The organism is Vibrio sp. T11.5 (assembly GCF_027587155.1).
Taxonomy (GTDB): domain Bacteria; phylum Pseudomonadota; class Gammaproteobacteria; order Enterobacterales; family Vibrionaceae; genus Vibrio; species Vibrio neptunius.
This window is the reverse complement of the sequence record NZ_JAPPTP010000021.1, coordinates 1-57671: the sequence shown is the minus strand read 5'-3', so window position 1 is coordinate 57671 and position 57671 is coordinate 1. Positions and strand designations below refer to the sequence as shown.

Sequence of the window (57671 nt, the reverse complement as noted above, 5' to 3'; positions counted from 1 at the left end):
TTCAGGCACAAAGTATCAAAACCATTGACGAATATTTCGATCTGGTTAACTTCCTACTGACTAAAAAGTAATGAAGTTGATTACGTAAAAAAGGGAGCCTTGGCTCCCTTTTTGTTGTTTGATGGGTTTACTTGTTGTCTTGATGAATCTCTTTTAGCAGTTCATCTTTGTCCTTCCATACGCCGCCCAACCATTGCTGAAACTGGCGTTTAAACGGCTTGTCATTGAAGTAATCTCCACGTACGCTTTCGTCCACAGGCATCACCTTGGTGCGCACAACAATCTTAGTCATGCGCCCCATCAAAATATCGCGAAACGGCTTATCGGTGTTTTCCGGGTAGGCTAAAGTGACATCAATGATGTTTTCGAACTGATCGCCCATTGCCGCCAAAGTATAAGCCATCCCCCCTGTTTTAGGCTGTAACAAATGCTGATAGCCCGCTTTGCTCTTTTTCTGCTTCTGCTGGGTAAAACGTGTGCCTTCCACATAATTCACCACAGTCGTCGGTGTGTGCCTGAACTTAGCGCAAGATCGACGGGTCGTTTCCAAGTCTTGACCACGCTTTTCTGGGTGGCGAAGCAAATACTCTCGCGAATAACGGCGCATAAACGGCATATCGAGCGCCCAACAAGCCATACCTATAAATGGAACGTAGAATAGTTGTTGCTTTAGAAAGAACTTTGGCATTGGAATGCGGTCTTTGAATACACAGCATAACACCACGATGTCCGTCCAACTGAGGTGATTGCTGATCAGCAGATACCAACCATCCTTTGTCAGACTTTCACCACCTTCGATGTCCCACTCGACACGATTAAACAAAGAAAGAATAGCTGAATTAATGGTTGCCCACAGCCACATCATCCAGTTGGCCATTGCTGTACATTTTGCCTGCAATTTACTTGTTGGTAACACGACTTTAATCAAAGCAATGATACAAATGGCGACCGAGCAAAAAGCTGAGTTAAGGATGACTAGAGTCACATTCAGTACAAGGAGTAGGTATGCAAACATAACGCTTATTAATGAGATCCAAGATAGAATTTACAACGTTTCATTTATGAATAATAAAACAGCGTGTAATTATACAATTCCTTAACCACATTGGAATCACTCTGACGATGGTCAGATTAGTTCGATGACCACTGCCACTTACAAAGTGCAACGGTTCATAACAAGGAGAACCCTCAATGAAAGCCAAATTCTCTCTAGCTGTCCTGTCGCTGGTTGCCCTTCCAACCATGGCTCAGCTATCAGAACAAGCAGGATTTAGTGGTGAAGTGTCACTCAGTGCTGGATTTGCCTCTAGTACTTCAAACTTTAATACCGATGGCGATAAAACCATTAATAATGTCAATCAAACCGCGTCTTCAGATAGTGGTTCTCTAGTTCTGCCCCTTGGCAGCCTAGCCTATACCTTTGGTGCAAATCTAGACAAACAGTTTTACGTAGGTATGGCTCGTGAAGATATTGCTGTCGGTACTCTAGCTTTAGAGCTGGGCTACAAACAGCAGCTTTCATCGGGCATGGTGATTGATGCCTCATTCCTTCCAACCATTATGTCAGGCGAAACGTGGTCTGACCCATTTTTGACGGGTCAAGAACGCCAAACCACAGACGAAACAGGCAACGCATTCCGTCTTAAGTTCAGCAATATTATGGGGTCCAACTTCAGCTTGGATACTGCGTACGCTACCAGTGACATAGACAATGAGAAGTCTGGAGCCAGTGACAGCTCTCTAACAACCGCAGAGAGGAGGGCCTTACAACGTGACGCTTCATCGATCTACTTAAAAGGGGATTATCGCCTGCCGCTGACTCGCACGTCGTTCCTACAACCCTCACTAACCTACATCAAAACCGATGCCGATGGTGATGCCAACTCACTCGATTCAGTTGGTGGTGAGCTAAGTTACTTTAAGATCGTGAACCGTCACCAGTTCGCACTGACTGCTGGGTACACCAACCGCTCTTACGATGCGTCTAACCCGATTTACGGCAAAACACGTGACGAAGATGAACTGAGCTTGTTCGCTGCATACGAATACCAAGAGTTCATGGGCTGGCAAGACTGGTCATTGGTTTCGTTTGCTGGTTACTCAAAAACAGATGCCAACATCGACTTCTACGATGAAGACCAATACTTGTTCTCTGTTGGTATGAACTACCAATTCTAGGTAAAGACTGAGCCCGCCTCATTACGCGGGCTTTCTTTACACTGACTGAGCCGTCAATTGCTTGAGTAAACGATCCATTGCTCGATACCCCAAAGCTTCAGCAAGATGATGACGATCTATTTGTGGCTTACCGTCTAAATCCGCAATGGTGCGCGCAACCTTAATAATTCGGTGGTAAGCTCGAATGGATAACCCGAGCTGGTGCAAAACACTTTCCAAAAACTGCGCATCTTCTTTTTTCAGTGGGCAGTACTCCTCGATTTCTCGACTACCCAACAGCGCATTGACCTTATTGGAACGCTCCAACATACACACTCTAGCACTAACAACCCTTTGCTTAACGACCTCTGTGGGCTCACCACGATCACCACCTTCCGCTAGGGTACCTTTGGGCAATGCTGGGATCTCTAGCGACATATCAAAACGATCGAGCAAAGGGCCAGATAATCGACCCAAATAACGTAAAATCGTTTGCGGATTTACTCTCGATTGATTGCCTTCGTAGTAACCCGTAGGACTAGGGTTAAGAGCGCCCACCAGTTGAAAACGTGCAGGAAAACGAGTTTTACCCTGAGCCCTAGAGATAATGATTTCGCCAGACTCCAATGGTTCGCGCAGCGAGTCAAGCACCTTACGTTCAAACTCTGGCATTTCATCAAGAAACAACAATCCATTGTGCGCCAAAGAAATTTCTCCTGGCCTTGGAATCGTACCGCCACCCACTAAAGCGGCCATCGAGCTCGAATGGTGTGGTGCACGAAAAGGGCGTTGTTTCCAATTCAGAGCATTGATTTCCTGCTGAGTCAGTGACGCAACAGACGCGGTTTCCATAGCTTCCTCGTCACTCATTTCCGGCAACAAATCGCACAAGCGCGAGGCAAGCATAGTTTTCCCTGTCCCTGGTGGACCTAAAAATAGCAAATTGTGGTTTCCTGCTGCGGCAATCTCCAAAGCCCGCTTGCCTTGCTGCTGGCCAATGATATCTTGTAAATCACGCCCATTATTCATCGTTAGATTTACCATTGGCGTTTGATGTAGGCTCAGTTTTTTTTGACCGTAAAGATCGGCACACACTTCCAGTAAGCTTTGAGCAGATTTATGCTGTTCTTCACCCACTAAGGCGGCTTGATCCCCGTTGCTATTCGGCACGACCAAGCTTCGCTGTGCTTTATTGGCTGCAAGCGCTGCAGGCAATACCCCTTTCACTCCTCGCAGCTCACCCGACAAAGCCAGTTCACCAACAAATTCTTTTTCCGCCAAGCCGTTGACTGGAATTTGCTCTGAAGCGGCGAGAATACCAAGAGCAATGGGTAGGTCAAAACGTCCTCCTTCCTTGGGCAAGTCTGCAGGCGCAAGATTGACCGTGATTCGCTTAGCTGGAAACTCAAAGCGAGAATTGATAATTGCACTGCGTACTCTATCGCGTGATTCTTTGACAGTAGTTTCTGGTAACCCCACCAGAGTAAACCCCGGCATTCCATTGCTGATATGCACTTCTACCGTCACAGGTGGTGCTTCGACCCCCACAGATGCGCGACTGTAAATAATGGCTAGACCCATAACTTTCCCTACACTCTCTGCTATTCATTTATCTGTTTGATAATTTGCACACTTTTCTAACAATCTTGTTATATAGCGTGATGAGATGATGAGAGAATGTGAAAAAAGAATGACTTTTTGCTTGTCATGTAACGGAATTCTATGTTACCACTAATGACGTAGACAAATTCTTACCTTATTACGTAAGCACAACAATAGAAAAGAATATGAATTTCAACGCCCGCATTAACGCACTGATTGTCCTGATTATCGTGGTCATTATTGATTCCGCGCGGGGGCTGGTGGGCGAAAAATAAAACACCAAATTCAAAAAAACCCCCGCACTGAAAAGTCCGGGGGTTTTTTTCAACTTTAACGCTGAAAATCAGCGACAAAATAAACACTGACTCAGTCAGATAGACAGAAAAATAAAGAGCTCAGCCGCGAGCTGGCAGGAAGAATGGGAGCGCACATGACGTGCACAACAACACAACATTGCTACTTAGGTAGCCAAGGGGGCTTACGATGACAGGTGCTGAATTAGTCGTAGCCGCACTAAAACAACAGGGCATAAAAACCGTATTTGGCTACCCAGGCGGTGCTATCATGCCAATTTATGATGCACTGTATGATGGTGGCGTCGAGCACATCCTTTGCCGTCACGAACAAGGTGCAGCCATGGCCGCTATCGGTATGGCGCGTGCAACTCAGGACGTTGCAGTCTGTATGGCAACATCCGGCCCCGGCGCAACCAACCTTGTAACCGGTTTGGCCGATGCGTTTATGGACTCGATCCCAATGGTGGCGATAACAGGTCAGGTAGCCAGTTCTCACATCGGAACAGACGCTTTCCAGGAAATGGATGTGATAGGAATGTCGCTATCCTGCACCAAGCACAGCTACCTAGTGACTGAGATTGAAGATCTGGCACCCACTTTAGCCGAAGCGTTTGAAGTGGCCAAAACAGGCCGACCAGGGCCAGTGATTGTCGATATCGCTAAAGATGTTCAGTTGGCTCAAGCTCCAGTTAGTATTTTACCTCCATTCACTCCACCAACGAATCCCGTCCCTGAAGCAGCAGCCGTTTCTGCCGCTCAGGCGCTTCTTTCACAAAGTACCCGTCCTGTCTTTTATGTTGGTGGTGGTGTTCAACTGGGTAAAGCCACAGACTCCGTTCGCGAATTCTTACGTTTAAACCCAATGCCTTCGGTCAGCACCCTAAAAGGTTTAGGTACTATCGAACGTCACGATCCGCATTACCTTGGCATGCTAGGTATGCATGGTACTAAAGCCGCTAACTTAGTCGTGCAAGAATGTGATCTGCTGATTGCGGTTGGTGCGCGATTCGATGACCGAGTGACAGGTAAGCTAGAAACGTTCGCCCCTCACGCTCGCGTTATCCATATCGACATTGATGCTGCTGAGATCAACAAGCTGCGTCACGCCCATGCGCCACTGCGTGGTGATATCAATTCCCTTCTTCCTCAACTCGAACTGACTCAAGACATCACGCCATGGGTCAAGCACAGTGAAAGCCTGCGTAGTGGATTTAAGTGGCGTTACGACCACCCAGGTGATCTCATTTTTGCTCCGGGCTTGCTCAAAAAGTTGTCCGACATGATGCCTGATAGTTCGATGGTCTCAACCGATGTGGGACAGCATCAGATGTGGGCAGCGCAACATATTCAACCCCGAGACCCACAGAACTTCATCACATCTGCAGGCCTAGGCACCATGGGCTTTGGCCTTCCTGCCGCTATGGGTGCCGCGGTCGCACGTCCGGATGATCAGTCTATCCTTATTACAGGTGACGGCTCTTTCATGATGAACATTCAGGAACTGGGCACGCTAAAACGTCGCCAGATTCCGGTCAAAATCGTTCTATTGAACAACCAACGTTTAGGCATGGTACGTCAATGGCAATCGCTGTTTTTTGATGGTCGCCACAGTGAAACGATTCTGGATGACAATCCGGACTTCATCACTTTAGCAAGAGCGTTTGATATTCCTGGTAAAACGATCACAACAAAAGAAGAAGTTGAGCCAGCGATTCAGGAAATGCTGGAGAGTGAAACCTCGTACTTGCTGCACGTTTTGATCGACGAAGAAGAAAATGTGTGGCCACTGGTACCGCCAGGTGCTTCTAACAATGACATGCTGGAGAACACATAAGATGGAAAGATATCTAATCGACATAAAAGCAGACGATAAACCTGTGCTGCTGGAGCGTGTTCTTCGTGTTGTTCGCCATCGTGGTTTCATTGTTAGACAAGTTGCAGGTACACAGAATCATGAGAGCAAGATTGCCAGTGTGGAGATCATCGTCGACAGCGATCGTCCTATCTCCTTTCTGACCAATCAGATTGAAAAGCTCTGGGATGTGCGCACAGTTGAGGTAACACAAATCGCTAGTGACGAGCTACCAAATAACAACCTACAACAACAAATTTGTGCATAAAGGAAGGCAATAATGGCTACTACAACAGCGGATTACATTTGGTTTAATGGCAAGCTGGTACCGTGGAAAGAAGCAAATGTTCACGTACTGACTCATGCTATGCACTACGGCACTTCAGTATTTGAAGGTGTGCGCTGCTACAACACGCCTAAAGGGCCAATTATCTTCCGCCATCGTGAGCATGCAAAGCGACTGAAAGATTCAGCCAAAATCTACCGTTTCCCTATCCCTTACTCCGTGGATGAAATCATGGAAGCGACGCGCGAAACACTGCGCGAGAACAAACTCGATAGTGCTTATATTCGCCCACTAGGTTTTGTTGGCAATGTTGGCCTCGGGGTGTGTCCCCCGCAGGGCACCGAAATGGACCTTATCATCGCGGCTTTCCCATGGGGATCTTACCTAGGTGAAGAAGCCTTAGAAAAAGGGGTCGATGCAATGATTTCCAGCTGGAACCGCGCGGCGCCAAACACCATTCCAACCGCAGCGAAAGCTGGCGGTAACTACCTTTCTTCATTGCTGGTTGGCGGTGAAGCACGTCGTCATGGCTACGATGAGGGTATTGCATTAAGTGTTGATGGTTATTTGTCTGAAGGCGCAGGTGAAAACATCTTTGTGATTAAAGATGGATTGATCACCACGCCACCAGCAACCAGTGCCATCCTTCCGGGCATCACTCGTGATTCGATCATGACTATTGCTCGTGACAAAGGTTACGAAGTACGCGAAGCAAATATTGCTCGTGAAGCACTCTATCTCGCAGATGAAGTGTTTATGACAGGTACTGCAGCAGAGGTCGTTCCTGTTGCAACCATAGATAAAATTGACGTAGGCAGCGGTAAACGCGGCCCTATCACCAAAGAGCTGCAAGAAGCTTACTTTGGACTATTCAACGGCACCACTGAAGATAAGTGGGGCTGGTTAGATTACGTTTACCCAGCAGACGCGGCAAAATAAAGGAAGTAGTAAGATGCCTAAATACAGATCAGCAACCACCACTCACGGTCGTAACATGGCGGGTGCTCGTGCACTGTGGCGTGCAACTGGCGTAAAAGATGAAGATTTTGGTAAGCCAATTATCGCAGTTGTGAACTCATTCACTCAGTTTGTACCGGGCCACGTTCACCTCAAAGATATGGGCCAACTGGTCGCCGGTGAAATAGAAAAAGCTGGCGGTATCGCCAAAGAATTCAATACTATCGCGGTTGACGATGGTATCGCAATGGGCCACGGCGGCATGCTTTACTCACTGCCATCACGTGAGCTTATCGCTGACTCAGTAGAGTACATGGTGAATGCTCACTGTGCCGATGCCATGGTATGTATCTCCAACTGTGACAAAATCACTCCGGGAATGCTCATGGCGTCAATGCGCCTTAACATCCCAGTAATATTTGTTTCTGGCGGTCCAATGGAAGCGGGTAAAACTAAGCTTTCTGACCAAATCATCAAGCTAGACTTGGTTGATGCGATGATCCAAGGTGCAGACCCGAAAGTTTCAGACGAGCAAAGTGAACAGATCGAACGCAGCGCGTGTCCGACATGTGGTTCATGTTCAGGTATGTTCACAGCCAACTCTATGAACTGCCTGACTGAAGCGCTTGGTCTTTCTCAGCCAGGTAACGGTTCAATGCTAGCGACACACGCAGACCGCGAAGAACTATTTATCAACGCTGGTAAACGTATCGTTGAACTGACACGTCGTTACTACGAGCAAGATGACGAATCGGCGCTGCCACGCAATATCGCTACTTTTGATGCATTCGAAAACGCAATGGCGCTGGATATCGCGATGGGCGGTTCAACCAACACCATTCTCCACCTGCTTGCGGCAGCTCAAGAAGGCGAAGTGGATTTCGATATGGAAGATATCGACCGCCTGTCTCGCCAAGTACCGCACCTATGTAAAGTGGCACCATCTACTCAGAAATACCATATGGAAGACGTACACCGCGCGGGTGGTGTTATGGCTATCCTCGGCGAGCTGGATCGCGCAGGTTTGCTGCACAATGACGCACGCACCGTACTCGGTCTTTCAATGAAAGAACAGTTAACACAATACGACATCATCCAGACCGAAGATGAAGAGGTACTCAAGTTCTTCCGCGCAGGCCCTGCAGGTATTCGTACCACCAAAGCGTTCTCGCAAGATTGCCGCTGGGATCGCCTTGATGACGACCGGGCAGAAGGTTGTATCCGCACCAAAGAAAACGCCTTCAGCCAAGAAGGCGGCCTAGCAGTTCTGTCAGGTAACATCGCCCTTGATGGTTGTATCGTGAAGACCGCTGGTGTGGATGAAAGTATCCATAAATTCACTGGCCCTGCTGTAGTGTTTGAAAGCCAGGAAGATGCCGTTGAAGGCATCTTAGGCGGCAAAGTAAAAGCAGGCGATGTGGTTGTAATCCGCTATGAAGGCCCGAAAGGGGGCCCAGGCATGCAGGAAATGCTTTACCCAACCACTTACCTGAAATCAATGGGGCTTGGTAAAGAGTGTGCACTGCTGACGGATGGTCGCTTCTCTGGCGGTACGTCTGGCCTGTCCATTGGTCACGCTTCACCTGAAGCGGCGAATGGTGGCGCGATTGGTCTGGTAAAACAGGGCGATATGATCGCGATTGATATTCCAAACCGCTCTATTTCTCTAGAAGTCTCAGAGCAGGAACTTGCTGAGCGCCGTGCAAAACAAGACGAACTGGGCTGGAAGCCAGTCGATCGTCAACGTGAAGTTTCTTTTGCACTCAAAGCGTACGCAAGTATGGCAACCAGTGCTGACAAAGGGGCGGTACGAGACAAATCTAAGCTAGAGGACTAGCTTATGTCTGATTCTCTCTTTTCAGGGAAAGCTCAACAGACTGGCGCAGACTATCTGCGCCATATCTTAAGAGCCCCGGTTTATGAAGCCGCAACGGTGACGCCTCTGCAGGAGATGCCACGCCTGAGTGAACGAATTGGCAATAAGGTGCAAATCAAGCGCGAAGACCGCCAGCCAGTTCATTCGTTCAAACTGCGCGGCGCCTACAATATGGTTGCCAGTTTGTCTGAAGCGCAGAAGGCCGCTGGCGTGATTGCCGCCTCAGCGGGTAACCATGCCCAAGGCATGGCGCTTTCCGGCACTAAGCTTGGTATAAAAACTACGATTGTGATGCCAAAAACCACACCTGACATTAAAGTCGAAGCGGTTCGTGGTTTTGGCGGTCACGTGGTACTGCACGGCAATAACTTTGATGAAGCCAAAGCAGAAGCCGAGCGTTTATCTGAACAACATGGCTATACGTTTGTGCCTCCTTTTGATCACCCATTAGTGATCGCGGGCCAAGGCACCATTGGCATGGAGATGCTGCAACAGAATGGTCACCTCGATCATATCTTCGTCCCAGTTGGTGGCGGAGGTTTAGCAGCAGGTGTGGCAGTGCTGGTCAAACAACTGATGCCAGAAATTAAAGTCATTGCAGTTGAGCCTGAAGATTCAGCGTGTCTTAAAGCCGCTTTAGATGCTGGTGAGCCCGTCGTTCTCGATCAGGTCAGCATGTTTGCTGATGGCGTCGCGGTAAAACGCATCGGTGAAGAAACCTTCCGCCTGTGTCAAAAATACCTTGATGGGCACATTACCGTTTCCAGCGATGAGATTTGCGCCGCGGTCAAAGACATCTTTGAAGATACGCGTGCTATCGCAGAGCCTTCTGGCGCGCTAGCATTAGCTGGTTTGAAGAAGTACGCTGAGCAAAACGAGCTTAAGAACAGCAACCTAGGTACTGTTCTATCGGGTGCAAACACGAACTTCCACGGTCTGCGCTACGTCTCTGAGCGTTGTGAACTGGGTGAAAAACGTGAAGGCCTGCTGGCAGTCACGATTCCAGAACGCCAAGGCGCTTTCTTTGAGTTCTGTAACCTGATTGGTGGACGAGCGGTCACTGAGTTCAACTACCGCTACAACGATGACGATTTGGCCAACATTTTTGTTGGTGTCCGTCTACAAGGTGGGCAGGAAGAGCTGGAACACATCATTCACGATCTGCGTGAAGGTGGTTACCCTGTGGTCGACTTGTCAGACGACGAAATGGCCAAACTGCACATTCGTTACATGATTGGTGGTAAACCATCGAAGCAGCTTAAAGAACGCCTATACAGCTTTGAATTTCCAGAGTACCCAGGTGCATTACTGAAATTCCTCAGCACATTAGGTACACATTGGAACATCAGTCTGTTCAACTATCGCAATCATGGTGCCGACTATGGTCGAGTATTGTGTGGTTTTGAACTGGATGAAGCCGACTTATCGCGCTTTTCCGCCCATTTGCGAGAGCTGGGCTATCAATGCAAAGACGAAACCGACAACCCGTCGTATCAGTTTTTCCTTTCTTAATCATCAAAAAGCCAGTCAGGTGACTGGCTTTTTCTTTGCGACCCAATGCGACTTTCGGCAATGCACTGTATGCATGTATATAATGCTAAAGTTTCATTTTAGTCATAGTAACTTTCAGTCTACACTCAATATCAGTTTTTAAATGTTTGCTACCGCGTAGTGGAGACCATCTATGTTTAACGCACTGATTCTAAACCAAGAAGAAAAACGCACCATCGCCTCTGTAGAACAAATCGACGAAGCACAATTGCCTCAAGGCGACGTACTGATCGATGTCGATTACTCATCACTCAACTACAAAGATGGTCTGGCGATCACAGGCAAAGGTAAGATCATCCGCAACTTCCCAATGGTACCGGGCATCGATATGGCAGGCACCGTTGCCCACTCAGATGATGATCGCTACCAAGTCGGTGATAAAGTCGTGTTAACTGGCTGGGGTGTGGGTGAGAATCACTGGGGGGGGATGGCTCAACGTGCGCGCCTAAAAGCTGACTGGTTGGTACCACTGCCAAAAGGGATCGACAGCAAAAAGGCCATGATGGTCGGCACCGCTGGCTTTACTGCCATGCTCTGTGTTCAAACGCTGATCGACGCTGGTGTCAAACCTGAGTCAGGTGAAATTCTGGTCACAGGTGCCAGTGGTGGTGTGGGTTCAGTAGCGGTAACGCTACTGGCTAAGCTCGGCTACAAAGTAGCAGCGGTGACTGGCCGCATTGAACAAAATGGTCCTCTCTTAGAAAAACTGGGCGCAAGCCGCATTATTGATCGCGTCGAGTTTGAAGAACCCGCACGTCCGCTGGAAAAACAAGTTTGGGCTGGCGCCGTTGATACCGTGGGCAACAAAGTACTGGCTAAAGTACTGGCGCAAATGGATTACAACAGCGCAGTAGCTGCTTGTGGTTTGGCTGGTGGCTTTGACCTACCAACAACCGTGATGCCTTTTATTCTGCGTAATGTTCGCCTGCAAGGCATAGACTCAGTGATGTGCCCAACAGAGAAGCGTATCGCCGCTTGGGAAAAACTGGTTGAACTACTGCCTGAAAGCTACTTTGAGCAAGCCTGTACTGAAGTAGCTCTTGCCGATGCACCAAAGTACGCAGAAGACATCACTAACGGTCAAGTAACAGGTCGCGTTGTGATTAAGCTGTAATTCTAAGATTCAAAATAAAAGAGCCAGCATTGCTGGCTCTTTTTGTATCGATAGAAATCGTGTTAATCCAATCCCATGTCTGCGATACGTTTGGCAATCAAGCGACTACACTCTTCTCTCACCACAGATCGCAGCCATTCCTGTGCCGGTGAGTGCTCGCAACGTGCATGCCAGATCATCGAATAATCAAACGGCGTGAACTGGAACGGCAAAGGTTTAACCGCCAAGTCGTAACGCTCTGCAACCAGATAAGCTAAATCCGCTGGCACCGTAATAATCAGCGGCATGGTATCCACAATGGCCAATGCCGCTTCCAGATGATAAGCCCGCAGCACCATTTTTCGTTTTGGCTGATCGACCAGAGCCTGCTCAATTAACGTTTTGACGCCATCACTGATGGCGATCATCGCATGTGGATAGGTAAGGTAATCCTTTAAACTGAGTGATATGTTGGCCAACGGGTGCTGTTTAGATAAAAGGCATAAAACCCCTACACGACCGAGAATTTCACTTTGCAATGGCTCCACTGGACCAATAGGTCGGCATATGGCTAAATCCGCTCCCTCATACGTCAACTGATCAGCTAATCGGTCATGTTGCAGAGGTAGAAAGTTAATCGACACATTGGGCGCTTCCTGATAAATACGCGGCAAAGCAAAGGGCAGAATAGTCTGCATCGCATAGTCAGTGGTGGCGATATTGAAGGTGTTCTCAAAGCTTTGCGGTTCAGTTTGAATCGGAGACAACACCTGACGCAGCGACTCCAACGGCTCTCCCAGTGCTTTGTCGACCTCGAGCGCTTTTTCGGTTGGAATCAGATGCTGCCCCTGACGTGTAAACAAGGGGTCACCCAGCATATCACGCAGCCGACCTAACACTCGGCTCATCGCAGACTGGCTAAGATTAAGCCGATGTGCTGCTTTACTCACGCTGCACTCTTCGATTAAAACCCGCAACGCCACCAGCAAATTCAGATCACGGCGATAGATGTCTTCTAATTCCACAAATAGCCACTTAAAATGAAGGGTATATTTATTGAATTGTACTCTTTAGATAAAAAAAATCCCGCCTTTCAGCGGGGAAGCCCAAGAAAAATGGGGATAGTGTCGGAATGTAATTGAGCGTAGTTACAATTGAGAATGGTTGTTGGAAGTTCAACCATCAATTTTCTTGCTCTTCAGATGCGCTCGGCCAGCGATGCATCTCGAGCCAAATACCTACAACCGTCGCAACCATGCCGAACAAAGGCATAAACGACGATTCTGCTGGTGTACGTAAAACAAGTGCGCAAAAAGAAATAAAGCACAGCACGGAATAGATGGTTAGACGATCTAAAGCTGTCAACATAAGCGCTCCTTGTTTCAAATGTTACCAACTTGTTAACTAAGTTAAAACAATTTGATCGCTTTGCCAAGGGGTTATTGAATATTTTTTCTTCACCAGTATTATCTACCTCCTATTGAGGTAATAAAGATATGACCATGACAATCAATTCAGAACAGGCGACCCAAACTTTAGAGGCAGAAGGACTGCGCTGCCCAGAGCCAGTGATGATGGTCAGGAAGACAATCCGTAACATGCAAGAGGGTGAGATTCTACTGGTAAAAGCCGATGACCCATCCACCACACGTGACATTCCGAGCTTCTGCCGCTTTATGGATCACCAGCTAATTGCGGCTCAAACCGAAGAACTGCCTTATCAGTATCTGATCAAGAAAGGAATGGATTAGCGTTAACGCTAAACTCATTGAAATGAAAAACGGCTGCCTGGAGCAGCCGTTTGTTTATTCGTCATATTCAATGGTGTGGACTTCAGATTGTAATTTTTTCAGCTGTTTTCGCATTGCCCGCATTTCTTCATGCATTGGGATAATGTGCGCGACTCGAATCCAGGCCTCAACCGTCAATGCGGTCAACACAAATGAACCTGCAACAATCGGTAGCCACATGTCGGTCAGTACCATTGCCAGTAAACACAGTACCAAGCCGAAAGTGAATAGATAACTCTGACTTTTTGGGGTCATCCCCATATAACGTGTAAGCATAATGTTGCCCTCTCGCTATACTCTAGGTGTTTGAAGAAAAAACAGAATTCTTCTGACCTTGAGTAACATCATTCACACCGTTAAGTTAGCATGACAAGTATGACACTAATATGTCAACGATCACGCCCTTACACGAATTTAGCACAGAGTTTGATCTATCGCATTTCTCCACCAGATATCCGATTTTTCCCACACTTTAGCGACATTTCTACAAGAATGCTGCACCTACCGATAGAGCGATAAATAGCAGAGCGGTCAGCTTACGAATCAGGTTGAGCGGCATTTTATCAGCCGACAATTTACCAATCAAAACCACGGGAACATTGGCTGCCAGCATACCCAACGTAGTACCTATAATCACCAACGTCAGCGCGTCGGCAAACTGAGCCCCTAAGATAGAGGTAGCAATCTGAGTTTTGTCACCAATTTCAGCGATAAAGAACGCAATGAAGCTGGCAACAAACGGTCCTCGGTTGGAAATTTCATCGTCATCATCCAACTTATCTGGGATTAGCACCCAACCCGCCATAGCGAGAAAACTTGCCACCACAACCCACTTAAGCACCTCAGGTGATAAATAGTCGGCCACAACCACGCCTAACCAAGCCGCAAGGGCGTGATTGGCAATAGTAGCGAAGAAAATTGCGGCGATAATCGGTATCGGTTTTCGATAACGACTGGCCAACAGTAAAGACAATAGCTGGGTTTTGTCACCAATTTCGGCTAAAGCGACAGTGGTAATTGAAATAGCTAAAACGCTCACGACATGCTCATTGAGGCAGGGATAATTATTTTAAACCTAAGACAAACCTCGTGCCCCACCCCGGTTCACGATGTTTATCTAAGGTCTTGCTAAACCCATCAGACGATGAGTCTCGAGCGCCATGGTGATTGTGCACCAATTATGTTGACGAACGAACCAAACAATCAGGTTGATTGTGTTAGTAAGCTACTCCCCAAAGACTCAGGCAATTCTATCCAGCTCTATGTCATTTCTCAAGTAACAAAGTGGTCAAAAACTTCCTTTTAGGAAAATTTGGACGAATAAGCCATTAAAAATCCATTAAAGGAGAATTCTGACTAGGAATTAATCAAGATTAGCCCTACTCCCCTACGCAATATCTGGGTATACTTGATTGTTATTTTCATTATATTAATGTGCTGAAAGTGATAGAAATCGCCATGACTACGGCGAACATTTGATCAATAACAGCAACAGAAGAATCGCGCGAACCTGACTTATGCAAAAATACGATATCAAAACCTTCCAGGGAATGATCCTCGCGCTGCAGGATTATTGGGCTCAAAATGGTTGTACCATTGTTCAACCGCTAGATATGGAAGTGGGTGCGGGTACCTCTCACCCAATGACTTGTCTACGAGCGCTTGGCCCAGAGCCAATGTCTACAGCTTACGTACAACCTTCACGTCGTCCGACCGATGGCCGTTACGGTGAAAACCCTAACCGTCTTCAGCACTACTACCAATTCCAAGTAGCGCTAAAACCATCGCCAGACAATATTCAGGAGCTGTACCTAGGTTCTCTAGAAGTACTTGGTGTCGATCCTCTGGTTCACGACATTCGTTTCGTCGAAGATAACTGGGAAAACCCAACATTAGGCGCATGGGGCCTAGGCTGGGAAGTGTGGCTAAACGGCATGGAAGTGACTCAGTTTACGTACTTCCAGCAGGTTGGCGGCCTTGAGTGTAAACCAGTAACTGGTGAAATCACTTACGGTATCGAACGTCTCGCCATGTACATCCAAGAAGTAGACTCAGTTTACGATCTCGTATGGAACATCGCACCAGACGGCAGCAAAGTCACTTACGGTGACATTTTCCACCAGAACGAAGTGGAACAGTCTACGTACAACTTCGAGCACGCAGACGTCGATTTCCTATTCACTTTCTTCGACCAATGTGAAAAAGAAACTAAAGAGCTACTTGAGCTTGAGAAGCCACTGCCGCTTCCAGCTTACGAGCGCATTCTTAAAGCGGGTCATGCATTCAACATTCTTGATGCACGTAAAGCTATCTCGGTAACAGAACGCCAACGTTACATCCTTCGTATCCGCAACCTGACTAAATCGGTTGCAGAAGCGTACTACGCATCACGTGAAGCTCTTGGCTTCCCAATGTGTAAGAAAGAAGGCGAGGAGAAGTAATCATGGCAAAAGAATTTCTAATTGAACTGGGTACAGAAGAGCTACCACCAACGCAACTTCGCACCCTAGCGGAAGCGTTCGCAGCAAACTTCGAAGCGGAGCTTAAAGGTGCAGACTTAGCACACGAAGGCGTGAAATGGTACGCCGCTCCTCGTCGTCTAGCACTCAAAGTTGCTGCATTGGCTGAAGGCCAAGCGGACAAAGTGGTTGAGAAACGTGGACCAGCAGTTTCTGTCGCATTCGATGCGGACGGTAACGCGACGAAAGCGGCTCAAGGTTGGGCGCGTGGTAACGGCATCACAGTAGAGCAAGCTGACCGTCTCGTCACAGACAAAGGCGAATGGCTTCTTTTCAAACAAGAAGTGAAAGGCCAAGCAACGTCTGAAATCGTTGTCGACCTAGCAGCTAAAGCACTGGGTAGCCTGCCTATCGCTAAGCCAATGCGTTGGGGTAACAAGACTACTCAGTTTATCCGCCCAGTTAAAACACTGACTATGCTGATGGGCTCTGACCTTATCGAAGGTGAAATCCTAGGCGTAGCATCAGATCGCACTATCCGTGGTCACCGCTTCATGGGTGAGCAAGAATTCACGATTGAATCTGCAGAGCAATACCCAGCGATCCTAGAAGAGCGCGGTAAAGTAATGGCAGATTACGCAGCGCGTAAAGCGATCATCCTTGCTGACTCGCAAAAAGCAGCAGCGGCCGTTGGCGGTGTTGCTGATCTCGAAGATGACCTAGTTGAAGAAGTGACTTCTTTGGTTGAATGGCCAGTGGTACTGACGGCGAAGTTCGAAGAAGAGTTCCTAAAGGTGCCTTCTGAAGCGCTGGTTTACACCATGAAAGGTGACCAGAAGTACTTCCCAGTGTATGACGAAAACAAGAAGCTACTACCAAACTTCATCTTTGTTTCTAACATCGAATCGAAAGAGCCTCGTTATGTTATCGAAGGTAACGAGAAGGTAGTACGCCCACGTCTAGCGGATGCTGAGTTCTTCTTTAACACTGACCGTAAGCGTCCTCTTATCGACCGCCTGCCAGAACTAGAGCAAGCGATCTTCCAGAAGCAGCTTGGTACTATCAAAGACAAGACAGACCGCATCACAGAGCTTGCTGGCTACATCGCTGAGCAAATCGACGCTGACGTTGAGAAATCTAAGCGCGCAGGCCTACTGGCTAAGTGTGACCTAATGACATCTATGGTATTCGAATTTACCGATACTCAAGGTGTAATGGGTATGCACTATGCGACTCACGATGGTGAAGACGAGCAAGTTGCACTGGCACTTTACGAGCAGTACATGCCTCGTTTCGCTGGTGACGAACTGCCAAGCACTGGTATTTCATCTGCTGTCGCAATGGCTGACAAGCTAGATACGATTGTTGGTATCTTCGGTATTGGTCAAGCACCTAAGGGTTCTGACCCATTCGCACTTCGCCGCGCCTCTCTAGGTGTACTGCGTATCATCGTTGAAAACGGCTACAACCTAGACCTCACAGACCTAATCGCGAAAGCAAAATCTCTGTTTGGTGACCGTTTGACCAACGACAACGTAGAAGCTGATGTTATCGACTTTATGCTAGGTCGTTTCCGCGCATGGTACCAAGATGCAGGTTTCAGCGTGGATATCATCCAAGCGGTACTGGCGAATCGTCCAACCAAGCCAGCTGACTTTGACCAACGTGTTAAAGCGGTTTCTCACTTCCGTGAACTGGAAGCGGCAGAAGCTCTGGCTGCGGCGAACAAGCGTGTAGGCAACATCCTAGCCAAGTTCGATGGTGAGCTAGCAGCAGACATCGATCTATCGCTGCTACAAGAAGACGCAGAGAAAGCACTAGCAGAAAGCGTTGAAGTAATGACAGAAGCGCTAGAACCAGCGTTCGCAACGGGTAACTACCAACAAGCGCTAAGCAAGCTTGCAGACCTGCGTGAGCCAGTAGATGCTTTCTTCGATAACGTCATGGTAATGGCAGACGACGAAGCGCTGAAGAAAAACCGTCTAACGCTACTGAATAACCTGCGTAACCTATTCCTACAGATCGCGGATATTTCACTTCTGCAGAAGTAATATTTCGAACAATATAGGTTCTACAAAGCCCAACTCCTCGGAGTTGGGCTTTGTTTTTATCAGTGACGGAATTTTGTGCTTTGCCTCGTAACCACATTAAGGTATGTTCAGGGATTATCCGATTATCCTTAGACTACTACGCTCAAGGTGAGTCTTAGAATGACTAGCTTCGACTAGTCACTATGACACGTAAAGCAATCACAATGAATTAGGTATAACTACAAATGCAATTCTCTAAGTTTGGTGAAAAATTCAATCAGTATTCCGGTATCACGCGTTTAATGGATGACTTAAACGACGGCCTGCGCACGCCAGGTGCGATCATGCTCGGAGGTGGTAACCCAGCCGCTATTCCAGCCATGCTCGAATACTTTCGCCAAGCCAGTGAGGAGATGCTCGCCAACGGGGACCTCGTGGCCGCCATGGCCAACTATGATGGCCCGCAAGGCAAAGACGCGTTTGTAAAAGCTCTGGCCAAGTTATTAAAAGACACTTATGGCTGGAACATATCAGAAAAAAACATCAGCTTGACCAACGGCAGTCAGAGCGGTTTCTTTTATCTGTTCAACCTGCTGGCGGGTAAGCAGCCAGATGGCTCGCATAAGAAAATCTTGCTGCCTTTAGCGCCTGAATACATTGGCTACGGCGATGCAGGCGTTGATGAAGATATCTTTGTTTCTTACCATCCAGAAATTGAAATGCTCGACAATGGCCTGTTTAAATACCACGTTGATTTCGAACAGCTCAAAGTCGATGACTCAGTTGCCGCCATTTGTGCATCACGCCCAACTAACCCTACCGGCAACGTGCTCACTGATGAAGAAATCCATAAACTGGATAAACTGGCGCGCGAAAATAACATTCCGCTCATCATCGACAATGCCTATGGCCTGCCATTCCCGAATATCATCTTTGAAGATGTTCAGCCATTCTGGAACGAAAACACCATCCTATGTATGAGCCTGTCTAAACTCGGCCTTCCAGGTGTACGTTGCGGGATTGTGATTGCCAGTGAAGAGGTGACTCAGGCCATGACCAATATGAATGGCATCATCAGTTTGGCTCCAGGGAGTCTGGGCCCTGCGTTGGGTCATCATATGATTAAGAATGATGACCTGCTGAATCTCAGCACCAATGTTATCAAACCATTTTACAAGCAAAAGTCTCAGCGAGCTGTCGAACTGCTGCAAACGGCCATCACTGACTCACGCTTTCGCATTCACAAACCAGAAGGGGCGATGTTCCTATGGCTTTGGTTTGATGAGCTGCCAATCACCACTATGGAGTTATATCAAAGACTGAAAGCACGCGGCGTGTTAATCGTGCCAGGTGAGTATTTCTTTATTGGTCAGGAAGATGACTGGGAGCACGCACACCAATGTCTGCGCATGAATTATGTCCAAGAAGACGAAATGATGCAGAAAGGTATCAAGATTATTGCTGAAGAAGTCGAGAAAGCTTATCAAGAAGCCTAAGTAAACTGCTTCGGTTAGATCAAAAAAGAGCACCTAGATGGTGCTCTTTCACTCTTATTCCCGATCTATTTGGCTATTTAAAGCCAGTGGTTTCAAATATGACGAGTTAACCTTCGATTAGGTTTTTGCCACCAATCGCAATCTTACGTGGTTGCATCGCTTCAGGGATTTCGCGCTCTAGGTCAATGTGCAGCAGACCATTTTCCATGCTTGCACCCACCACTTTTACATAGTCTGCTAGCTGGAATTTACGCTCGAAATCACGCTCTGCGATACCTTGATACACGTATTGCTTCTCTTCTTCTGATTTACGCTCACCCTTAACAATCAGCATGTTTTCTTTTTGAGTAAGGTCTAGCTGCTCTTCAGCAAAGCCTGCAACTGCCATAGTAATACGGTAGTTGTTCTCATCTTTTTGCTCGATATTGTATGGAGGGTAACCGCCAGAAGTGTTCTTCGAAGTGTTCGCTTCCATCATGTTGAATAGACGGTCGAAGCCAATTGCGTTGCGGTAAAGTGGAGTGAAATCTACAGTTCTCATAATGCTATCCTCATAGTAAGCAATAGTCTTAGCCGTGAGTTTGCGCGGATCTATCTTGTACAGATCCTTGCCGACTAAGGGATTCGTTCACTACTCCTCGGGTTCTGCTAACTCTGGGACCTAGTGTCGAATCAAATTCAATTGTGTGCCTATAAAGTCATCCTCTCCTGAGCGATACCCTATTGGCGGTTAGTGAGGTTCTGTTTCTTCTCTCTTGAGCAAGACAGCTTCCCTCTTCAACAATAGATATGTGGATTGAGTAAAATAGTTTCAAGGGACCGGATTAAAAAATTTTCTACGCGCTTCTAGAGATCCCCAACTCCGTCGTTCCTCCCTCTTGAGGATGACGCTCCAACCAATTGAAAAATAATGAAAACATCAGAAACAAAAAAGGACCACCATTTCTGGCAGTCCTTTAAAAATTTAGTTTTTGAGACGAAGCTATTTCGTTTTAGTTCAAGGAAGAGGCGCGAAGCATACGAAGGTATGTGAGCACCTCTGACACAGAAATTAAGCGAAAGAGCGAAGTATCAAAGATACTAAACGTCCAAGTTGGCAACTTTAAGTGCGTTTTCTTCGATAAAGTTACGACGAGGCTCTACTTGGTCACCCATTAGCGTCGTAAACAGCTGATCTGCACCAACCGCATCTTCAATCGTTACCTGCATCATACGGCGCGTTTCTGGGTCCATTGTCGTTTCCCAAAGCTGCTCTGGGTTCATCTCACCCAGACCTTTGTAGCGCTGTAGGCTTAGACCACGACGTGACTCTTTGATTAACCAGTTCAATGCATCAACAAAGCTTGAAACAGGCTGAGTACGTTCACCACGCTTGATGTAGGCACCGCCTTCAATCAGGCCGTCAAGTGCTTCTGACAGATCGGCCAGCTTGCCGTATTCTTTCGAGTTAATCAGATCAATACTCAGCGCATGCTCATGCGTCACACCATGAGTACGTACAACAATTTTAGGTAGGTTTAAACCTAGCTCTGCATGTTGCTCAACTTCAAAGCTGTACTGGCTCGCACCGACTTCTTTGGCATTGAGCTGTTCAACCAACTGTTTAGTCCACGCTTCAACGGCTGCTGCATCATGGCACTGCTCAGCAGTCAGACGCGGTGTGTAGATAAGCTCATGAACCAATGCGTGTGGGTAACGACGGCTCATACGATCCACCAGCTTAATACCTGAGTTGTATTGCTTAACAAGGCTTTCTAGTGCTTCACCCGATAGGGCTGGCGCTTCTGCATTTACGTGCAGAGAAGCATTATCTAATGCTAATGCTACTTGGTATTGGCTCATTGCATCTTCATCTTTGATGTACTGCTCTTGTTTGCCTTTCTTCACTTTGTAAAGCGGTGGCTGAGCGATGTACACGTAGCCGCGCTCGATAAGCTCTGGCATTTGACGGTAGAAGAAGGTCAGTAGTAGCGTACGGATGTGAGAACCATCGACATCCGCATCGGTCATGATGATGATGTTGTGGTAACGCAGTTTATCTGGGTTGTATTCGTCACGACCGATACCACAGCCAAGAGCGGTGATAAGCGTCGCTACCTCTTGTGAAGAGAGCATCTTATCGAAACGCGCTTTCTCAACGTTAAGGATTTTACCTTTCAGTGGAAGAATCGCTTGGTTCTTACGGTTACGGCCTTGTTTTGCGGAGCCGCCTGCCGAGTCACCCTCCACTATGTATAATTCAGAAAGTGCTGGATCTTTTTCCTGGCAGTCTGCCAATTTACCTGGCAGACCTGCTAGGTCTAGCGCGCCTTTACGACGAGTCATTTCACGAGCTTTACGCGCCGCATCACGAGCACGAGCTGCGTCGATAATCTTAGTACAAACCGTTTTAGCTTCTGCTGGGTGCTCAATTAGGAACTCAGACAGTTTCTCACCCATAGCTTGCTCAACCGCTGACTTCACTTCAGAAGAAACCAGTTTGTCTTTAGTTTGGCTTGAGAACTTAGGATCTGGAACTTTAACTGAAATAACAGCCGTTAGACCTTCACGAGCATCATCACCAGAAGTCGCTGTTTTCGCTTTCTTCGAGAAGCCTTCTTTGTCCATGAACGAGTTCAGGGTACGCGTTAGGGCTGCACGGAATCCAGCAAGGTGAGTACCACCGTCGCGCTGAGGAATGTTATTGGTGAAACAGAAGATGTTCTCTTGGTAACCATCGTTCCACTGCATCGCGACTTCAACGGCAATCCCGTCTTCACGCTCTGCGTTAAAATGGAATACTTTTTCGATGATTGGTGTCTTGTTAGTATTCAAGTGATCAACGAACGCTTGGATACCACCTTCATACATAAAGTGATCTTGCTTATCTTCTTCACGCTCATCACGTAGCTTGATTGATACGCCAGAGTTTAGGAAAGAAAGCTCACGTAGACGTTTAGCTAGAATGTCATAGTGGAATTCTGTGTTAGAGAAGGTCTCTTCACTTGGCCAGAAACGGATTTCTGTACCTGTTTTGTCCGTTTCACCAATCACAGAAAGTGGCGCTTGTGGCTCACCGTGATGGTAAGTTTGAGTATGAATTTGACCACCTCGATGGATAGTCAGAGTTACTTGCTTTGATAGTGCGTTTACTACCGAAACACCAACACCGTGCAGACCACCCGAGACCTTGTATGAGTTATCATCGAACTTACCACCAGCGTGAAGTACCGTCATAATAACTTCTGCTGCTGATACGTTCTCTTCTGGGTGCATTTCGGTAGGGATACCACGACCATCATCGCGTACCGATACTGAATTGTCCTCATGAATTGTCACAACGATGTCTTGACAGTGACCCGCTAACGCTTCATCAATTGAGTTATCCACCACCTCGAAAACCATGTGGTGTAGACCGGTACCATCGTCCGTGTCGCCGATGTACATCCCCGGACGCTTACGTACTGCATCCAGGCCCTTTAGTACTTTAATACTCGATGAATCGTAATTTTCAGACATGAGTTATCTTCCACTATATATTTTGTTCTATTGTGCCATGTTCCACATGGAACATCCTGCCATTTTCGTCCAACATGTCGGCGATTTGGCTTTCTGTAATAGAACTGACAAAAACTTGCGCCCCCGTCTCCTTCAAGCAGTCTGCTAGACGCTTACGACGTTGACTATCTAATTCAGAGGCAAAGTCATCAATTAAGTAGACACATTGCTTGCCGGTCATTTCAGTGAGGTGTTGACCTTGCGCCACGCGCAGTGCACACACCATGAGCTTGAGCTGACCTCGTGACAGAACATCCTCAACCGGAGTCCCGTTCACTTTAATTTTTAAATCGGCTTTATTCGGACCACTAAAGGTGTAACCCAGTGCCTGATCCCGCTCAAAATTATTCTCAAGAATAGCCTGATAAGGTGTGTTCTTATCCCATCCTCGGTAATACTTCAGCTGGATCTCAAATTCGGGGAGAAATGTCTGACAGATTTCCGTGGCTTTCTCGGTCATCTGTTCAACATATGTGGCTCGCCACTGGCTGATGTTTTCAGCCAGCCTTGCCATCTCCTGATCCCAATACGACAGCTCACGATAGCTGGTGGCCGTTTTTAACAACGCATTGCGCTGTTTATTCAGACGCTTAAACCGCCCCCAAGCATCATAGAAAGCCGACTCAGTGTGAAACACACCCCAGTCGATAAATGCTCGGCGATGTTTGGGGCCATCCGTCAGTAAATCAAACCCTTCCGGATGGATCAATTGCAGTGGCAGAACCTGTGCCAATTGAGCCAGTTTTTGTCCGGATTGACCGCCTATTTTAACCTCTGTTGAGCCATCACGCTGCTTATTAATGCCAATTGGTAGCTCAAATTGATCCGAGTTCAAAAAACGGCCGTGTACAAACAGCTCCTCACAGTCATTTTGGATGACTCGCCCTGTTAAGGAGCTTTTAAAAGAGCGGCCGTGGCCAAGCAAGTAGATTGCTTCCAGAACACTGGTTTTGCCGCTGCCATTCGGACCTATAAGAAAGTTAAAGCCTGCTGATAGTTCAATATCACAGGCTTTAATGTTGCGAAACTGCTGAATAATAAGACGTGAAAGCGGCATGCTAGAGTCGAATCGGCATTACCACATACATAGCGCCGTCGTCGTCCACGTTTTCAATCATGGCACTGGCGTTAGCGTCTGACATGGACACGCGCACTTTTTCACAACGCAGAGTATTTAATACATCCAAGACATAGCTGACATTAAAGCCAATCTCAATTGGCTCACCTTCGAAGCTGACATCCAACATCTCTTCCGCTTCTTCTTGCTCCGGGTTGTTGGCGGTAATACGCATTTCCGTATCCGCTAAGTTAACGCGCACCCCACGGAATTTTTCATTCGATAAAATAGCGGCACGCGAAAAGGCCTGACGTAGCTCATCACATTCCGTTTCAAGCGTTTTAGTCGTCGTTTGTGGCATCACGCGACGGTAGTCCGGGAAACGACCATCAACCAGTTTAGAAGTAAAAACAAAGTTGTTCACTTCTGCACGAACATTAGAACTACCAATTTGCAATGTAACAGGCTGCTCAGGCGCATCCAGCAACTTAACTAATTCCAGTACACCTTTACGTGGCACAATGATTTGCTGCTGAGCAAAGTCCGCCCCTAGTTGAACCTGAGATACCGCCATACGGTGGCCATCAGTGGCAACACTGCGTAGTATCGTACCATCAATCTCAAACAACATGCCGTTGAGGTAGTAACGTACGTCTTGGTTTGCCATCGAGAATTGAGTTTTCTCAATTAATCCGCGTAATTCACCTTGAGTCAGCGAGACTTCGACTTCACTCTGCCAGTCTTCAATGTTCGGAAAATCGTTGGCAGGTAAAGTAGATAGAGAAAATCGGCTGCGTCCAGAACGAACTTGAACTCGGTCGCCTTCTAAAACAAAGGTAATAACAGAATCGTCAGGCAGACCACGGCAGATATCCAAAAATTTACGCGAAGGAACGGTCACACTGCCCGCTTCAAAATCGCCTTCCAAAGCGACACGGCTGATAAGCTCGACTTCCAAGTCTGTTGCTGTCATAGACAACATGTTGTCTTCAACTTTCAGTAACAGGTTACCCAAAATAGGAAGAGTTGGACGACCACCTAATGCGCCAGACACTTGCTGGAGCGGTTTAAGTAAGTGGTTACGTTCAATGGAAAATTTCATAGTACGCTCTTATCAGAATTCGTTTAACTAATACGGTATGATTCTATTTAGTGCTTAGAATACTGTGATTTAAGAAGAAAGGGTACGAATCAGGTTAGAATAATCTTCTTTGATGTCGTGACTCTCTTCGCGCAATTGTTCGATTTTTCGGCAAGCATGTAATACGGTAGTGTGGTCTCTACCACCAAAAGCATCGCCAATTTCAGGCAAGCTGTGGTTGGTCAGCTCTTTCGCAAGCGCCATTGCTAATTGACGCGGGCGAGCAACCGAACGCGAACGACGCTTAGACAGCAGATCTGCGACTTTAATCTTGTAGTATTCCGCCACCGTCTTTTGAATGTTATCGATCGTTACCAGTTTTTCTTGTAGAGCCAATAAGTCCCGCAATGCTTCACGAACAAAATCAATCGTAATTGGGCGACCAGTAAAATTAGCATTCGCAATCACGCGGTTTAAAGCGCCTTCCAATTCGCGAACATTCGAGCGCAGTCGCTTGGCGATAAAAAATGCGACTTCATCAGCAAGGTGGATTTGATGATCTTCGGCCTTTTTCATCAAAATCGCGACGCGGGTTTCCAGTTCAGGCGGCTCGATCGCCACCGTCAATCCCCAACCAAAGCGAGACTTTAAGCGATCTTCTACACCACTGATCTCTTTTGGATAACGGTCAGACGTCAAGATGATCTGTTGATTGCCTTCTAAAAGCGCATTAAAGGTATGGAAGAATTCTTCCTGAGAACGCTCTTTGTTGGCAAAGAATTGGATATCATCGATCAACAGGGCATCAACACTGCGGTAGTAACGTTTAAACTCTTCAATCGCGTTGTTTTGCAGCGCTTTTACCATGTCCTGAACAAATCGCTCCGAGTGCATGTAGACTACTTTAGCATTTGGCTTGTTATCCACAATCGCATTGCCAACTGCATGCAGCAAATGCGTTTTACCTAAGCCCGTGCCACCGTAGAGGAATAATGGATTGTACGCTGCACCTGGATTATCTGCTACCTGACGAGCGGCGGCTAAACCGAGTTGGTTTGATTTACCTTCAACGAAGTTGTTGAACTTGTGCTTAATATTCACATTTGAACGGTGGTTGATTTCTGCCACCTGCTGCTCGTCATCATCCCACGTTTTATGCACTGGTTTACGCGCTTGGAGCTGAGCGGGTGCCGAAGATTCTGCCGCCACATCAGCAGGCGTGCGCTTGGGCGCTGGCTTAGATGCAGAAACAGGGCGACTCCCCACTTCAAAACGTAAACTCGGAATGTCATTGCCGCAGTATTCCTGCAACAAACGATTAATGCTGTTGAGGTAGCGATCGCGAACCCAATCCATCACAAAGCGATTAGGTGCGAATAAAGTGAGAGTATTGTCATTGAGCTCCGCTTGTAACGGACGTACCCACATACTGAATTCTGTAGCTGGTAGCTCTTCTTGAAGCTGCTGCATACATTGCAACCAAAGCGAAGATGACACGGTGCCCCCACTCAAAGTTAATGATCGAAAAAGATTGGCAATTTTACCTGTTGATAACCAAGATCGCCAGCAAATGATCGACGATCCAGTGAATAAGATCTAAGTTATTCACAATATTTACGTCATTATCCGCTAGATCAACACAAGCTGCCCTATTCTTACTCACATAAAGATCCACATTTGCGCTTTTTCTCACAGATCCATCATCTGGTGATAAGTCTGTGAATCAAGCTTTTGTAAGATGTGATTTTATTCCGAACTCTTCTCTTGATTTTTTGCTACGTCTCAATCCATACACTGGCGACTGATTCATACATTATCTTATTCCACAGACGTCTAGGTTATTGCTCTTGGTTATTTATCTAATTAACTAAAGTGACAGTAGTATTTGTGTCCATAAAACTATGGAGTTGTACTATGAAAAACTGGATTAAAGCTGCTGTAGCAGTAGTTGCACTTTCTGCTGCAACGGTTCAAGCCGCCACTGAAGTTAAAGTCGGTATGTCTGGCCGCTACTTCCCCTTCACTTTCGTTCAGCAAGACAAGCTGCAAGGCTTTGAAGTGGACCTGTGGGATGAAATCGGTAAGCGTAACGATTACAAAGTGGAGTACGTCACAGCAAACTTCTCTGGTTTGTTTGGTCTGTTAGAGACAGGTCGTATCGATACGATTTCGAACCAAATCACAATGACGGACGCGCGTAAGGCCAAATACCTTTTCGCCGACCCTTACGTTGTTGACGGTGCCCAGATAACGGTTCGCAAAGACAACGACAGTATCAAAGGTATTAAAGATCTGGAAGGCAAGACAGTGGCCGTGAACCTAGGTTCAAACTTTGAACAGTTGCTACGCAACTACGACAAAGATGGCAAGATTAAGATCAAAACTTACGATACTGGTATCGAACACGATGTGGCACTCGGTCGTGCAGACGCTTTTGTTATGGACCGTCTGTCCGCACTTGAGCTAATAAAGAAAACTGGCCTTCCACTACAATTGGCTGGTAAACCTTTTGAGACGATTCAAAACGCTTGGCCTTTCGTTGACAATGACAACGGCAAAAAGCTTCAGGCTGAAGTCAATAAAGCACTGGCTGAAATGCGTGCTGACGGTACACTAGAAAAAATTTCTCAGAAGTGGTTTGGGGCTGATATTACTGAATAACCACTCTTGAGTATCGCCCGTCCGTTTGAGACACTCAATCGGATTTGCTCTTAACCCACTGCTCTCCTTCCTTTGCAGTGGGTTTTGCTTTTGTATACAGGCCTATTTTTCACTGGGATACGTTATGGGATTCGATTTTAACTACATGCTGAACCTGATGCCAATACTGCTCAAGTATTTGGGCACCACCATGGAAATGGCGACATGGGGTTTAGTATTTTCACTGATTTTAGCCGTCATTTTAGCGAATATCCGTGTATTTCGCGTTCCTGTACTTGATCAGTTGAGCCAACTCTACATCAGCTTCTTCCGTGGAACGCCACTGCTGGTTCAGCTGTTTTTGCTTTATTACGGCTTACCACAGATTTTTCCATTCCTCGTCGGTTTGGATGCGTTCGGCGCGGCAGTGATTGGTTTGACCCTGCACTTTGCTGCCTACATGGCCGAGAGCATCCGCGCCGCGATCATTGGTATCGATCGTAGTCAGATGGAAGCCAGCCTTTCAGTAGGTATGACTACGACACAGGCGATGCGTCGAGTGATCTTACCGCAAGCAACTCGTGTGGCTCTGCCATCATTGATGAACTACTTCATTGATATGATCAAATCAACCTCTCTAGCCTTTACACTAGGTGTGGCCGAGATAATGGCAAAAGCGCAAATGGAAGCTTCTTCAAGTTTCCGCTTTTTCGAGGCCTTCCTTGCAGTCGCTTTGATTTACTGGGGCGTTGTAGTGATACTGACTCGCGTGCAAATCTGGGCAGAAGCTAAGTTGAATAAGGCATACGTAAGATGATCAAGTTAGACAACATTCACAAACGCTTTGGTGAGACACAAGTCCTTAAAGGCATCGATCTCGACATCAAACAAGGCGAGATTATCGTCATTATTGGCTCTAGCGGTACGGGTAAATCTACCCTGCTGCGCACGGTGAATTTTCTAGAAAATGCCGATAAAGGCGTCATCACCATTGATGACGTCAGCGTGGATACTGAAAAGCACACTAAAGCGGAAGTATTGGCTCTGCGACGTAAGACAGGGTTTGTTTTCCAGAACTACGCCTTGTTTGCCCATATGACCGCCCGTCAGAATATTGCTGAAGGCCTCATCACCGTCCGCGGCTGGAAGAAAGACCAAGCATTGGCACGAGCTCAGCAGATTCTTGACGACATCGGCCTTGGCGATAAAGGAGACAGTTATCCAGCAGCGCTGTCTGGTGGCCAGCAGCAACGTGTGGGTATCGGACGTGCGATGGCACTTCAACCTGAGTTATTGCTGTTTGACGAACCGACCTCAGCACTGGACCCAGAATGGGTGGGCGAAGTTCTTCAGTTAATGAAGGAGTTAGCAACTAAACACCAAACCATGCTGGTGGTCACACACGAAATGCAGTTCGCCCGAGAAGTGGCGGATCGCGTGCTCTTTATGGCGGAAGGCAATATCGTTGAGCAAGGCTCTCCACAGGATATATTTAATAATCCACAGGATCCTCGTTTACAGAGATTCCTTCGCCAAGTAGGTGCTGAGTAAAGATCACCAAAGAAGATCGCTTGATCCTTGAGATTTTGCTCACACTACGTATAATCGCTCGGCCGGAATTTAGCAGTTGCTCAATGATTGACACTTTGTGTGACTGTGATTACAATTCCGCCTCTTTGTTGAGAGGCGTCGGTTTGTCCTCTTTGTATATAAAGAAGAAAAAAAGTCCCACGCCGGGTTAACTAAGAACCTAAAACTACTGATCAGTAAAGGTAATTATCATGAAACGCACTTTTCAACCTTCAGTTCTAAAGCGCAAGCGTACTCACGGTTTCCGTGCACGTATGGCTACTAAGAACGGTCGTGCAACAATCAATGCACGTCGTGCAAAAGGCCGTAAGCGTCTTTCTAAGTAATCTTCGATTATTTTGAAAACGTACGCGTTCGATCGGGAGTTACGTCTGTTAACTCCCGAGCATTATCAAAATGTCTTCCAGCAAGCTCATCGAGCTGGCTCACCACATTTCACCATCATTGCTCGCAATAACAACCTATCTCACCCTCGATTAGGTTTAGCCGTTCCAAAAAAACAGATTAAAACCGCCGTTGGTCGCAATCGTTTTAAACGCCTTGCTCGTGAAAGTTTTCGTAACAATCAACATCAGCTTGCTCACAAAGATTTTGTTGTGATTGCCAAGAAAAGTGCCCAAGATCTGAGCAATGAAGAATTATTCAAACTGTTTGATAAATTATGGCAGCGCCTGTCTCGCCCTTCGCGTGGGTAGCAATCGGATTCGTCCGTCTTTATCAAGGTCTTATTAGTCCGCTTATCGGACCACGCTGTCGTTTTACTCCGACCTGCTCCACTTACGCCATAGAAGCACTAAAAGCTCACGGTTTTGTAAAAGGGTGTTGGTTATCAAGCAAACGTCTATTAAAATGCCACCCTTTGAATGAGGGCGGTTTTGATCCCGTTCCACCAGTCCAGAAACAAGACAGAGATAAATAACGATGGATTCTCAACGTAATATCCTGTTAATCGCGCTAGCACTGGTTTCTTTCTTGTTGTTTCAACAATGGCAAGTCGCAAAGAACCCAGCACCGCAGCCGGTTGAACAGGCACAATCAAGCAGTACCTTACCTGCCCCTACTCTTGCGGATGATTTAGATCCCGCACCTGCGCAACAAGCGTCTGCTAAAACGATTACCGTGACAACTGACGTCTTGACTCTGTCGATTGATACGGTTGGTGGTGATGTTATCACTGCAGACCTGAACCAATACTCTGCAGAACTGGATTCATCCGACCCGTTCGTCTTACTGAAAAACGAGCCAGGCCATCAGTTCATTGCGCAAAGTGGTTTAGTCGGCCCTCAAGGTATCGATCTGAGCAGCTCAAATCGTCCGGCTTACTCAGTGAATGCGGATAGCTTCACCTTGGAAGACGGTCAGGATGAACTTCGCGTCCCAATGACATACCAAGCAAATGGCCTTGAGTACACCAAAACATTTATTGTTAAGCGCGGCAGCTACGCGGTTGACGTTGAATACGATGTGGTCAACAACTCAGGTAACAACGCGACATTTGGTATGTACGCTCACCTGCGTCAGAACCTAATGGACGCGGGCGGCAGCATCACTATGCCAACTTACCGTGGCGGTGCGTACTCAACCGAAGATACGCGTTACAAAAAATACAGCTTTGACGATATGCAGGATCGTAACCTGTCTATCAACCTACCTGATGGCCAGGGTTGGGCAGCGATGATCCAACACTACTTTGCATCAGCATGGATCCCTCGCAACGAACCAGGCACTAATCTGTACACTCGTGTGATTGGTAACCTGGGTGACATTGGTGTTCGTATGCCGAACAAAACCATCGCAACGGGTGATTCAGCAAAATTCAACGCGACACTTTGGGTAGGTCCTAAACTTCAGGAAGAAATGGCAGAAACCGCGCCGAACCTAGATTTGGTTGTGGATTACGGCTGGCTATGGTTTATCGCTAAACCACTGCACATGCTACTGTCATTCATTCAAAGCTTTGTGTCTAACTGGGGTCTAGCGATCATCGCTCTGACCTTCATTGTACGTGGTGCTATGTACCCACTGACAAAAGCACAGTACACCTCAATGGCAAAAATGCGCATGCTACAGCCTAAACTGCAAGCGATGCGTGAGCGTATTGGCGATGACCGCCAGCGTATGAGCCAAGAAATGATGGAACTGTACAAGAAAGAGAAAGTAAACCCACTAGGTGGCTGTCTACCTCTACTTCTACAGATGCCTATTTTCATTGCACTGTACTGGGCATTAATGGAATCGGTGGAACTGCGTCACTCGCCATTCTTTGGTTGGATCACTGACTTGTCAGCGCAAGACCCTTACTACATCTTGCCGCTACTGATGGGTGCATCCATGTTCCTGATCCAGAAGATGAGCCCAACCACAGTGACAGATCCAATGCAGCAGAAGATCATGACGTTCATGCCTGTTCTGTTCACTGGTTTCTTCCTGTTCTTCCCGTCAGGTCTGGTTCTTTACTGGTTAGTATCGAACATCGTGACTCTGATCCAACAGACGCTGATTTATAAGGCGCTGGAGAAGAAAGGCTTGCACTCAAAATAACGAGTCGGCGTAAATAATCGAGAAAGGCGACCAAAAGGTCGCCTTTTTGTTTTTGGCTGATTACAATTCATTTCATTCACTATTTACCCTCACAGGGTATGCATCGCACAGGCTACTACTATGACTACAGAGACCATTGTCGCTCAAGCAACTGCGCCCGGACGAGGCGGTGTCGGCATTATTCGCGTATCCGGTCCCCTTGCAGCCAAAGTCGCTTCTGAGGTAACAGGCAAAGAGTTACGTCCAAGATACGCCGAGTATCTACCATTTACGGCTCAGGATGGTACTCAGCTCGATCAAGGTATCGCGCTGTACTTCCCTAATCCAAACTCCTTTACCGGAGAAGATGTTCTAGAACTGCAAGGCCATGGCGGCCCAGTCGTTATGGATATGCTGATCAAGCGCATCCTGCAAATTCCCGGGATCCGCACAGCTCGCCCGGGTGAGTTTTCAGAGCGCGCTTTCCTCAACGACAAGCTCGATTTAGCCCAAGCAGAAGCCATTGCGGACTTAATTGATGCCAGCTCAGAACAAGCGGCAAAATCGGCCCTTAAATCACTTCAAGGCGCGTTTTCAAATCGAATACAAACTTTGGTAGAGTCTCTGATACACCTGAGGATCTACGTTGAAGCCGCAATTGATTTCCCCGAAGAAGAAATCGACTTTCTTGCCGATGGTAAAGTCTCTGCCGACCTACAGACGATTATTGATAACCTCACAGCCGTGCGCAAAGAAGCGACACAAGGCGCTATCATGCGTGAAGGGATGAAGGTGGTCATTGCCGGTCGACCAAATGCAGGCAAATCCAGCCTTCTGAACACTCTGTCAGGTAAAGAGTCTGCCATTGTGACCGACATTGCTGGCACCACCCGAGATGTATTGAGAGAGCACATCCATATTGATGGCATGCCACTGCATATCATCGATACAGCAGGTCTGCGCGATGCGTCAGATGAAGTCGAAAAAATAGGTATCGAACGAGCGTGGGAAGAAATCGAGCAAGCCGACCGCGTTTTGTTCATGGTTGATGGCACCACCACAGATGCCACTGACCCGAAAGAGATTTGGCCTGACTTCGTCGATCGATTGCCGAACAATATCGGCATGACGGTGATCCGCAATAAAGTCGATCAAACCGATGAAATACTTGGCATCTGTCATGTTAACGATCCAACGCTGATTCGTCTGTCGGCCAGAACAGGTCAGGGCGTCGAATCACTACGTACGCACCTTAAAGAGTGCATGGGCTTTGCGGGTGGGCACGAAGGCGGCTTTATGGCTCGTCGTCGTCACCTAGAAGCACTGGAAAAAGCGGCTCAACACCTTGATATAGGTCAGCAGCAACTGGAAGGTTACATGGCGGGCGAAATCCTTGCAGAAGAACTGAGAATTGCGCAGCAGCACCTCAATGAAATCACCGGAGAGTTCAGCTCAGATGACTTGCTCGGGCGGATCTTCTCCTCCTTCTGCATTGGCAAATAATCCCCATACGCGCGACTTCTGAGTCGCGTGTTTTTTAGGTAAAAGGAAACCCTATGATCCAAATAATTACTGGCAGTACATTAGGCGGTGCTGAATACGTTGGCGATCATCTCAGTGATCTCCTAATTGAAAAAGGTTTTGAGACCTGTATTCATAATCAACCTGATCTGAGTGAGATCCCGGCTGAAGGTACCTGGCTACTAATCACTTCCACCCATGGTGCCGGTGAATACCCAGATAACATTCAGCCATTTATCCAAGCCCTGCAAAACACTCCTCCAAGAATGTCAGGGGTTAAGTATGCCGTGATAGCGATTGGCGACTCCAGTTACGATACATTTTGTGCTGCGGGCCAACATGCTCATGCGCTACTCGAGGATATCGGTGGTACACCAGTTGCAGACTGTCTGACAATCGATGTGCTCAGTCATGATGTCCCTGAAGATGCCGCTGAGGCTTGGCTAGCCGACCATATTGATAGCCTATAACCCCAATAAGGAAGTGATTGCTCATTGTCATTTCCTTTCTTCTTTCTCAATCCGGTTAAATTTAAATCGTTACCCTTGTGGATAAAGTACAAAGTATCCGGTGATTAACCTATAGTTATCCAAATAATAACTCTTAACTCATTTTTCACCTGTGAATAACTAGCCATTTTGATCTCAGGTAATCCTCGATCTGATCCAAGCAAGATCACATCATTTGATCTGTTTAAGATCCATGATCTTATTGATCATTTTTTACTTATCCACAGAGATCGTCGATCCTTATAATAGATCTAATAAAAGATCATATATAGAGATCCTATATTAATAAGCTTTGTCAGAGGCTTAGATTAAAAACGCGAAAAGCGATTTTCTATCAATGTGAAAGCAGGTAGAATAGCGCTCCTTTTTATCTGCCCATCTCTCTATTGAATACCAGAGGTCAGTTCATGCTTTATCACGAAAAATTTGACGTCATTGTTGTCGGTGGCGGACACGCAGGAACGGAAGCCGCACTCGCATCAGCTCGCACAGGACAAAAAACGCTGTTATTGACGCATAACATCGACACTTTAGGTCAGATGTCATGTAACCCAGCCATTGGCGGTATAGGTAAAGGCCACCTAGTCAAAGAAGTCGACGCGATGGGAGGCTTAATGGCCCAAGCTATCGATCACGCTGGTATTCAATTTAGAACCCTCAATGCATCCAAAGGTCCCGCAGTTAGAGCAACTCGTGCTCAAGCTGACCGTGCTCTGTACAAAGCTTATGTCCGTGAGGCTTTAGAAAATGCACAAAACCTAACTTTGTTCCAGCAATCTGTCGATGATCTGATTGTTGAGCAAGACAAAGCCGTAGGTGTTGTGACGCAAATGGGGCTTCGTTTCCACGCGAAAGCCATTGTATTAACAGTTGGTACTTTCCTTGGCGGTAAGATCCATATTGGTATGGAGAGCTCATCAGGGGGCCGTGCAGGCGATCCTCCATCGATCGCTTTAGCGGATCGTTTACGCGAACTGCCATTCAGAGTTGATCGCCTTAAAACAGGTACGCCACCAAGAATTGATGCACGTAGTGTTGATTTCTCCCAGTTGGAAACACAACATGGTGATAATCCAACACCAGTATTCTCCTTTATGGGCCAAAGAACGCAGCACCCACGTCAGATCCCATGTTTTATCACCCACACCAACGATCAAACACATGAAGTGATCCGCAATAACTTAGATCGTAGCCCTATGTATGCGGGCGTAATCGAGGGAATCGGTCCACGCTACTGCCCGTCGATTGAAGACAAAGTAATGCGTTTTGCTGACAAGAACAGCCATCAGATCTTTATCGAGCCTGAAGGACTGAACACGCATGAGCTTTATCCAAACGGTATATCAACCAGTTTGCCGTTTGATGTCCAAGTTCAAATTGTCCGTTCCATGAAAGGGTTTGAAAATGCCCACATCGTGCGACCAGGCTACGCGATAGAGTATGATTTCTTCGATCCACGTGATTTAAAACAGACTTACGAAACTAAATTTATTAATGGTTTGTTCTTCGCTGGCCAGATCAACGGTACCACTGGTTACGAAGAAGCTGCTGCGCAAGGCTTAATGGCTGGCTTGAACGCGAGTTTGTACAGTCAGGACAAAGAAGGTTGGAGTCCACGTCGTGATCAAGCTTACGTTGGCGTCTTGATTGATGACTTGTCCACGATGGGGACGAAAGAGCCATATCGAATGTTCACTTCACGCGCCGAGTATCGCTTGTTGCTGCGTGAAGATAACGCGGATTTGCGTCTAACAGAGCAGGCGCGTGAACTTGGTTTGATCGATGATCTTCGTTGGGCACGTTTCAACGAAAAGATCGACAACATGACCAAAGAGCGCCAGCGCCTGAAAGACACTTGGATGAATCCTAAATCACAAGGTATTGATGCGCTTAACCAATTACTAAAAACACCAATGGTGCGTGAAGCCAGTGGTGAAGATTTGCTGCGTCGTCCTGAGATGACCTATCAACAGCTGACAGAGCTAGAGGCCTTTGCGCCTGCGATGGAAGATCATCAGGCGGCAGAGCAAGTGGAAATCCAAGTTAAATACGAAGGTTACATTAAGCGTCAGCAAGACGAGATTGAAAAATCTCTACGCCATGAACATACGCACCTGCCACTTGATATGGATTACGCCAACGTGAAAGGCCTATCGAATGAAGTGGTGGCGAAATTGAATGAATCTAAGCCTGAATCTATTGGTATCGCATCACGCATTTCTGGAATTACACCAGCGGCTATTTCCATCTTGTTGGTTCATCTTAAGAAGCAAGGCATGCTGAAAAAAGGTGAGGAGGCATAATGAGTGTATTACGCCGTCAATTGGACTCACTGATTGCTAAAACCACGCTTGAAGTTTCAGATCGTCAACGAGAGCAACTTGTTGGTTATGTTGAAATGCTCAACAAATGGAACAAAGCTTATAATCTGACATCTGTACGTGATCCTAGTGACATGCTGGTGAAACACATTCTAGATAGCATAGTGGTCAGCACTCACTTACAAGGCCAACGTTTTATTGATGTTGGTACAGGTCCTGGCCTACCGGGGATCCCTTTGTCTATTATGAATCCAGACAAAGAGTTCTATTTGCTTGATAGCCTTGGCAAGCGTATTCGCTTCATAAAACAAGTGCTGCATGAACTCAAGATCGGTAATGTTACGCCGATTCAAAGCCGTGTTGAAGAATTTCAGCCACAAGACAAATTTGATGGCGTGTTGAGCCGAGCATTTGCTTCTATGGTTGATATGGTGGAGTGGTGTCATCACTTACCAAAAGAACAAACGGGCTGTTTTATGGCCCTCAAGGGCCAACTGCCTCAAGATGAAATTGACCAGCTTCCAGATTGGTGTTCTGTGACCGACATCAAAGCTTTACAAGTTCCTGAATTGGAAGGTGAGCGTCATCTAGTAATCTTAACCCGCAAGGAATAAAAGCGAGGTTCACCGTGGGAAAAATCGTAGCAATCGCCAACCAGAAAGGTGGAGTTGGTAAAACAACAACGTGTATCAACTTAGCCGCGTCTATGGCCGCGACCAAGCGTAAGGTCTTGGTGATTGATCTCGACCCGCAAGGTAACGCTACTATGGCTAGTGGCGTAGATAAGTATCAGGTGGATGCCACTGCTTATGAGTTGTTGGTTGAAGACGTCGCCTTTGATGATGTCGTGTGTCGCAAAACCTCTGGCAATTATGATTTGATTGCCGCCAACGGTGATGTTACTGCCGCTGAAATCAAACTAATGGAAGTGTTCGCACGTGAAGTTCGTCTTAAGCACGCTCTTGCGTCAGTTCGTGATAACTATGATTTCATCTTTATCGATTGTCCTCCATCGCTAAACCTTCTTACAATCAATGCCATGGCCGCAGCAGATTCGGTCTTGGTTCCTATGCAGTGCGAGTATTTTGCACTGGAAGGTTTAACAGCATTAATGGATACCATCAGTAAGCTGGCAGCGGTGGTAAATGAAAATCTTAAAATCGAAGGTCTGCTTCGCACCATGTATGACCCTCGTAACCGCTTGTCAAACGAAGTGTCCGATCAGTTGAAAAAGCACTTTGGTAACAAGGTGTACCGCACTGTTATTCCGCGTAATGTTCGTCTGGCTGAAGCGCCAAGTCATGGTAAACCAGCCATGTACTACGACAAATACTCCGCAGGCGCAAAAGCGTATCTGGCTCTAGCCGGAGAAATGCTGCGCCGCGATGAAGTCCCTGCATAACCCAACCAAAGGAATTTGTCTCATGTCTAAACGTGGTTTAGGTAAAGGGCTTGATGCTCTGCTTTCAACGAGCTCGCTCGCACGTGAAAAACAGCAAAGTGCACTGCACAGCCAAGAGCTTTCCTCTGATGGGGAACTGACGGATTTAAGCATCAACAGCCTTAAGCCTGGTGTCTATCAGCCGCGTAAGGATATGGAGCCTGAAGCACTGGAAGAACTAGCGGCTTCGATAGAGTCTCAGGGGATTATTCAGCCGATTGTGGTTCGTCAGGTTGAAAATGACAAATTTGAAATCATCGCAGGGGAACGACGTTGGCGTGCGGCACGTAAAGCGGGTCTAAAGCAGGTGCCGTGTGTGATCAAAAACGTTGACGATCGCGCAGCTATAGCGATGGCGTTGATCGAGAACATTCAGCGGGAAGATCTTAATGTGATCGAAGAGGCGGTCGCTCTAGATCGTCTTCAGGAAGAATTTTCTCTCACCCACCAGCAAGTGGCTGAGGTGATCGGTAAGTCGCGCGCTACTGTGAGTAACTTGTTGCGACTGAATCAGCTGGAAATGGACGTCAAGTATCTCCTTTCGGAAAAAATGCTCGAAATGGGTCACGCACGTGCACTCTTGGCATTGGAAGGAGAACAGCAGGTTGAGGTCGCTGAGCTAGTCGCGAAGAAGCGAATGACTGTTCGTCAGACAGAACAGTTAGTGAAAAAGTGTCTCCAGCCGCAATCTGAAGAGAAAAACGAGCTTCAAGACACTGAGGCACAACAAATGTCACAGAAATTGAGTGAAATGCTCAGTGCTAAAGTGGCAATCGTGCGTGCCAAGAACGGTGCGTCGAAAGTTACGATTAGTCTTGATGAGCCTCACAAATTAGAGCAACTGATTGCCAAGCTTGAAGGCTAAATGAGATAATTGATTTCGATCAATTGTGTAAAAAAACGAATTTTTGTGCGGAAGTTGTCGGTTTGTAAACAAAATTGTAACTTTTTGCGGTGTTTTAATTGCATTCAATAGGACTCACCGTATAATTTTCGCCAATTTCCCAGCATGAGGTAGTAACGCTGTGGATTTTACTCGAGGTACGAATACATGGTAGCTGCGTTAGCTAGACCAGGACGAGAGCTCGCAAAGCGATTGTTAATGATCCAGTTTGGCGCGGTTACACTAATGGCGGCAGGAATGGCAGTGGCTGTGAATGCTGAATGGGGGCTTTCAGCACTGATTGGTGGCGGCATTTTTGTTGTTGCTAATGCGGTGTTCGCATTGTTTGCTTTCATGTATGGTGGGGCTCGCGCTGCAAAGCGTATCGCGAACTCTTTCTATGCAGGTGAAGCACTGAAAATCCTTATCACAGTGGCGCTTTTTTCCTTTGCTTACATGTATATACAGGTGGAACTTGTTCCCCTTAAGCTAACCTATTTGCTGGCTCTAGGTATTAATATCTGTGCGCCAGTGCTATTCATTAACAACAAAAAATAGGATGAGTTATGGCTGCGCCAGGTGAAGCGCTAACTGCGTCCGGATACATTTCCCACCACCTTACAAACCTTTCTACTTATAAGTTAGGTCTTGTAGCGGAGGAGGCAAGTTTCTGGAACGTACATATCGATAGCCTGTTTTTTTCTTGGTTTACTGGTTTAATTTTCCTAGGAATCTTTTACAAGGTAGCAAAGAGAACAACAGCGGGTGTACCAGGTAAGCTTCAGTGTGCTGTAGAAATGATCGTTGAATTTGTCGCGGAAAACGTCAAAGACACGTTCCATGGACGCAACCCACTGATCGCGCCTTTAGCACTGACTATCTTTTGTTGGGTATTCTTAATGAACTTGATGGACTTAGTGCCAATCGACTTCTTACCTTACCCAGCAGAGCATTGGCTTGGTATTCCTTACCTTAAGGTTGTACCGTCTGCTGATGTGAATATCACCATGGCTATGGCTCTAGGCGTTTTCGCTCTGATGATTTACTACAGCATCAAAGTGAAAGGTCTAGGTGGATTCGCTAAAGAATTAGCACTACATCCATTCAATCACCCACTGATGATTCCGTTTAACCTACTGATTGAAGTGGTCTCGCTACTTGCGAAACCTCTGTCTCTTGGTATGCGTCTATTCGGTAACATGTTCGCGGGTGAGGTTGTATTCATTCTTTGTGCGGCAATGCTACCATGGTACTTGCAATGGATGGGTTCACTACCGTGGGCAATCTTCCATGTCTTGGTTATCACGATTCAAGCCTTCGTGTTTATGATGTTGACAATTGTTTACCTGTCAATGGCACACGAAGACAGTGATCATTAATTTTTTTAAAGCTTTTTATTTGGGCAACTAGCCAACAACTATAAATTGGAGATAGTAATGGAAACTTTACTGAGCTTTTCTGCAATCGCCGTAGGTCTTATCGTCGGTCTTGCTTCTCTTGGTACTGCGATTGGTTTCGCACTTCTAGGTGGTAAATTCCTTGAAGGTGCAGCACGTCAACCAGAAATGGCTCCTATGCTACAAGTTAAGATGTTCATCATCGCGGGTCTACTTGATGCGGTTCCAATGATCGGTATCGTAATCGCACTTCTATTCACATTCGCGAACCCATTCGTTGGTCAACTAGGTTAATCACTCTTAACTTTCGACAAGCTTTGGCTTGTTATTGATTAATACTAAGTCCGAATAGAAGGGGTAGCTGTTGTGAATATAAACGCAACTCTGCTAGGTCAAGCAATCTCGTTTGCACTGTTTGTGTGGTTCTGCATGAAGTATGTATGGCCGCCATTGATGCAAGCGATCGAAGAACGTCAGAAGAAAATTGCTGACGGTCTACAAGCAGCTGAACGTGCTGCAAAAGACTTGGATCTAGCGCAAGCAAACGCTTCTGAACAGATGAAAGAAGCGAAGCGCACAGCAACAGAGGTCATCGAGCAAGCGAACAAGCGCAAAGCCCAAATTCTAGATGAAGCTCGTGAAGAAGCTCAGGCAGAACGCCAGAAGATTCTTTCACAAGCGGAAGCTGAACTTGAAGCTGAACGCAACCGTGCTCGCGATGAGCTGCGCAAACAAGTTGCAACTCTGGCTGTAGCTGGTGCTGAGAAAATCATTGAGCGCTCAATCGATAAAGATGCGCACAAAGATATTCTCGACAACATTACTGCAAAACTTTAAGTCTGGGGGCGCCTATGTCTGATTTGACTACTATCGCACGCCCCTATGCTAAAGCAGCATTCGACTTTGCAGTGGAAAAAGGGGCGTTGGACCAATGGGGTCAGATGCTTTCTTTTGCTGCTGAAGTAGCTAAAAACGAACAGATGCACGAACTCCTAACGGGTTCGGTTTCTGCCGATAAACTGGCAGAAGTATTTGTAGCAGTTTGCGGCGATCAAGTTGATGCTCATGGCCAAAACCTATTGAAGGTGATGGCAGAGAATGGCCGATTAGCGGCCCTTCCTGATATTTGTGAACAGTTCTTTGCTCTTAAAAAAGAGCATGAGAAAGAAGTGGATGTTGAAGTTATTTCAGCATCAGATCTTTCTGATGAGCAGCTTGCAGGTATCAGCAGCAAACTTGAGCAGCGTCTTGAACGCAAAGTTAAGCTGAATTGCAGTGTAGATGAGGCCCTACTTGGTGGGGTGATTATTCGAGCCGGAGACTTAGTCATCGATGACTCAGCGCGTGGTCGTTTGAACCGCCTGAGCGATGCATTGCAGTCTTAATGGGGATTGGAGCATGCAACTTAATTCCACGGAAATCAGCGATCTAATCAAACAGCGTATCGAATCTTTCGATGTTGTTAGTGAAGCTCGCAATGAAGGTACTATCGTTTCGGTAAGCGATGGTATCATCCGCATTCACGGCCTAGCGGACGTGATGCAAGGTGAAATGATTGAATTACCGGGTGGCCGTTATGCACTGGCACTTAACCTTGAGCGTGACTCGGTTGGTGCAGTTGTAATGGGCCCATATGCTGACCTTAAGGAAGGCATGAAAGTTACAGGTACTGGTCGTATTCTTGAAGTACCAGTTGGTCCAGAACTACTAGGTCGCGTAGTAAACACGCTAGGTGAGCCTATCGATGGTAAAGGTCCAATCGAAGCGAAACTGTCTTCACCTGTAGAAGTGATTGCACCAGGTGTAATCGACCGTCAATCGGTTGATCAGCCTGTTCAAACTGGTTACAAATCTGTTGACTCAATGATCCCAATCGGTCGTGGTCAGCGTGAGCTTGTTATCGGTGACCGTCAGACTGGTAAAACAGCAATGGCGATCGATGCAATCATCAACCAGAAAGACTCTGGTATTTTCTCAATCTACGTAGCAATCGGTCAGAAAGCATCGACTATCGCCAACGTAGTTCGCAAACTAGAAGAGCACGGCGCGCTAGCGAACACTATCGTTGTTGTTGCATCTGCTTCTGAATCTGCAGCGCTACAATACCTAGCGCCATACGCAGGTTGTGCGATGGGTGAATACTTCCGTGATCGCGGCGAAGACGCACTGATTGTTTATGATGATCTATCTAAGCAAGCTGTCGCTTACCGTCAGATCTCTCTACTACTAAAACGTCCACCGGGTCGTGAAGCTTTCCCTGGTGATGTTTTCTACCTTCACTCTCGTCTACTAGAGCGTGCTGCTCGTGTAAGCGCAGAATACGTAGAAAAGTTCACTAACGGTGAAGTGAAAGGTAAGACTGGTTCTTTGACTGCTCTTCCTATCATCGAAACTCAAGCTGGTGACGTTTCAGCATTCGTACCGACTAACGTAATCTCGATTACCGATGGTCAGATCTTCCTACAGACTGAGCTATTCAACGCAGGTGTTCGCCCAGCGGTTGACCCAGGTATCTCAGTATCTCGTGTAGGTGGTTCAGCGCAGACGAAAATCATCAAGAAGCTATCTGGCGGTATCCGTACAGCACTAGCTCAGTACCGTGAACTTGCAGCATTCGCACAGTTCTCTTCTGATCTTGATGAAGCAACGAAGAAACAGTTAGACCACGGTCAAAAAGTTACAGAACTAATGAAGCAGAAGCAGTACGCTCCTATGTCTGTATTTGACCAAGCGCTAGTAATCTTCGCGGCAGAGCGTGGCTATTTAGCAGATGTTGAACTAAGCAAACTGCTAGATTTTGAAGCGGCTCTACTATCGTACGCTCGCGGTCAATACGCTGATTTCGCAGCTGAGATCGACAAGACGGGTGCATACAACAATGAAGTTGAAGCGCAGCTTAAGAAGCTGACTGACGACTTCGTGGCAACCCAAACTTGGTAATAGGTCGGTGGCAGTCTCTGCCACCAACTAATGGAGAGTAACGATGGCCGGCGCAAAAGAGATACGTAATAAAATCGGTAGTGTTAAAAGCACGCAGAAAATTACGAAAGCGATGGAAATGGTAGCAGCTTCAAAAATGCGTCGTTCTCAAGATGCAATGGAAGCTTCTCGTCCATACGCTGAAACAATGCGTAAAGTGATCGGTCACGTGGCAAACGCAAATCTAGAGTACCGTCATCCGTACCTAGAAGAGCGTGAAGCGAAGCGAGTTGGTTACATCATCGTTTCTACAGACCGCGGCTTGTGTGGTGGTTTGAACATTAACGTGTTCAAGAAAGCTGTTATAGACATGCAAGCTTGGAAAGAGAAAGGTGCTGAAGTGGAACTGGCGGTTGTCGGTTCAAAAGCTACGGCGTTTTTCAACAACAGTGGCGCTAAAGTCGCTGCGCAGGTTTCTGGTCTGGGCGACAGCCCAAGCTTAGAAGACCTAATCGGTTCTGTAAGCGTAATGCTGAAGAAATACGATGAAGGTGAACTGGACCGTCTGTATGTAGTGTTCAACAAATTTGTGAACACCATGGTTCAAGAACCAACGATCGATCAATTGCTACCTTTGCCTAAATCAGATAGCGAAGAAATGCAGCGTGAGCACTCATGGGACTACATCTATGAACCTGAGCCACAACCTCTGCTGGATGCACTGTTAGTGCGTTACGTAGAGTCTCAGGTATATCAAGGTGTGGTTGAGAACCTTGCTTGTGAGCAAGCGGCTCGAATGATTGCGATGAAAGCTGCAACAGACAACGCCAGCAACCTGATTGAAGACTTAGAACTTGTGTACAACAAAGCCCGTCAGGCTGCGATTACACAAGAACTGTCTGAAATCGTTTCAGGTGCTGCAGCGGTTTAAGCTTAGGTAAAACGAAATAGTTTAGAGGATTAACGATGGCTACAGGTAAGATCGTACAGATCATCGGTGCGGTAGTCGACGTAGAGTTCCCACAGAGCGAAGTACCTAGTGTATATGACGCTCTAAACGTAACGGACTCAAAAGAGCGTCTAGTTCTTGAAGTTCAACAACAGCTAGGCGGTGGCGTAGTTCGTTGTATCGTAATGGGTAGCTCTGATGGTTTACGTCGTGGAGTTGAAGTGGTTAACACTGGCGCTCCAATTTCGGTACCAGTAGGTACTAAGACCCTAGGTCGTATCATGAACGTTCTAGGTGACGCGATTGACGAGTGTGGTGAGATCGGTGCAGAAGAGACTTACTCTATTCACCGCGAAGCACCAAGCTACGAAGAGCAATCAAACGAAACAGCTCTACTAGAAACTGGCGTGAAAGTAATCGACCTAGTTTGTCCATTCGCTAAGGGTGGTAAAATCGGTCTATTCGGTGGTGCAGGTGTAGGTAAGACCGTTAACATGATGGAACTTATCAACAACATCGCACTACAACACTCTGGTCTATCTGTGTTCGCAGGTGTTGGTGAGCGTACTCGTGAAGGTAACGATTTCTACTTTGAAATGCAGGAAGCGGGCGTTGTAAACGTTGAGAAGCCTGAAGAATCAAAAGTAGCGATGGTTTACGGTCAGATGAACGAGCCACCAGGTAACCGTCTACGTGTTGCACTGACTGGTCTAACAATGGCTGAGCGTTTCCGTGACGAAGGTCGTGACGTACTACTGTTCGTTGATAACATCTACCGTTACACACTAGCGGGTACAGAAGTATCAGCACTTTTAGGTCGTATGCCATCTGCGGTAGGTTACCAGCCTACTCTAGCAGAGGAAATGGGTGTACTTCAGGAGCGTATCACGTCAACTAAGCAAGGTTCTATCACGTCTGTACAGGCGGTATACGTACCTGCAGATGACTTGACTGACCCGTCTCCTGCAACTACGTTCGCGCACTTGGATGCAACGGTTGTACTTAACCGTAACATCGCAGCGATGGGTCTATACCCAGCGATCGACCCACTAGATTCAACATCTCGTCAGCTTGACCCTCTAGTTGTAGGTCAAGAGCATTACGATATCGCTCGTAACGTTCAGCAGACACTTCAGCGCTATAAAGAGCTGAAAGACATCATCGCGATCCTAGGTATGGACGAGCTATCTGAAGAAGATAAGCAAGTTGTATCTCGTGCACGTAAGATTGAGCGTTTCCTAACTCAGCCTTACCACGTAGCGGAAGTATTCACTGGTGACCCTGGTATCTACGTACCTCTTAAAGAGACTCTACGTGGCTTCAAAGGTCTACTAGCTGGTGATTACGACGACATTCCAGAGCAAGCGTTCATGTACTGTGGTGCAATTGACGATGCTATCGAGAATGCGAAGAAGCTATAAGGCTAACTAGGAGGCGATATGGCACCAATAACCTTTCACCTAGACGTAGTAAGCGCTGAGAAGAAAATCTTTTCAGGTCGTGTTGAAACGTTTCAGGTGACCGGTAGCGAAGGTGAGCTAGGTATTTTCCACGGCCACACTCCGCTACTGACCGCTATCAAGCCTGGTATGGTGCGTATTGTGAAACAGCACGGCCACGAAGAAATCATTTATGTTTCTGGTGGTATGGTGGAAGTTCAGCCAGGTACAGCGACTGTGCTGGCTGATACGGCTATCCGTGGTGAAGAACTAGACGCAGCGAAGGCAGAAGAAGCCAAGCGTCGCGCTGAGGAGAGTATCCAGAATCAGCATGGCGATATGGACTTCGCTCAAGCGGCCAGTGAGCTGGCGAAAGCCATTGCTCAGCTACGTGTTATCGAGCTGACAAAGAAACGTCGTTAATTTAATTGCGGTGTTTTAAAAATGATAAAGGCGGTCATATGACCGCCTTTTTGCTTAATTTTTAACGGAAATTTTTCCAGATCAATTAACTAATTCCTGATTAGTGTCTAGAATAGCCATCAGTTTAACAACAAGCATATAGGTTACTGAATGAAATTTAGCGCGGTGATCCTCGCAGCGGGTAAAGGCACTCGCATGTATTCGAATAAGCCAAAAGTACTACATACCTTGGCAGGTAAACCCATGGTTAAACATGTGATTGATACGTGTACTGGTTTAGGCGCGCAGAATATTCATTTGGTTTACGGTCACGGCGGTGACCAGATGCAGGCTGAGCTGGCAGAGGAGTCTGTGAACTGGGTGCTGCAAGCGGATCAGTTAGGTACTGGTCACGCTGTGGATCAGGCTTCTCCTCAGTTTGAAGATGACGAGAAGATCCTCGTTCTCTACGGTGATGTACCGCTGATCTCAGAAGAGACTCTAGAAAGCCTATTGGATGCGCAGCCTACAGGTGGTATCGCGTTGCTGACGGTGGTACTGGATAATCCGATGGGCTATGGGCGAATCGTGCGTCGCAATGGCCCTGTTGTTGCCATCGTTGAACAGAAAGATGCGACGGAAGAGCAGAAGCTGATCAAAGAGATTAATACTGGTGTAATGGTTGCTACTGGCGGTGATCTTAAGCGTTGGTTATCTGGCCTGAACAACAATAACGCTCAGGGTGAATACTACTTAACGGATGTAATCGCAGCGGCTCACGATGAAGGTCGTGCGGTAGAAGCTGTTCATCCAGTAAACCCAATTGAAGTAGAAGGCGTTAACGACCGTGCTCAGTTAGCTCGTCTAGAGCGTGCTTTTCAGTCTATGCAAGCTCAAAAGTTGTTGGAGCAGGGCGTCATGTTACGCGATCCGGCACGTTTTGATCTGCGCGGTGAGTTGCAGTGTGGTATGGATTGTGAAATCGATACCAACGTCATCATTGAAGGCAAAGTTACCTTGGGCGACAACGTGATCATTGGTACTGGAAGTGTACTGAAAGATTGTGAAATCGACGACAATAGTATCATTCGCCCTTACAGTGTGATTGAAGGCGCGACGGTTGGTGAAGAGTGTACAGTTGGTCCGTTCACACGTTTACGCCCAGGTGCTGAGATGCGTAATGACTCTCATGTGGGTAACTTTGTTGAAGTGAAGAATGCACGCATTGGCGAGGGCTCTAAAGCAAATCACCTGACCTATTTGGGTGATGCGGAAATTGGTCAACGCACAAATATTGGTGCAGGCACGATCACTTGTAACTATGATGGCGCAAATAAATTTAAGACCATCATCGGTAACGATGTGTTTATTGGCTCTGACAGTCAGCTGGTGGCTCCTGTTACTATCGCGGATGGTTCAACCGTCGGCGCTGGCACGACATTAACTAAAGACGTTGCAGAAGGTGAGTTAGTGATTACTCGCGCGAAAGAGCGCAAAATCACAGGCTGGCAGCGCCCAGTGAAACAAAAGTAAACCTCAATTCTTAAAAAACGCCGCTTATTGCGGCGTTTTTTATAGCTAGTTACTTGGAATCGCAATACGTCGCTCTAGCCACCTGACTGCCTGCGATACCAACAGAATTAAAATCAGATACTCCAGCACCAGAAAGGTATAAATCTCAAGGGGTAAATACTCATTGACCACCAGCTCATTTGCTCGCCGCGTTAAATCGCTCAGTCCAATCACGCTGACCAACGAACTCATTTTCAAGATATAGACAAACTGGTTGCCGAGTGGTGGCAGGATTTGTCTAAATGCTTGTGGCAGGATGACCAAGCGCATTTTTTGCCAGTAATTCAGTCCGAGTGACTCAGCAGCCTCATGTTGCCCTTTGGCGATGGACTGGATCCCGCCGCGAAAAACTTCCGCCATGAAAGCACTTTCTGCAACGGTTAGGGCGATAACACCTGCCCAAAAATGATCGAGTGAGATATCCAGCAGTGTTGGTAGGCCGTAATAGACCCACAATAGCAGAACGAGTACAGGAATCGAGCGTATGACCTCAACATAAACTCTATTCAGGCCATTGATCCATCTTGAATTTGATAGTGAAGGTAGGGCAACCAACAAACCTATTAGCATTGCCAGAGTCATGCTCAATAGCGAAATCGTGATGGTGTCGTAAAATCCTGCGCTTAGAAACTTCAGGTTTGTCTGACCTTGCTCCGTCGAAGGATCGAGTACATACCAGCCCCATTGATAGTCACTACAGCCAGTGAGAAGGAGAGTGGTGGTCAGCCAGAAATAACGATAGGTCACATTACATCCTGTATTGTCTAAAAAAACTGCTTTGTTGCTGCTATGTTAGCAGTGAACGATCACAGAGCGTAATAACTTTAAGGAAGATTAAATGAACAAGTTCATCCTAGCACTCGGACTGTGTATTTTATCAATTGGTCAGGCAGCGGCCGAGACAAGTCGACTCCATGAGATTCTTGATAGCGGGGTGTTACGGGTAGGGACGACTGGGGACTGGAATCCGATGACAATGAAAGATCCGGCTACCGATAGCTACCGAGGCTTTGATATTGATGTAACCACTGAGCTGGCCAAAGATTTAGGCGTCAAAGTTGAATATGTTGCAACGGATTGGAAAACATTGGTCAACGGCATCACGGCCAATAAGTACGACATTACGGGCAGTGCCTCTTTGAATATGTCTCGCGCGAAGGTAGCCGGCTACAGCCAAGCGTATTTCTACTTGGCTTTCGTCCCTGTGGTACAGAAAAAAGATCTGCAAAAGTTCACAGACTGGAGCGATTTTGACAAGTCAGAGGTGAAAGTTGCTGCGACATTGGGGACGGTGCAAGAAAAGATGGTCAAAGAATTCTTTCCTTCGGCAAAACACATTGTGATTGAAGCGCCAGCGCGAGATTTCCAAGAGTTACTAGCTCGCCGTGCAGATGTTTCCGTGACATCGAACGTTGAAGCAGCAACGTTAGTTGAGAAGTTTAAACAACTCGCTATTGTACCTGTAAAAGAGCCACGCAAACCTACCCCGATTGCGATGCTGCTGCCGCAGGACGATCAAGTATGGATTAACTACATTAATCACTGGGTTGAACTGAAAAAGACCCAAGGCTTTTTCAGACAAACTGCTGAGAAATGGGGATTGAAGAGCAAGTAATTGCTTTGTCGAAGAAAGAGCCGCACAACGCGGCTCTTTTTAATTGGTTACTCGTCACTGACGACACGAGAATTGTCTGGGGCAGTAAACTGCTGCGATAATTGACGGTTAGAAACAATGTAGCCAATCCATAGACCGCTCATACAAATAACGATTGCAATACCTGTGACTACTTGAGCTTGGCTAGCCATCGCCGCGACTAACGCACTGGCGAGACTGCTGACGCAGATCTGCAAGCTATTTTGTAGCCCTGCCGCAGTCGCTGGGCTCTGCTTAGCGCTGGCCAATGCACGGTTGACGACAATCGGGTAAAGCGCACCGTTAGCGACGGCAATTAAGCAGAAGGGTGCAAGAATCGGCCAGATGGATGTGAGCTGCCATTGTGAGGCGATAAACACGAGTAGTGAGGCGACACTGAATAATCCAATCAACTGACGCAGTACTTTTTCATCCCCGTATTTGGCCACCCCTTTTTTGCCCAAGTAACCACCAGCCATAAAGGCGATCGTCTGAGGAATAAAACTGAGACCGATGTCTTTGGCTTCGTAGCCAAGCTGAGCCATGATTTCTGGCATACCGGTCAGATACGCAAAGAATGCAGCTGATGCGGTAGCAAACATCATGACGTTGCCCAGATAAGTCTTTGAGCTTACTAGTGCTTTGATATCTGAGCTCATGCTAGTCTGCTTAGCTGGCTCCTTTTCATTGCTTTGTGCCATCGTCGTGGCTACTAGCAACAATCCCATTAGTGTCAGAGCAACAAAAATACTGTGCCAGCCAAAGCTATCTGCCAGCACAACACCCAATTGCGGTGCTAAAGCAGGTGATAGCGCCACTAGTGGCATAATGGTGGCGAAGATTTGTTGGCTGCTGCTGGAGTAACGTTTGATGACCATCGCTTGCCAGATCACTGCAGGAGCGCAGACGCCGATGGCCTGAACGAAGCGAAGTGTCAGTAATTGCCAAACTTGATCGCTGAAAGCAAGACCAAAAGAGGCCACGGTAAACAAACCTAAACCTGCGGCTAGCGTATTTCGATGGCCAAATTTGTCCGATGCTAGTCCCCATAAAAGTTGGCCAATCGCCATACCGACTAGAAATACAGTCAAGGACAGTGCAATTTGTTCTGGGCCAGTAGCAAAATCACCTTCCATTGCTTTGAAGGCAGGTAAGTACATATCTGTGGCAATAAAACCTAGCATTGATAACGAGGCTAAATAGAAAAGTTGTAATTTAGAGATTTTCATTATCTTTCCATTCAAAAAAATTCATGGGTTGTTAAAGTTGGCGCCAACATTTTTATTAACTTTGCTATTCTATTTTTCGTGATAGTGAAATTGAAACGCTAAAATTTGCAGTTATTCATCAAAAAATTTGAAAGGTGGCTATGAGTGTATTTTCTCAAACTTCGTTAGAGCTGGTGGATACAGTGGCTCGTCTTGGCAGCTTTACAGCGGCAGCGGAGGTCTTGCATAAAGTGCCATCTGCCATTAGCTACAGCATTCGTCAAATGGAGCAGGAATTGGATGTTGTGCTGTTTCGTCGCTTACCAAGAAAGGTAGAGCTGACGCCCGCAGGGGAAGTGTTTCTTGAACAGGCTAGGGCAATGCTTCGACAAATGGAAGAAGTGAAAGCGCAAACCAAGCGTGCAGCGCACGGCTGGCAGAAAACACTCAAACTGACGTTAGATAATGTGGTTAAACTGGAGCGTCTCAAGCCATTGATTGAAGATTTTTATCAAACCTTTCCTTACGCTGAGCTGCAGATCAATATGGAAGTGTTCAACGGTTCTTGGGAGGCCATATCTCAGGGCAGAGCTGATATTGTCATTGGGGCGACGTCGGCGATTCCTGTGGGGGGAGATTTTGAAGTTCGGGATATGGGTATCTTAGATTGGGCATTTGTCACTTCACCTAGTCACGCTTGTGTACGCCAGCAAAACCTTACTGAAGAATTTGTCAGTCAGTTTCCTGCGATCTGCCTTGATGATACTTCCAATGTACTGCCCAAACGTCACACTGGTCATTATCCTCACCAGCGCCGTTTACTGCTGCCTAACTGGTACAGTGCCATCGAGTGCTTAAAAAATGGGGTCGGCGTAGGCTATATGCCACGTCATATCGCGATGCCACTGATCCATGAAGGTCAGTTGGTTGAGAAGTTATTGCCAGATGACAAGCCAATCAGTCGCTGTTGCCTAGTTTGGCGCAAAGATGACAATCACAAATTGATTCAGTGGATGGTGGATTATCTAGGTAGTGGGGATAAGTTACATAACGACTGGCTGCGTTATGCATCAAACTGAGTTAAAACCAATTAGCAAAGACATTCGACTTGAAGCCATGAAGTTTAAAACTATCTCAATGAGCTCGGATGTCTGTAGTTGAATGAGAAGAAAGCCTCGTTGTTCAAATAAAAAGGCCTGCTGAGCAGGCCTTTTTGTGTAGTTCAATGTCAACTAAGGGCGTTCAAATACAGTGGCAATCCCCTGGCCTAAACCGATACACATAGTCGCTAAACCATACTTGGCGTCTTTTGACTCCATCAAGTTGATCAATGTAGTTGAGATGCGTGAGCCAGAACAACCTAGTGGGTGCCCTAGTGCAATAGCACCGCCATTGAGGTTAACCTTATCGTCCATCACATCTAGCAGACCTAGGTCTTTTGCACATGGAAGTGATTGAGCTGCAAAGGCTTCATTAAGTTCAACTACATCCATATCTTCAATTGACAGGCCAGCTCGTTTCAGAGCTTTCTGGGTTGCAGGAACTGGACCGTAACCCATGATAGACGGATCGCAGCCCGCAATTGCCATACCTTTAATACGAGCTCGAATCGTAAGCCCGAGCTCATTGGCTTTATCTTCACTCATGATCAGCATGGCGGACGCGCCATCTGAAAGGGCGGATGACGTACCAGCTGTAACTGTACCATTCGCAGGGTCAAATACCGGACGAAGCTGAGAAAGCCCTTCTACTGATGTTTCTGGACGAATCACCTCATCGTGGTCTAGCGTGAAAAGGGTGCCATCGGCAGCGTGCCCCTCTGTTGGCAGGATCTCGTTCTTAAAACGACCTTCAACCGTTGCAGCGTGGGCTCGAGCATGAGAGCGTGCGGCAAATTCGTCTTGCTGTTCACGGCTGATGCCGTGTAGCTTACCCAGCATTTCAGCTGTCAGACCCATCATACCCGCTGCCTTCGCTACGTTTTTAGACATGCCTGGGTGGAAATCAACACCGTGATTCATCGGCACGTGGCCCATGTGTTCAACACCACCAATCAGACATATTTCAGCATCGCCTGTCATTATAGCGCGTGTACCATCATGCAATGCTTGCATTGATGAACCACATAGGCGATTGACAGTTACCGCACCAATTTCAATTGGCAAGCCTGCAAGTAGTGCTGCATTACGCGCAACGTTGAAGCCTTGTTCTAACGTTTGCTGTACACAGCCCCAGTAGATGTCTTCAATCTCGCTCGGATTAACTTGAGGGTTACGAGCCAGAATTCCTTTCATCAAATGGGCTGATAAATCTTCAGCTCGTGTGTGTCGGAAAGCGCCACCTTTGGAGCGCCCCATTGGTGTACGCAGACAATCTACGACAACGACGTTTCTTGTTTGTAAAGCCATGTGGGAATCTCCTTAGATAGAACCGTGTTGCTGAGTGCCATAGAAGGTTTCGCCTTTGGCAGCCATATCAATCAGCATTTGTGGAACCTGATACATAGCACCAAGACCTTGGTGCTGCTCTGCCATCGCTACAAATTCAGCGATACCCACACTATCTAGGTAGCGGAACACACCGCCGCGGAATGGAGGGAATCCTAGACCGTATACCAATGCCATGTCGGCTTCCTGCGGAGAAGCAATAATGCCTTCCTGCAAACACAGTACGACTTCATTAATCATTGGAATCATCATACGTTGAATGATGGTTTGATCGTCGAACTCTTGAGATTGACTGCATACCTCAGACAAAATCGGTAAAACCTCGTCACTGAAGGTCTTTTTCGGTTTACCACGTTTATCGACACTGTAGCTATAGAAGCCGCTGCCATTCTTTTGCCCGTACTTATTGGCGTCAAACAATGCATCAATGGCGTCGCGAGATGATTTACCCATACGCTCAGGGAAACCTTGCGCCATGACTTCTTGTGCGTGGTGTGCAGTATCAATTCCCACTACATCTAGTAGGTAAGCTGGGCCCATCGGCCAGCCAAACTGGCGCTCCATGATTTTGTCGACTTTAGTAAAGTCTGCACCATCACGAAGTAGCATGCTGAAGCCGCCAAAGTACGGGAAGAGTACACGGTTAACGAAGAAACCTGGACAGTCATTGACCACGATTGGCGATTTACCCATCTTAGCGGCGTAAGCGACAACACGATTGATGGTTTCATCAGAGGTGTGTTCACCACGGATGATCTCAACGAGAGGCATTCGATGCACTGGGTTGAAGAAGTGCATTCCACAGAAATTTTCTGGGCGCTGAAGCGACTTGGCCAACAAGTTAATTGGGATAGTTGAAGTATTGGAAGTGATGACAGTATCTTCGCTGACCTGTTGTTCTACTTCACTTAATACGGCGGCTTTGACTTTCGGGTTTTCTACTACCGCTTCAACAATCACATCCGAAGTTTCAATCCCCGCGTAATGTAGGCTAGGAGTAATTGATGCTAGAATACCCGCCATCTTAAATCCATCGATACGGCCGCGTGACAAGCGCTTATTGAGCAGCTTAGAGGCTTCTGTCATGCCGAGGTCCAAAGATGCCTGAGCAATGTCTTTCATCATAACCGGCACGCCTTTGAGGGCCGACTGGTAAGCAATACCGCCACCCATAATGCCTGCACCTAGTACGGCTGCGCGTTCAGTTTGTTTGTTGGCATGTTTTGCCGCTTTCTTGGCAATGCCCTTGATGTACTGGTCGTTAAGGAAAAGGCCAACCAGCGCTTTCGCTTCTTCGGATTTAGCAAGTTTGATGAAGTACTTACGTTCAATATCTAGGGCTTCATTACGTGCAAAACGTGAACCTTCTTCAATGGCGATGACCGCTTTCATTGGCGCAGGGTAGTGTGGGCCTGCTTTTTGTGCCACTAAACCTTTTGCCATAGTGAAGCTCATCATGGCTTCTAACTTACTTAGGGTCAGTGCAGAGGTTTTTTGTTTACGGCGTTGCTGCCAATCTAGCTTCTCATTAATTGCTTGTTTGAGTGTTGCTAGTGCTGATTCATACAGTGATTCACTGTCGACAACAGCATCTAGCAGACCAATTTTTAGCGCTTCATCTGCGCGGCAAGCTTTGCCTTGTGTGATGATTTCCATGGCACTGTCAGCACCAATGACGCGAGGGAGGCGCACACAGCCGCCAAAGCCAGGCATGATACCGAGTTTTGTTTCTGGTAAGCCAATGCTGGTGGTTTTATCACCAATGCGCATGTCAGTAGCGAGTACACACTCACATCCTCCACCAAGAGTATGACCTTTCAGTACAGAAATGGTTGGTACAGGCAGATCTTCAAGCTTATTGAAGATGCTGTTGGCAAATTGTAGCCACTTATCGAGTTCGGCTTCTTCCTTAGCAAATAGACCTAAGAATTCTGTGATATCTGCGCCGACAATGAAGGCATTTTTATCTGAAGTCAGTAACAGGCCTTTTAGACCCTGGTATGCATTCAGGGCATCCAAAGCTTTATCGAGTGATTCCAGAGTGGCGAGGTCGAGCTTGTTGACAGAATTTGGTGAGCAGAAACTTAGCTCAGCGATACCGTCGTGTAATTCCTTTACCTGTAGGGTTTCGGCTTGGTAAATCATTATCTATCTCCATGACATACAATCTTGGGATTGCGCGTATACCAGCCTCAAGCACACGGCTTGTGGGCCAGCATATAGAAATGTCGCTTTATTCTTATTCTGGTTAGACCAGTTGTCTTAGTGTGGACTCAGCTAGAGTTAAATTCAATACATTTTTTAAACAAGTGTTTAACATTGTGCGCTGTGGCCGATCTTTTAAGGGCTCTTATTAGGAGAGCATGATAAAATGGCATGATAATAAAAACTGACGCAATGATATGAACGACCAGCCCTATCTTATTCCAGCTCAACTTGCTCAATTTGAAGAAGAAATTAAGAAAAGTGTATTTATCACTCAGCTGGTACATACTCCTTCGATAGAGGCTGCCAAGGCTTTTGTTGAGCAGGTAAAAATGCAGCATTCAGATGCGAGGCATAACTGCTGGGGGTTCGTAGCAGGCCGACCAGAAGACTCTATGCAATGGGGGTTTAGTGATGATGGGGAGCCATCCGGTACGGCCGGCAAACCTATCTTAGCTCAACTATCCGGGTCTGGTGTGGGCGAGATTACAGCAGTTGTGACTCGTTACTCTGGCGGAATCAAGCTAGGCACGGGTGGTTTGGTCAAGGCATATGGTGGTGGTGTTCAGCAGGCTCTCAAGCTGCTTCAAACTATTGAGAAAAAAATAACCACAAAGCTATTCCTGGAGTTAGACTATGGCTTAATTGCTATTATCCAGAACCTATTGCCGCAATTTGGCGCGCAACAAGTGGACACTGACTATAGTGAACAAGTAAAGATGGTCGTGGAAATTGAGCTTCGCTATGTGAGTGACTTTACCCAAACCATAATCAACAAAAGTGGGGCCAGAGTTTTGGTTACCCCTTTAGACGGAAAATAAAGAGAATCAGGAAGTCGGAAGCTCAGCTTCAGTCATCATCTATCCATGCAGTTTCGTTCAATTATTCGAATTGTCGGGCTATTGCTCGCACTCTTTAGTGTCTCAATGCTAGCGCCTGCGCTAGTCGCGTTGATTTATCGTGACGGAGCGGGTGTGCCATTTGTCACCACTTTCTTTGTCCTACTTATCTGTGGTGCTATCTGCTGGTGGCCAAATCGACGCCATAAACATGAACTTAAAGCGCGAGATGGTTTCCTTATCGTTGTTTTGTTTTGGACGGTTATAGGTAGTGCGGGGTCGCTTCCTTTCTTACTCTCTGATAACCCTAACGTGTCAGTAACAGACGCCTTTTTTGAATCTTTTTCTGCCCTGACCACCACTGGAGCCACGGTCATTGTTGGACTTGATGAGCTCCCTAAAGCAGTACTTTTTTATCGTCAATTCCTACAGTGGTTTGGTGGAATGGGAATCATTGTACTTGCCGTCGCTATTTTGCCTGTATTGGGTATCGGGGGAATGCAGTTATATCGAGCTGAGATTCCCGGCCCTGTGAAAGACAGTAAGATGACACCAAGAATTGCTGAAACAGCAAAGGCGCTGTGGTACATCTATCTGAGCTTAACGATCACATGTGCCTTGGCGTTCTGGCTGGCGGGAATGACACCGTTCGATGCCATCGGCCATAGTTTTTCTACGATAGCCATTGGTGGCTTCTCAACTCATGACGCTAGTATGGGCTACTTTGATAGCTACGCGATTAACATGATTACAGTCGTATTCTTATTGATCTCTGCTTGTAACTATTCTTTGCATTTTGCCGCGTTTGCGTCTGGTGGTGTTCATCCTAAGTACTATTGGAAGGATCCTGAATTTCGCGCTTTTATCTTCATACAGGCACTCCTCTTTGTTGTATGCTTCCTTATCTTGCTGAATCACCATTCCTACGATTCTGTTTATGATGCGTTCGACCAGGCGCTGTTCCAGACTGTGTCTATCTCAACCACTGCTGGTTTTACGACAACGGGCTTTTCAGAGTGGCCTCTATTTCTACCTGTATTGCTATTGTTCTCTTCTTTTATCGGAGGCTGTGCTGGTTCAACGGGTGGCGGTATGAAAGTCATACGTGTTTTGTTACTCACCCTCCAAGGAGCACGTGAGTTAAAGCGTTTGGTACACCCGAGAGCAGTCTACACCATCAAAGTCGGTGGTACGGCACTGTCTCAACGTGTGGTTGATGCGGTATGGGGGTTCTTCTCTGCTTATGCTTTAGTCTTTGTCGTATGTATGCTAGGTCTGATAGCCACAGGTATGGATGAGCTCAGTGCCTTTTCTGCAGTGGCCGCAACTCTAAATAACCTTGGTCCAGGCTTAGGAGAAGTCGCCCTTAATTTTGGTGATGTCAATGATAAAGCCAAATGGGTGTTAATTGTCTCTATGCTGTTTGGACGTCTTGAAATATTTACTTTATTGATTCTACTAACTCCGACATTTTGGCGTAGTTAAGGAGCTTTTGTGACCAAAGCACTATTTCTTTACTCTTCTCGCGAAGGGCAAACCCAAAAGATACTTCGTTATATAGAGCAAGAACTAGCGGAGTTTGACGTGGAAACCCAAGATCTACACAGTGCGGAAAATATCGATTTCGCATCGTATGACAAGGTATTGATTGGAGCTTCAATTCGATATGGCCATTTGAACAAACGTCTGTACCAGTTTATTGAACGGTATAAACAACAGCTAGATTCTAATAAGGTTGCCTTCTTCTGTGTCAATCTGACTGCCAGAAAAGAAACGCAAGGTAAGGACACACCTGAAGGTAGTGCTTACATTCGCAAGTTCTTAGTCAAGTCATCTTGGAAACCCAAGTTAATCGGCGTATTCGCAGGTGCTCTTTACTATCCACGATATAATTGGTTCGATAAAATGATGATTAAGCTAATTATGAGCATGACTGGAGGGGAGACGGACACGAGTAAAGAGATCGAATACACCAACTGGAAAAAGGTCTCGTTATTCGCTCAAAAGTTTAGCAATTTTTGAAGATAAGAGTGATATTTGGTCGTTTGGGGTCAAGCTTTAACCGAAAGGTAAGAAAAACTAAAAAAATCATCAAAAGGGGTTGCCAAGAAAATCT

At 46.8% G+C, this 57671-nt stretch carries 55 protein-coding genes (1 of these 55 running past the window's edge); 40 read left to right on the top strand and 15 right to left on the bottom strand.

The window, feature by feature from the left end; translation table 11 throughout:
• Positions 1 to 71, top strand: partial view of a thiol:disulfide interchange protein DsbA/DsbL gene (locus OH455_RS18100; protein ID WP_269982309.1) — the 3' end only. The gene continues 550 nt to the left of window position 1, outside the view; the window shows 71 of its 621 coding nt (coding positions 551-621); the start codon falls outside the window, past its left edge; it ends in the stop codon at positions 69 to 71.
• A gap of 56 nt (positions 72 to 127) precedes the next feature.
• On the opposite strand, the gene OH455_RS18095 is transcribed toward OH455_RS18100, so the two are convergent.
• Positions 128 to 1015: an acyltransferase gene (locus tag OH455_RS18095; protein WP_045973952.1), complete on the bottom strand. Its 888-nt coding sequence runs from the start codon at positions 1013 to 1015 to the stop codon at positions 128 to 130.
• A gap of 176 nt (positions 1016 to 1191) precedes the next feature.
• Between OH455_RS18095 and OH455_RS18090 the strand changes: the two genes are divergently transcribed.
• Entirely contained in the window at positions 1192 to 2178 is a 987-nt protein-coding gene (locus OH455_RS18090; RefSeq protein ID WP_269982308.1) for a DUF2860 domain-containing protein, read from the top strand.
• Positions 2179 to 2214: 36 nt separating this feature from the next.
• Here the strand turns inward: OH455_RS18090 and OH455_RS18085 are convergent, their stop codons facing one another.
• Positions 2215 to 3738 carry a YifB family Mg chelatase-like AAA ATPase gene (locus OH455_RS18085; protein ID WP_269982307.1) on the bottom strand — a complete coding sequence of 508 codons (1524 nt, stop codon included), beginning with the start codon at positions 3736 to 3738 and terminating at the stop codon, positions 2215 to 2217.
• A gap of 504 nt (positions 3739 to 4242) precedes the next feature.
• Here OH455_RS18085 and ilvG point away from each other — a divergent pair.
• The 6 genes from ilvG (at position 4243) to acuI (ending at position 11691) form a co-directional block, all read left to right on the top strand.
• Positions 4243 to 5889 carry an acetolactate synthase 2 catalytic subunit gene (gene ilvG, locus OH455_RS18080; RefSeq protein WP_269982306.1) on the top strand — a complete coding sequence of 549 codons (1647 nt, stop codon included), beginning with the start codon at positions 4243 to 4245 and terminating at the stop codon, positions 5887 to 5889.
• Position 5890: 1 nt separating this feature from the next.
• Positions 5891 to 6175 (top strand): acetolactate synthase 2 small subunit, encoded by a 285-nt coding sequence (ilvM, locus tag OH455_RS18075; protein WP_045973956.1) that lies wholly within the window; start codon positions 5891 to 5893, stop codon positions 6173 to 6175.
• Positions 6176 to 6187: 12 nt separating this feature from the next.
• Positions 6188 to 7132: a branched-chain-amino-acid transaminase gene (gene ilvE / locus OH455_RS18070; protein WP_206371209.1), complete on the top strand. Its 945-nt coding sequence runs from the start codon at positions 6188 to 6190 to the stop codon at positions 7130 to 7132.
• A gap of 13 nt (positions 7133 to 7145) precedes the next feature.
• Positions 7146 to 8987 carry a dihydroxy-acid dehydratase gene (gene ilvD, locus OH455_RS18065; protein ID WP_269982305.1) on the top strand — a complete coding sequence of 614 codons (1842 nt, stop codon included), beginning with the start codon at positions 7146 to 7148 and terminating at the stop codon, positions 8985 to 8987.
• Positions 8988 to 8990: 3 nt separating this feature from the next.
• Positions 8991 to 10538 carry a threonine ammonia-lyase, biosynthetic gene (gene ilvA, locus OH455_RS18060; RefSeq protein WP_269982304.1) on the top strand — a complete coding sequence of 516 codons (1548 nt, stop codon included), beginning with the start codon at positions 8991 to 8993 and terminating at the stop codon, positions 10536 to 10538.
• 172 nt (positions 10539 to 10710) lie between these two features.
• Positions 10711 to 11691: an acrylyl-CoA reductase (NADPH) gene (acuI, locus tag OH455_RS18055; protein WP_269982303.1), complete on the top strand. Its 981-nt coding sequence runs from the start codon at positions 10711 to 10713 to the stop codon at positions 11689 to 11691.
• A 62-nt stretch (positions 11692 to 11753) separates the two neighbouring features.
• Here acuI and OH455_RS18050 read toward each other — a convergent pair whose 3' ends face one another.
• Positions 11754 to 12695 carry a LysR family transcriptional regulator gene (locus OH455_RS18050; protein WP_045973961.1) on the bottom strand — a complete coding sequence of 314 codons (942 nt, stop codon included), beginning with the start codon at positions 12693 to 12695 and terminating at the stop codon, positions 11754 to 11756.
• A 157-nt stretch (positions 12696 to 12852) separates the two neighbouring features.
• Positions 12853 to 13038 (bottom strand): hypothetical protein, encoded by a 186-nt coding sequence (locus tag OH455_RS18045; protein ID WP_269982302.1) that lies wholly within the window; start codon positions 13036 to 13038, stop codon positions 12853 to 12855.
• Between the two features lie 134 nt (positions 13039 to 13172).
• On the opposite strand from OH455_RS18045, the gene tusA reads away from it, so the two are divergent.
• Complete coding sequence (gene tusA / locus OH455_RS18040; protein WP_038514221.1) at positions 13173 to 13421, top strand: sulfurtransferase TusA; 249 nt, start codon at positions 13173 to 13175, stop codon at positions 13419 to 13421.
• 54 nt (positions 13422 to 13475) lie between these two features.
• On the opposite strand, the gene OH455_RS18035 is transcribed toward tusA, so the two are convergent.
• Entirely contained in the window at positions 13476 to 13736 is a 261-nt protein-coding gene (locus tag OH455_RS18035) for a hypothetical protein (protein WP_269982301.1), read from the bottom strand.
• Positions 13737 to 13944: 208 nt separating this feature from the next.
• The gene (locus tag OH455_RS18030; RefSeq protein ID WP_269982300.1) at positions 13945 to 14499 is read right to left on the bottom strand and encodes a TMEM165/GDT1 family protein; all 555 of its coding nucleotides are present in this window, start codon (positions 14497 to 14499) and stop codon (positions 13945 to 13947) included.
• 478 nt (positions 14500 to 14977) lie between these two features.
• On the opposite strand from OH455_RS18030, the gene glyQ reads away from it, so the two are divergent.
• The 3 genes from glyQ (at position 14978) to OH455_RS18015 (ending at position 19445) form a co-directional block, all read left to right on the top strand.
• The gene (glyQ, locus tag OH455_RS18025) at positions 14978 to 15901 is read left to right on the top strand and encodes a glycine--tRNA ligase subunit alpha (RefSeq protein WP_006957480.1); all 924 of its coding nucleotides are present in this window, start codon (positions 14978 to 14980) and stop codon (positions 15899 to 15901) included.
• A gap of 2 nt (positions 15902 to 15903) precedes the next feature.
• A complete protein-coding gene (gene glyS / locus OH455_RS18020; RefSeq protein ID WP_269982299.1) occupies positions 15904 to 17970 on the top strand; it encodes a glycine--tRNA ligase subunit beta in 2067 nt (688 codons plus the stop codon).
• Between the two features lie 224 nt (positions 17971 to 18194).
• The gene (locus OH455_RS18015) at positions 18195 to 19445 is read left to right on the top strand and encodes a valine--pyruvate transaminase (protein ID WP_269982298.1); all 1251 of its coding nucleotides are present in this window, start codon (positions 18195 to 18197) and stop codon (positions 19443 to 19445) included.
• A 106-nt stretch (positions 19446 to 19551) separates the two neighbouring features.
• Here the strand turns inward: OH455_RS18015 and OH455_RS18010 are convergent, their stop codons facing one another.
• From OH455_RS18010 to dnaA, 5 genes are all read right to left on the bottom strand, one after another.
• On the bottom strand, positions 19552 to 19986 hold the full coding sequence (locus OH455_RS18010) for an Hsp20 family protein (protein WP_019273978.1): 435 nt from the start codon (positions 19984 to 19986) through the stop codon (positions 19552 to 19554).
• A gap of 539 nt (positions 19987 to 20525) precedes the next feature.
• Complete coding sequence (gene gyrB, locus OH455_RS18005; protein WP_269982297.1) at positions 20526 to 22943, bottom strand: DNA topoisomerase (ATP-hydrolyzing) subunit B; 2418 nt, start codon at positions 22941 to 22943, stop codon at positions 20526 to 20528.
• 13 nt (positions 22944 to 22956) lie between these two features.
• A complete protein-coding gene (gene recF, locus OH455_RS18000; RefSeq protein WP_206371217.1) occupies positions 22957 to 24039 on the bottom strand; it encodes a DNA replication/repair protein RecF in 1083 nt (360 codons plus the stop codon).
• A gap of 1 nt (position 24040) precedes the next feature.
• Positions 24041 to 25141 (bottom strand): DNA polymerase III subunit beta, encoded by a 1101-nt coding sequence (gene dnaN / locus OH455_RS17995; RefSeq protein WP_269982296.1) that lies wholly within the window; start codon positions 25139 to 25141, stop codon positions 24041 to 24043.
• A gap of 69 nt (positions 25142 to 25210) precedes the next feature.
• Positions 25211 to 26617, bottom strand: a complete 1407-nt coding sequence (gene dnaA, locus OH455_RS17990) for a chromosomal replication initiator protein DnaA (protein WP_206371218.1) — start codon at positions 26615 to 26617, stop codon at positions 25211 to 25213.
• A 417-nt stretch (positions 26618 to 27034) separates the two neighbouring features.
• Between dnaA and OH455_RS17985 the strand changes: the two genes are divergently transcribed.
• From OH455_RS17985 to glmU, 23 genes are all read left to right on the top strand, one after another.
• Entirely contained in the window at positions 27035 to 27781 is a 747-nt protein-coding gene (locus tag OH455_RS17985) for an amino acid ABC transporter substrate-binding protein (RefSeq protein ID WP_269982295.1), read from the top strand.
• Positions 27782 to 27905: 124 nt separating this feature from the next.
• A complete protein-coding gene (locus OH455_RS17980; protein WP_045973973.1) occupies positions 27906 to 28577 on the top strand; it encodes an amino acid ABC transporter permease in 672 nt (223 codons plus the stop codon).
• Positions 28574 to 29311, top strand: a complete 738-nt coding sequence (locus OH455_RS17975; RefSeq protein WP_206371220.1) for an amino acid ABC transporter ATP-binding protein — start codon at positions 28574 to 28576, stop codon at positions 29309 to 29311. Before OH455_RS17980 ends, OH455_RS17975 begins: the two co-directional genes overlap by 4 nt.
• Positions 29312 to 29541: 230 nt before the next feature.
• A complete protein-coding gene (gene rpmH, locus OH455_RS17970) occupies positions 29542 to 29676 on the top strand; it encodes a 50S ribosomal protein L34 (RefSeq protein ID WP_004411068.1) in 135 nt (44 codons plus the stop codon).
• Positions 29677 to 29721: 45 nt separating this feature from the next.
• Positions 29722 to 30045, top strand: coding sequence for a ribonuclease P protein component (gene rnpA / locus OH455_RS17965; RefSeq protein ID WP_240457354.1), 324 nt, complete (start codon positions 29722 to 29724; stop codon positions 30043 to 30045).
• Positions 30012 to 30269, top strand: coding sequence for a membrane protein insertion efficiency factor YidD (yidD, locus tag OH455_RS17960; RefSeq protein WP_080555897.1), 258 nt, complete (start codon positions 30012 to 30014; stop codon positions 30267 to 30269). Before rnpA ends, yidD begins: the two co-directional genes overlap by 34 nt.
• Before the next feature lie 2 nt (positions 30270 to 30271).
• Entirely contained in the window at positions 30272 to 31891 is a 1620-nt protein-coding gene (yidC, locus tag OH455_RS17955) for a membrane protein insertase YidC (RefSeq protein WP_269982294.1), read from the top strand.
• A 120-nt stretch (positions 31892 to 32011) separates the two neighbouring features.
• The gene (mnmE, locus tag OH455_RS17950) at positions 32012 to 33373 is read left to right on the top strand and encodes a tRNA uridine-5-carboxymethylaminomethyl(34) synthesis GTPase MnmE (RefSeq protein WP_269982293.1); all 1362 of its coding nucleotides are present in this window, start codon (positions 32012 to 32014) and stop codon (positions 33371 to 33373) included.
• A 53-nt stretch (positions 33374 to 33426) separates the two neighbouring features.
• Positions 33427 to 33861, top strand: coding sequence for an FMN-binding protein MioC (gene mioC, locus OH455_RS17945; RefSeq protein ID WP_269982292.1), 435 nt, complete (start codon positions 33427 to 33429; stop codon positions 33859 to 33861).
• Between the two features lie 446 nt (positions 33862 to 34307).
• On the top strand, positions 34308 to 36203 hold the full coding sequence (gene mnmG / locus OH455_RS17940; RefSeq protein WP_045973979.1) for a tRNA uridine-5-carboxymethylaminomethyl(34) synthesis enzyme MnmG: 1896 nt from the start codon (positions 34308 to 34310) through the stop codon (positions 36201 to 36203).
• Entirely contained in the window at positions 36203 to 36835 is a 633-nt protein-coding gene (gene rsmG / locus OH455_RS17935) for a 16S rRNA (guanine(527)-N(7))-methyltransferase RsmG (RefSeq protein ID WP_269982291.1), read from the top strand. Before mnmG ends, rsmG begins: the two co-directional genes overlap by 1 nt.
• 14 nt (positions 36836 to 36849) lie before the next feature.
• On the top strand, positions 36850 to 37623 hold the full coding sequence (locus OH455_RS17930) for a ParA family protein (RefSeq protein ID WP_006957452.1): 774 nt from the start codon (positions 36850 to 36852) through the stop codon (positions 37621 to 37623).
• A gap of 22 nt (positions 37624 to 37645) precedes the next feature.
• Positions 37646 to 38527, top strand: coding sequence for a ParB/RepB/Spo0J family partition protein (locus OH455_RS17925; RefSeq protein WP_269982290.1), 882 nt, complete (start codon positions 37646 to 37648; stop codon positions 38525 to 38527).
• Between the two features lie 186 nt (positions 38528 to 38713).
• Positions 38714 to 39103 carry a F0F1 ATP synthase subunit I gene (locus OH455_RS17920; protein WP_019273969.1) on the top strand — a complete coding sequence of 130 codons (390 nt, stop codon included), beginning with the start codon at positions 38714 to 38716 and terminating at the stop codon, positions 39101 to 39103.
• Between the two features lie 8 nt (positions 39104 to 39111).
• Complete coding sequence (gene atpB, locus OH455_RS17915) at positions 39112 to 39924, top strand: F0F1 ATP synthase subunit A (RefSeq protein ID WP_006957449.1); 813 nt, start codon at positions 39112 to 39114, stop codon at positions 39922 to 39924.
• Between the two features lie 57 nt (positions 39925 to 39981).
• Positions 39982 to 40236 (top strand): F0F1 ATP synthase subunit C, encoded by a 255-nt coding sequence (gene atpE, locus OH455_RS17910; RefSeq protein ID WP_006957448.1) that lies wholly within the window; start codon positions 39982 to 39984, stop codon positions 40234 to 40236.
• A gap of 72 nt (positions 40237 to 40308) precedes the next feature.
• Positions 40309 to 40779: a F0F1 ATP synthase subunit B gene (gene atpF, locus OH455_RS17905; protein ID WP_006957447.1), complete on the top strand. Its 471-nt coding sequence runs from the start codon at positions 40309 to 40311 to the stop codon at positions 40777 to 40779.
• A 14-nt stretch (positions 40780 to 40793) separates the two neighbouring features.
• Entirely contained in the window at positions 40794 to 41327 is a 534-nt protein-coding gene (gene atpH / locus OH455_RS17900) for a F0F1 ATP synthase subunit delta (protein ID WP_021458003.1), read from the top strand.
• A 13-nt stretch (positions 41328 to 41340) separates the two neighbouring features.
• Positions 41341 to 42882, top strand: a complete 1542-nt coding sequence (gene atpA / locus OH455_RS17895) for a F0F1 ATP synthase subunit alpha (protein ID WP_239838788.1) — start codon at positions 41341 to 41343, stop codon at positions 42880 to 42882.
• A 43-nt stretch (positions 42883 to 42925) separates the two neighbouring features.
• A complete protein-coding gene (gene atpG, locus OH455_RS17890) occupies positions 42926 to 43792 on the top strand; it encodes a F0F1 ATP synthase subunit gamma (protein WP_006957444.1) in 867 nt (288 codons plus the stop codon).
• A 35-nt stretch (positions 43793 to 43827) separates the two neighbouring features.
• Positions 43828 to 45231, top strand: coding sequence for a F0F1 ATP synthase subunit beta (gene atpD / locus OH455_RS17885; protein WP_006957443.1), 1404 nt, complete (start codon positions 43828 to 43830; stop codon positions 45229 to 45231).
• Between the two features lie 18 nt (positions 45232 to 45249).
• The gene (locus OH455_RS17880; RefSeq protein ID WP_006957442.1) at positions 45250 to 45672 is read left to right on the top strand and encodes a F0F1 ATP synthase subunit epsilon; all 423 of its coding nucleotides are present in this window, start codon (positions 45250 to 45252) and stop codon (positions 45670 to 45672) included.
• 150 nt (positions 45673 to 45822) lie between these two features.
• A complete protein-coding gene (gene glmU, locus OH455_RS17875; protein WP_269982289.1) occupies positions 45823 to 47184 on the top strand; it encodes a bifunctional UDP-N-acetylglucosamine diphosphorylase/glucosamine-1-phosphate N-acetyltransferase GlmU in 1362 nt (453 codons plus the stop codon).
• Positions 47185 to 47229: 45 nt separating this feature from the next.
• On the opposite strand, the gene OH455_RS17870 is transcribed toward glmU, so the two are convergent.
• Entirely contained in the window at positions 47230 to 47970 is a 741-nt protein-coding gene (locus OH455_RS17870; protein ID WP_269982288.1) for an amino acid ABC transporter permease, read from the bottom strand.
• 91 nt (positions 47971 to 48061) lie between these two features.
• Between OH455_RS17870 and OH455_RS17865 the strand changes: the two genes are divergently transcribed.
• Positions 48062 to 48838 carry a transporter substrate-binding domain-containing protein gene (locus OH455_RS17865; protein WP_269982287.1) on the top strand — a complete coding sequence of 259 codons (777 nt, stop codon included), beginning with the start codon at positions 48062 to 48064 and terminating at the stop codon, positions 48836 to 48838.
• Between the two features lie 47 nt (positions 48839 to 48885).
• Here the strand turns inward: OH455_RS17865 and punC are convergent, their stop codons facing one another.
• A complete protein-coding gene (gene punC / locus OH455_RS17860; RefSeq protein ID WP_269982286.1) occupies positions 48886 to 50085 on the bottom strand; it encodes a purine nucleoside transporter PunC in 1200 nt (399 codons plus the stop codon).
• Positions 50086 to 50225: 140 nt separating this feature from the next.
• Between punC and punR the strand changes: the two genes are divergently transcribed.
• Entirely contained in the window at positions 50226 to 51143 is a 918-nt protein-coding gene (punR, locus tag OH455_RS17855; RefSeq protein WP_206375662.1) for a DNA-binding transcriptional activator PunR, read from the top strand.
• 153 nt (positions 51144 to 51296) lie between these two features.
• Here punR and fadA read toward each other — a convergent pair whose 3' ends face one another.
• Positions 51297 to 52472, bottom strand: coding sequence for an acetyl-CoA C-acyltransferase FadA (gene fadA, locus OH455_RS17850; protein ID WP_045973987.1), 1176 nt, complete (start codon positions 52470 to 52472; stop codon positions 51297 to 51299).
• Between the two features lie 12 nt (positions 52473 to 52484).
• Positions 52485 to 54656: a fatty acid oxidation complex subunit alpha FadB gene (gene fadB, locus OH455_RS17845; protein WP_269982285.1), complete on the bottom strand. Its 2172-nt coding sequence runs from the start codon at positions 54654 to 54656 to the stop codon at positions 52485 to 52487.
• A gap of 257 nt (positions 54657 to 54913) precedes the next feature.
• Here fadB and OH455_RS17840 point away from each other — a divergent pair, with 257 nt between their 5' ends.
• From OH455_RS17840 to hemG, 3 genes are read left to right on the top strand one after another with little or no spacing between them, the layout of a single operon-like run.
• Positions 54914 to 55537, top strand: a complete 624-nt coding sequence (locus OH455_RS17840; protein WP_269982284.1) for a YigZ family protein — start codon at positions 54914 to 54916, stop codon at positions 55535 to 55537.
• A 45-nt stretch (positions 55538 to 55582) separates the two neighbouring features.
• Positions 55583 to 57040: a TrkH family potassium uptake protein gene (locus OH455_RS17835; RefSeq protein ID WP_045973990.1), complete on the top strand. Its 1458-nt coding sequence runs from the start codon at positions 55583 to 55585 to the stop codon at positions 57038 to 57040.
• 9 nt (positions 57041 to 57049) lie between these two features.
• Positions 57050 to 57577, top strand: coding sequence for a menaquinone-dependent protoporphyrinogen IX dehydrogenase (hemG, locus tag OH455_RS17830; RefSeq protein ID WP_269982283.1), 528 nt, complete (start codon positions 57050 to 57052; stop codon positions 57575 to 57577).
• Positions 57578 to 57671: the final 94 nt, after the last annotated feature.

Bases quoted from the DNA above. Each gene is read 5' to 3' on its own strand.
- atpD (WP_006957443.1), top strand. From the start codon at position 43,828: ATGGCTACAGGTAAGATCGTACAGATCATCGGTGCGGTAGTCGACGTA.
- punC (WP_269982286.1), bottom strand. From the start codon at position 50,085: ATGAAAATCTCTAAATTACAACTTTTCTATTTAGCCTCGTTATCAATG.
- OH455_RS17840 (WP_269982284.1), top strand. From the start codon at position 54,914: ATGAACGACCAGCCCTATCTTATTCCAGCTCAACTTGCTCAATTTGAA.
- gyrB (WP_269982297.1), bottom strand. From the start codon at position 22,943: ATGTCTGAAAATTACGATTCATCGAGTATTAAAGTACTAAAGGGCCTG.
- mnmG (WP_045973979.1), top strand. From the start codon at position 34,308: ATGCTTTATCACGAAAAATTTGACGTCATTGTTGTCGGTGGCGGACAC.
- rpmH (WP_004411068.1), top strand. From the start codon at position 29,542: ATGAAACGCACTTTTCAACCTTCAGTTCTAAAGCGCAAGCGTACTCAC.
- OH455_RS18035 (WP_269982301.1), bottom strand. From the start codon at position 13,736: ATGCTTACACGTTATATGGGGATGACCCCAAAAAGTCAGAGTTATCTA.
- OH455_RS17880 (WP_006957442.1), top strand. From the start codon at position 45,250: ATGGCACCAATAACCTTTCACCTAGACGTAGTAAGCGCTGAGAAGAAA.
- OH455_RS18085 (WP_269982307.1), bottom strand. From the start codon at position 3,738: ATGGGTCTAGCCATTATTTACAGTCGCGCATCTGTGGGGGTCGAAGCA.
- atpE (WP_006957448.1), top strand. From the start codon at position 39,982: ATGGAAACTTTACTGAGCTTTTCTGCAATCGCCGTAGGTCTTATCGTC.
- fadB (WP_269982285.1), bottom strand. From the start codon at position 54,656: ATGATTTACCAAGCCGAAACCCTACAGGTAAAGGAATTACACGACGGT.
- ilvM (WP_045973956.1), top strand. From the start codon at position 5,891: ATGGAAAGATATCTAATCGACATAAAAGCAGACGATAAACCTGTGCTG.
- atpG (WP_006957444.1), top strand. From the start codon at position 42,926: ATGGCCGGCGCAAAAGAGATACGTAATAAAATCGGTAGTGTTAAAAGC.
- OH455_RS18095 (WP_045973952.1), bottom strand. From the start codon at position 1,015: ATGTTTGCATACCTACTCCTTGTACTGAATGTGACTCTAGTCATCCTT.
- dnaN (WP_269982296.1), bottom strand. From the start codon at position 25,141: ATGAAATTTTCCATTGAACGTAACCACTTACTTAAACCGCTCCAGCAA.
- ilvD (WP_269982305.1), top strand. From the start codon at position 7,146: ATGCCTAAATACAGATCAGCAACCACCACTCACGGTCGTAACATGGCG.
- glmU (WP_269982289.1), top strand. From the start codon at position 45,823: ATGAAATTTAGCGCGGTGATCCTCGCAGCGGGTAAAGGCACTCGCATG.
- OH455_RS17985 (WP_269982295.1), top strand. From the start codon at position 27,035: ATGAAAAACTGGATTAAAGCTGCTGTAGCAGTAGTTGCACTTTCTGCT.
- glyQ (WP_006957480.1), top strand. From the start codon at position 14,978: ATGCAAAAATACGATATCAAAACCTTCCAGGGAATGATCCTCGCGCTG.
- tusA (WP_038514221.1), top strand. From the start codon at position 13,173: ATGACAATCAATTCAGAACAGGCGACCCAAACTTTAGAGGCAGAAGGA.
- rsmG (WP_269982291.1), top strand. From the start codon at position 36,203: ATGAGTGTATTACGCCGTCAATTGGACTCACTGATTGCTAAAACCACG.
- ilvG (WP_269982306.1), top strand. From the start codon at position 4,243: ATGACAGGTGCTGAATTAGTCGTAGCCGCACTAAAACAACAGGGCATA.
- OH455_RS17920 (WP_019273969.1), top strand. From the start codon at position 38,714: ATGGTAGCTGCGTTAGCTAGACCAGGACGAGAGCTCGCAAAGCGATTG.
- ilvA (WP_269982304.1), top strand. From the start codon at position 8,991: ATGTCTGATTCTCTCTTTTCAGGGAAAGCTCAACAGACTGGCGCAGAC.
- mnmE (WP_269982293.1), top strand. From the start codon at position 32,012: ATGACTACAGAGACCATTGTCGCTCAAGCAACTGCGCCCGGACGAGGC.
- glyS (WP_269982299.1), top strand. From the start codon at position 15,904: ATGGCAAAAGAATTTCTAATTGAACTGGGTACAGAAGAGCTACCACCA.
- OH455_RS18090 (WP_269982308.1), top strand. From the start codon at position 1,192: ATGAAAGCCAAATTCTCTCTAGCTGTCCTGTCGCTGGTTGCCCTTCCA.
- recF (WP_206371217.1), bottom strand. From the start codon at position 24,039: ATGCCGCTTTCACGTCTTATTATTCAGCAGTTTCGCAACATTAAAGCC.
- acuI (WP_269982303.1), top strand. From the start codon at position 10,711: ATGTTTAACGCACTGATTCTAAACCAAGAAGAAAAACGCACCATCGCC.
- OH455_RS18045 (WP_269982302.1), bottom strand. From the start codon at position 13,038: ATGTTGACAGCTTTAGATCGTCTAACCATCTATTCCGTGCTGTGCTTT.
- atpH (WP_021458003.1), top strand. From the start codon at position 40,794: ATGTCTGATTTGACTACTATCGCACGCCCCTATGCTAAAGCAGCATTC.
- OH455_RS17980 (WP_045973973.1), top strand. From the start codon at position 27,906: ATGGGATTCGATTTTAACTACATGCTGAACCTGATGCCAATACTGCTC.
- OH455_RS18010 (WP_019273978.1), bottom strand. From the start codon at position 19,986: ATGAGAACTGTAGATTTCACTCCACTTTACCGCAACGCAATTGGCTTC.
- OH455_RS17975 (WP_206371220.1), top strand. From the start codon at position 28,574: ATGATCAAGTTAGACAACATTCACAAACGCTTTGGTGAGACACAAGTC.
- OH455_RS18015 (WP_269982298.1), top strand. From the start codon at position 18,195: ATGCAATTCTCTAAGTTTGGTGAAAAATTCAATCAGTATTCCGGTATC.
- yidC (WP_269982294.1), top strand. From the start codon at position 30,272: ATGGATTCTCAACGTAATATCCTGTTAATCGCGCTAGCACTGGTTTCT.
- OH455_RS17925 (WP_269982290.1), top strand. From the start codon at position 37,646: ATGTCTAAACGTGGTTTAGGTAAAGGGCTTGATGCTCTGCTTTCAACG.
- fadA (WP_045973987.1), bottom strand. From the start codon at position 52,472: ATGGCTTTACAAACAAGAAACGTCGTTGTCGTAGATTGTCTGCGTACA.
- mioC (WP_269982292.1), top strand. From the start codon at position 33,427: ATGATCCAAATAATTACTGGCAGTACATTAGGCGGTGCTGAATACGTT.
- OH455_RS17865 (WP_269982287.1), top strand. From the start codon at position 48,062: ATGAACAAGTTCATCCTAGCACTCGGACTGTGTATTTTATCAATTGGT.
- atpA (WP_239838788.1), top strand. From the start codon at position 41,341: ATGCAACTTAATTCCACGGAAATCAGCGATCTAATCAAACAGCGTATC.
- atpB (WP_006957449.1), top strand. From the start codon at position 39,112: ATGGCTGCGCCAGGTGAAGCGCTAACTGCGTCCGGATACATTTCCCAC.
- yidD (WP_080555897.1), top strand. From the start codon at position 30,012: ATGGCAGCGCCTGTCTCGCCCTTCGCGTGGGTAGCAATCGGATTCGTC.
- OH455_RS17835 (WP_045973990.1), top strand. From the start codon at position 55,583: ATGCAGTTTCGTTCAATTATTCGAATTGTCGGGCTATTGCTCGCACTC.
- ilvE (WP_206371209.1), top strand. From the start codon at position 6,188: ATGGCTACTACAACAGCGGATTACATTTGGTTTAATGGCAAGCTGGTA.
- punR (WP_206375662.1), top strand. From the start codon at position 50,226: ATGAGTGTATTTTCTCAAACTTCGTTAGAGCTGGTGGATACAGTGGCT.